The 57,671-nt window shown below is 55.1% G+C and carries 48 protein-coding genes and 2 rRNA genes (2 of these 50 cut by a window edge); 33 read left to right on the forward strand and 17 right to left on the reverse strand.

Features of this window, described 5'->3' with window-relative positions; translation table 11 throughout:
* Positions 1 to 1,678 (forward strand): 23S ribosomal RNA (locus tag OGV82_RS19780); it begins 1,218 nt to the left of the window's first position.
* A 95-nt stretch (positions 1,679 to 1,773) separates the two neighbouring features.
* Positions 1,774 to 1,889: ribosomal RNA gene (rrf, locus tag OGV82_RS19785) — 5S ribosomal RNA — on the forward strand.
* A gap of 90 nt (positions 1,890 to 1,979) precedes the next feature.
* Here the strand turns inward: rrf and OGV82_RS19790 are convergent.
* Positions 1,980 to 2,417, reverse strand: coding sequence for an acetyltransferase (locus tag OGV82_RS19790; RefSeq protein ID WP_101744395.1), 438 nt, complete (start codon positions 2,415 to 2,417; stop codon positions 1,980 to 1,982).
* Positions 2,418 to 2,573: 156 nt separating this feature from the next.
* Between OGV82_RS19790 and metA the strand changes: the two genes are divergently transcribed.
* The 4 genes from metA to aceK all read left to right on the forward strand — a co-directional run bounded on the left by metA (position 2,574) and on the right by aceK (position 8,534).
* A complete protein-coding gene (metA, locus tag OGV82_RS19795; protein ID WP_012134677.1) occupies positions 2,574 to 3,503 on the forward strand; it encodes a homoserine O-acetyltransferase MetA in 930 nt (309 codons plus the stop codon).
* A 268-nt stretch (positions 3,504 to 3,771) separates the two neighbouring features.
* Complete coding sequence (aceB, locus tag OGV82_RS19800; RefSeq protein ID WP_101744394.1) at positions 3,772 to 5,373, forward strand: malate synthase A; 1,602 nt, start codon at positions 3,772 to 3,774, stop codon at positions 5,371 to 5,373.
* A gap of 31 nt (positions 5,374 to 5,404) precedes the next feature.
* Positions 5,405 to 6,709 (forward strand): isocitrate lyase, encoded by a 1,305-nt coding sequence (gene aceA / locus OGV82_RS19805; RefSeq protein WP_024130843.1) that lies wholly within the window; start codon positions 5,405 to 5,407, stop codon positions 6,707 to 6,709.
* A 97-nt stretch (positions 6,710 to 6,806) separates the two neighbouring features.
* The gene (gene aceK / locus OGV82_RS19810) at positions 6,807 to 8,534 is read left to right on the forward strand and encodes a bifunctional isocitrate dehydrogenase kinase/phosphatase (protein ID WP_101744393.1); all 1,728 of its coding nucleotides are present in this window, start codon (positions 6,807 to 6,809) and stop codon (positions 8,532 to 8,534) included.
* Between the two features lie 83 nt (positions 8,535 to 8,617).
* On the opposite strand, the gene iclR is transcribed toward aceK, so the two are convergent.
* Positions 8,618 to 9,442 carry a glyoxylate bypass operon transcriptional repressor IclR gene (gene iclR, locus OGV82_RS19815; RefSeq protein ID WP_058668403.1) on the reverse strand — a complete coding sequence of 275 codons (825 nt, stop codon included), beginning with the start codon at positions 9,440 to 9,442 and terminating at the stop codon, positions 8,618 to 8,620.
* A gap of 197 nt (positions 9,443 to 9,639) precedes the next feature.
* Between iclR and metH the strand changes: the two genes are divergently transcribed.
* Positions 9,640 to 13,323: a methionine synthase gene (gene metH / locus OGV82_RS19820; RefSeq protein WP_024130842.1), complete on the forward strand. Its 3,684-nt coding sequence runs from the start codon at positions 9,640 to 9,642 to the stop codon at positions 13,321 to 13,323.
* A gap of 226 nt (positions 13,324 to 13,549) precedes the next feature.
* Entirely contained in the window at positions 13,550 to 15,181 is a 1,632-nt protein-coding gene (locus OGV82_RS19825) for a Na/Pi cotransporter family protein (protein WP_024130841.1), read from the forward strand.
* A gap of 116 nt (positions 15,182 to 15,297) precedes the next feature.
* Here OGV82_RS19825 and pepE read toward each other — a convergent pair whose 3' ends face one another.
* Positions 15,298 to 15,987, reverse strand: coding sequence for a dipeptidase PepE (pepE, locus tag OGV82_RS19830; RefSeq protein ID WP_047459706.1), 690 nt, complete (start codon positions 15,985 to 15,987; stop codon positions 15,298 to 15,300).
* Between the two features lie 227 nt (positions 15,988 to 16,214).
* Between pepE and rluF the strand changes: the two genes are divergently transcribed.
* Positions 16,215 to 17,090 carry a 23S rRNA pseudouridine(2604) synthase RluF gene (gene rluF / locus OGV82_RS19835; protein ID WP_101744392.1) on the forward strand — a complete coding sequence of 292 codons (876 nt, stop codon included), beginning with the start codon at positions 16,215 to 16,217 and terminating at the stop codon, positions 17,088 to 17,090.
* Here the strand turns inward: rluF and OGV82_RS19840 are convergent.
* From OGV82_RS19840 to lysC, 3 genes are all read right to left on the reverse strand, one after another.
* Positions 17,087 to 17,359, reverse strand: coding sequence for a YjbD family protein (locus tag OGV82_RS19840; protein WP_012134667.1), 273 nt, complete (start codon positions 17,357 to 17,359; stop codon positions 17,087 to 17,089). The genes rluF and OGV82_RS19840 overlap by 4 nt on opposite strands.
* Positions 17,360 to 17,489: 130 nt before the next feature.
* A complete protein-coding gene (gene panS, locus OGV82_RS19845) occupies positions 17,490 to 18,428 on the reverse strand; it encodes a ketopantoate/pantoate/pantothenate transporter PanS (RefSeq protein WP_101744391.1) in 939 nt (312 codons plus the stop codon).
* A gap of 92 nt (positions 18,429 to 18,520) precedes the next feature.
* On the reverse strand, positions 18,521 to 19,882 hold the full coding sequence (gene lysC / locus OGV82_RS19850) for a lysine-sensitive aspartokinase 3 (protein WP_047459700.1): 1,362 nt from the start codon (positions 19,880 to 19,882) through the stop codon (positions 18,521 to 18,523).
* Between the two features lie 430 nt (positions 19,883 to 20,312).
* Here lysC and pgi point away from each other — a divergent pair, with 430 nt between their 5' ends.
* The 5 genes from pgi (at position 20,313) to OGV82_RS19875 (ending at position 26,240) form a co-directional block, all read left to right on the forward strand.
* Positions 20,313 to 21,962, forward strand: a complete 1,650-nt coding sequence (gene pgi / locus OGV82_RS19855; protein ID WP_012134663.1) for a glucose-6-phosphate isomerase — start codon at positions 20,313 to 20,315, stop codon at positions 21,960 to 21,962.
* 459 nt (positions 21,963 to 22,421) lie between these two features.
* On the forward strand, positions 22,422 to 22,664 hold the full coding sequence (gene yjbE, locus OGV82_RS19860) for an exopolysaccharide production protein YjbE (RefSeq protein WP_012134661.1): 243 nt from the start codon (positions 22,422 to 22,424) through the stop codon (positions 22,662 to 22,664).
* Between the two features lie 107 nt (positions 22,665 to 22,771).
* Positions 22,772 to 23,410, forward strand: a complete 639-nt coding sequence (locus tag OGV82_RS19865; protein ID WP_101744390.1) for a YjbF family lipoprotein — start codon at positions 22,772 to 22,774, stop codon at positions 23,408 to 23,410.
* On the forward strand, positions 23,407 to 24,144 hold the full coding sequence (locus OGV82_RS19870; RefSeq protein ID WP_101744389.1) for a capsule biosynthesis GfcC family protein: 738 nt from the start codon (positions 23,407 to 23,409) through the stop codon (positions 24,142 to 24,144). Before OGV82_RS19865 ends, OGV82_RS19870 begins: the two co-directional genes overlap by 4 nt.
* On the forward strand, positions 24,144 to 26,240 hold the full coding sequence (locus tag OGV82_RS19875; protein ID WP_101744388.1) for a YjbH domain-containing protein: 2,097 nt from the start codon (positions 24,144 to 24,146) through the stop codon (positions 26,238 to 26,240). The genes OGV82_RS19870 and OGV82_RS19875 overlap by 1 nt, the downstream gene beginning before the upstream one ends.
* Before the next feature lie 29 nt (positions 26,241 to 26,269).
* On the opposite strand, the gene OGV82_RS19880 is transcribed toward OGV82_RS19875, so the two are convergent.
* Entirely contained in the window at positions 26,270 to 26,722 is a 453-nt protein-coding gene (locus OGV82_RS19880) for an acyltransferase (protein ID WP_024130839.1), read from the reverse strand.
* 141 nt (positions 26,723 to 26,863) lie between these two features.
* Here OGV82_RS19880 and psiE point away from each other — a divergent pair, with 141 nt between their 5' ends.
* The gene (psiE, locus tag OGV82_RS19885; RefSeq protein ID WP_012907714.1) at positions 26,864 to 27,274 is read left to right on the forward strand and encodes a phosphate-starvation-inducible protein PsiE; all 411 of its coding nucleotides are present in this window, start codon (positions 26,864 to 26,866) and stop codon (positions 27,272 to 27,274) included.
* 105 nt (positions 27,275 to 27,379) lie between these two features.
* Here psiE and malG read toward each other — a convergent pair whose 3' ends face one another.
* The 3 genes from malG to malE form a co-directional block, all read right to left on the reverse strand.
* Positions 27,380 to 28,270 carry a maltose ABC transporter permease MalG gene (malG, locus tag OGV82_RS19890; protein WP_047459689.1) on the reverse strand — a complete coding sequence of 297 codons (891 nt, stop codon included), beginning with the start codon at positions 28,268 to 28,270 and terminating at the stop codon, positions 27,380 to 27,382.
* 14 nt (positions 28,271 to 28,284) lie between these two features.
* Positions 28,285 to 29,829: a maltose ABC transporter permease MalF gene (malF, locus tag OGV82_RS19895; RefSeq protein ID WP_101744387.1), complete on the reverse strand. Its 1,545-nt coding sequence runs from the start codon at positions 29,827 to 29,829 to the stop codon at positions 28,285 to 28,287.
* A 128-nt stretch (positions 29,830 to 29,957) separates the two neighbouring features.
* Positions 29,958 to 31,148 carry a maltose/maltodextrin ABC transporter substrate-binding protein MalE gene (malE, locus tag OGV82_RS19900; RefSeq protein ID WP_049012001.1) on the reverse strand — a complete coding sequence of 397 codons (1,191 nt, stop codon included), beginning with the start codon at positions 31,146 to 31,148 and terminating at the stop codon, positions 29,958 to 29,960.
* Positions 31,149 to 31,519: 371 nt separating this feature from the next.
* On the opposite strand from malE, the gene malK reads away from it, so the two are divergent.
* From malK to ubiA, 5 genes are all read left to right on the forward strand, one after another.
* Positions 31,520 to 32,629 (forward strand): maltose/maltodextrin ABC transporter ATP-binding protein MalK, encoded by a 1,110-nt coding sequence (malK, locus tag OGV82_RS19905; protein WP_012134650.1) that lies wholly within the window; start codon positions 31,520 to 31,522, stop codon positions 32,627 to 32,629.
* Positions 32,630 to 32,762: 133 nt separating this feature from the next.
* Entirely contained in the window at positions 32,763 to 34,115 is a 1,353-nt protein-coding gene (locus tag OGV82_RS19910) for a maltoporin (protein ID WP_024130837.1), read from the forward strand.
* Between the two features lie 154 nt (positions 34,116 to 34,269).
* Positions 34,270 to 35,211, forward strand: coding sequence for a maltose operon protein MalM (gene malM / locus OGV82_RS19915; RefSeq protein WP_012134648.1), 942 nt, complete (start codon positions 34,270 to 34,272; stop codon positions 35,209 to 35,211).
* Between the two features lie 181 nt (positions 35,212 to 35,392).
* Complete coding sequence (gene ubiC, locus OGV82_RS19920) at positions 35,393 to 35,890, forward strand: chorismate lyase (RefSeq protein WP_012134646.1); 498 nt, start codon at positions 35,393 to 35,395, stop codon at positions 35,888 to 35,890.
* A gap of 12 nt (positions 35,891 to 35,902) precedes the next feature.
* Positions 35,903 to 36,772 (forward strand): 4-hydroxybenzoate octaprenyltransferase, encoded by an 870-nt coding sequence (gene ubiA / locus OGV82_RS19925; protein ID WP_012134645.1) that lies wholly within the window; start codon positions 35,903 to 35,905, stop codon positions 36,770 to 36,772.
* 91 nt (positions 36,773 to 36,863) lie between these two features.
* Here ubiA and plsB read toward each other — a convergent pair whose 3' ends face one another.
* The gene (plsB, locus tag OGV82_RS19930; RefSeq protein WP_047459680.1) at positions 36,864 to 39,284 is read right to left on the reverse strand and encodes a glycerol-3-phosphate 1-O-acyltransferase PlsB; all 2,421 of its coding nucleotides are present in this window, start codon (positions 39,282 to 39,284) and stop codon (positions 36,864 to 36,866) included.
* A gap of 170 nt (positions 39,285 to 39,454) precedes the next feature.
* On the opposite strand from plsB, the gene OGV82_RS19935 reads away from it, so the two are divergent.
* The 4 genes from OGV82_RS19935 to OGV82_RS19950 all read left to right on the forward strand — a co-directional run bounded on the left by OGV82_RS19935 (position 39,455) and on the right by OGV82_RS19950 (position 42,570).
* Positions 39,455 to 39,823, forward strand: coding sequence for a diacylglycerol kinase (locus OGV82_RS19935; protein WP_012134643.1), 369 nt, complete (start codon positions 39,455 to 39,457; stop codon positions 39,821 to 39,823).
* Between the two features lie 123 nt (positions 39,824 to 39,946).
* Positions 39,947 to 40,555 carry a transcriptional repressor LexA gene (gene lexA, locus OGV82_RS19940; protein ID WP_012134642.1) on the forward strand — a complete coding sequence of 203 codons (609 nt, stop codon included), beginning with the start codon at positions 39,947 to 39,949 and terminating at the stop codon, positions 40,553 to 40,555.
* Positions 40,556 to 40,903: 348 nt separating this feature from the next.
* Positions 40,904 to 42,223: an MATE family efflux transporter DinF gene (gene dinF, locus OGV82_RS19945; RefSeq protein WP_047459676.1), complete on the forward strand. Its 1,320-nt coding sequence runs from the start codon at positions 40,904 to 40,906 to the stop codon at positions 42,221 to 42,223.
* 137 nt (positions 42,224 to 42,360) lie between these two features.
* Positions 42,361 to 42,570, forward strand: coding sequence for a CsbD family protein (locus OGV82_RS19950; protein WP_024130835.1), 210 nt, complete (start codon positions 42,361 to 42,363; stop codon positions 42,568 to 42,570).
* Between the two features lie 93 nt (positions 42,571 to 42,663).
* Here OGV82_RS19950 and zur read toward each other — a convergent pair whose 3' ends face one another.
* A complete protein-coding gene (gene zur, locus OGV82_RS19955) occupies positions 42,664 to 43,179 on the reverse strand; it encodes a zinc uptake transcriptional repressor Zur (protein ID WP_012134638.1) in 516 nt (171 codons plus the stop codon).
* Positions 43,180 to 43,334: 155 nt separating this feature from the next.
* Between zur and dusA the strand changes: the two genes are divergently transcribed.
* Together dusA and pspG are read left to right on the forward strand one after the other, a co-directional pair.
* Complete coding sequence (gene dusA, locus OGV82_RS19960; RefSeq protein ID WP_047459672.1) at positions 43,335 to 44,330, forward strand: tRNA dihydrouridine(20/20a) synthase DusA; 996 nt, start codon at positions 43,335 to 43,337, stop codon at positions 44,328 to 44,330.
* 162 nt (positions 44,331 to 44,492) lie between these two features.
* A complete protein-coding gene (gene pspG / locus OGV82_RS19965) occupies positions 44,493 to 44,735 on the forward strand; it encodes an envelope stress response protein PspG (protein ID WP_047459668.1) in 243 nt (80 codons plus the stop codon).
* 176 nt (positions 44,736 to 44,911) lie between these two features.
* On the opposite strand, the gene OGV82_RS19970 is transcribed toward pspG, so the two are convergent.
* Entirely contained in the window at positions 44,912 to 45,895 is a 984-nt protein-coding gene (locus tag OGV82_RS19970; protein WP_012134630.1) for a quinone oxidoreductase, read from the reverse strand.
* Positions 45,896 to 45,976: 81 nt separating this feature from the next.
* Between OGV82_RS19970 and dnaB the strand changes: the two genes are divergently transcribed.
* The 5 genes from dnaB to OGV82_RS19995 all read left to right on the forward strand — a co-directional run bounded on the left by dnaB (position 45,977) and on the right by OGV82_RS19995 (position 51,584).
* Positions 45,977 to 47,392 (forward strand): replicative DNA helicase, encoded by a 1,416-nt coding sequence (gene dnaB / locus OGV82_RS19975; protein WP_012134629.1) that lies wholly within the window; start codon positions 45,977 to 45,979, stop codon positions 47,390 to 47,392.
* Positions 47,393 to 47,536: 144 nt separating this feature from the next.
* Positions 47,537 to 48,616 carry an alanine racemase gene (gene alr / locus OGV82_RS19980; RefSeq protein ID WP_047459665.1) on the forward strand — a complete coding sequence of 360 codons (1,080 nt, stop codon included), beginning with the start codon at positions 47,537 to 47,539 and terminating at the stop codon, positions 48,614 to 48,616.
* Positions 48,617 to 48,764: 148 nt separating this feature from the next.
* Positions 48,765 to 49,958: an aromatic amino acid transaminase gene (tyrB, locus tag OGV82_RS19985; RefSeq protein WP_047459662.1), complete on the forward strand. Its 1,194-nt coding sequence runs from the start codon at positions 48,765 to 48,767 to the stop codon at positions 49,956 to 49,958.
* A gap of 306 nt (positions 49,959 to 50,264) precedes the next feature.
* Positions 50,265 to 50,978: an acid phosphatase AphA gene (aphA, locus tag OGV82_RS19990; RefSeq protein ID WP_047459659.1), complete on the forward strand. Its 714-nt coding sequence runs from the start codon at positions 50,265 to 50,267 to the stop codon at positions 50,976 to 50,978.
* Between the two features lie 249 nt (positions 50,979 to 51,227).
* Positions 51,228 to 51,584: an MmcQ/YjbR family DNA-binding protein gene (locus OGV82_RS19995; RefSeq protein ID WP_012134615.1), complete on the forward strand. Its 357-nt coding sequence runs from the start codon at positions 51,228 to 51,230 to the stop codon at positions 51,582 to 51,584.
* A gap of 95 nt (positions 51,585 to 51,679) precedes the next feature.
* Here the strand turns inward: OGV82_RS19995 and uvrA are convergent, their stop codons facing one another.
* On the reverse strand, positions 51,680 to 54,502 hold the full coding sequence (gene uvrA, locus OGV82_RS20000) for an excinuclease ABC subunit UvrA (protein WP_012134614.1): 2,823 nt from the start codon (positions 54,500 to 54,502) through the stop codon (positions 51,680 to 51,682).
* Between the two features lie 250 nt (positions 54,503 to 54,752).
* Here uvrA and ssb1 point away from each other — a divergent pair, with 250 nt between their 5' ends.
* Positions 54,753 to 55,289 (forward strand): single-stranded DNA-binding protein SSB1, encoded by a 537-nt coding sequence (gene ssb1, locus OGV82_RS20005; protein ID WP_047459655.1) that lies wholly within the window; start codon positions 54,753 to 54,755, stop codon positions 55,287 to 55,289.
* Positions 55,290 to 55,550: 261 nt separating this feature from the next.
* Positions 55,551 to 55,982 carry a universal stress protein gene (locus OGV82_RS20010; protein WP_012134612.1) on the forward strand — a complete coding sequence of 144 codons (432 nt, stop codon included), beginning with the start codon at positions 55,551 to 55,553 and terminating at the stop codon, positions 55,980 to 55,982.
* 292 nt (positions 55,983 to 56,274) lie between these two features.
* Here the strand turns inward: OGV82_RS20010 and OGV82_RS20015 are convergent, their stop codons facing one another.
* The 3 genes from OGV82_RS20015 to OGV82_RS20025 form a co-directional block, all read right to left on the reverse strand.
* A complete protein-coding gene (locus OGV82_RS20015; RefSeq protein WP_127891249.1) occupies positions 56,275 to 56,529 on the reverse strand; it encodes a hypothetical protein in 255 nt (84 codons plus the stop codon).
* Positions 56,526 to 56,741 (reverse strand): hypothetical protein, encoded by a 216-nt coding sequence (locus tag OGV82_RS20020; protein WP_286462827.1) that lies wholly within the window; start codon positions 56,739 to 56,741, stop codon positions 56,526 to 56,528. The genes OGV82_RS20015 and OGV82_RS20020 overlap by 4 nt, the downstream gene beginning before the upstream one ends.
* A gap of 101 nt (positions 56,742 to 56,842) precedes the next feature.
* Positions 56,843 to 57,671, reverse strand: the 3' portion of a protein-coding gene (locus tag OGV82_RS20025; protein WP_373271749.1) for a cation-transporting P-type ATPase. It continues 1,889 nt past the right edge of the window; only the last 829 of its 2,718 coding nucleotides appear in the window; its start codon lies beyond the right edge, outside the window; the stop codon is at positions 56,843 to 56,845.

Raw genomic sequence — 57,671 nt, forward strand, 5'->3', positions numbered from 1 at the left:
TGCTGGAGGTATCAGAAGTGCGAATGCTGACATAAGTAACGATAAAGCGGGTGAAAAGCCCGCTCGCCGGAAGACCAAGGGTTCCTGTCCAACGTTAATCGGGGCAGGGTGAGTCGACCCCTAAGGCGAGGCCGAAAGGCGTAGTCGATGGGAAACAGGTTAATATTCCTGTACTTGGTGTTACTGCGAAGGGGGGACGGAGAAGGCTATGTCGGCCGGGCGACGGTTGTCCCGGTTTAAGCGTGTAGGTGTGTGCTCCAGGCAAATCCGGTGCACTTTAACACTGAGGCGTGATGACGAGGCACTACGGTGCTGAAGTGACAAATGCCCTGCTTCCAGGAAAAGCCTCTAAGCATCAGGTAACACGAAATCGTACCCCAAACCGACACAGGTGGTCAGGTAGAGAATACCAAGGCGCTTGAGAGAACTCGGGTGAAGGAACTAGGCAAAATGGTGCCGTAACTTCGGGAGAAGGCACGCTGATATGTAGGTGAAGTGATTTACTCATGGAGCTGAAATCAGTCGAAGATACCAGCTGGCTGCAACTGTTTATTAAAAACACAGCACTGTGCAAACACGAAAGTGGACGTATACGGTGTGACGCCTGCCCGGTGCCGGAAGGTTAATTGATGGGGTTATCCTCGCGGAGAAGCTCTTGATCGAAGCCCCGGTAAACGGCGGCCGTAACTATAACGGTCCTAAGGTAGCGAAATTCCTTGTCGGGTAAGTTCCGACCTGCACGAATGGCGTAATGATGGCCAGGCTGTCTCCACCCGAGACTCAGTGAAATTGAACTCGCTGTGAAGATGCAGTGTACCCGCGGCAAGACGGAAAGACCCCGTGAACCTTTACTATAGCTTGACACTGAACACTGGTCCTTGATGTGTAGGATAGGTGGGAGGCTTTGAAGTGTGGACGCCAGTCTGCATGGAGCCGCCCTTGAAATACCACCCTTTAATGGCTGGTGTTCTAACGTGGGCCCGTGATCCGGGTTGCGGACAGTGTCTGGTGGGTAGTTTGACTGGGGCGGTCTCCTCCTAAAGAGTAACGGAGGAGCACGAAGGTCAGCTAATCCTGGTCGGACATCAGGAGGTTAGTGCAATGGCATAAGCTGGCTTGACTGCGAGCGTGACGGCGCGAGCAGGTGCGAAAGCAGGTCATAGTGATCCGGTGGTTCTGAATGGAAGGGCCATCGCTCAACGGATAAAAGGTACTCCGGGGATAACAGGCTGATACCGCCCAAGAGTTCATATCGACGGCGGTGTTTGGCACCTCGATGTCGGCTCATCACATCCTGGGGCTGAAGTAGGTCCCAAGGGTATGGCTGTTCGCCATTTAAAGTGGTACGCGAGCTGGGTTTAGAACGTCGTGAGACAGTTCGGTCCCTATCTGCCGTGGGCGCTGGAGAACTGAGGGGGGCTGCTCCTAGTACGAGAGGACCGGAGTGGACGCATCACTGGTGTTCGGGTTGTCATGCCAATGGCACTGCCCGGTAGCTAAATGCGGAAGAGATAAGTGCTGAAAGCATCTAAGCACGAAACTTGCCCCGAGATGAGTTCTCCCTGACTCCTTGAGAGTCCTGAAGGAACGTTGAAGACGACGACGTTGATAGGCCGGGTGTGTAAGCGCAGCGATGCGTTGAGCTAACCGGTACTAATGAACCGTGAGGCTTAACCTTACAACGCCGAAGATGTTTTGGCGGACTGAGAGACGATTTTCAGCCTGATTACAGATTAGTGTTTAATGCGAGAGGCATTAGACGAACAGAATTTGCCTGGCGGCCGTAGCGCGGTGGTCCCACCTGACCCCATGCCGAACTCAGAAGTGAAACGCCGTAGCGCCGATGGTAGTGTGGGGTCTCCCCATGCGAGAGTAGGGAACTGCCAGGCATTAATTAAGTGAAGAGGCCATCCTGAGGGATGGCCTTTTTGCGTTCATGCGTCCGGGTGCAGCCGGATGACGGCTGCGCCTTATCGGGCCTACGTATGAACCAGATTCAATAACGGATACGGTCTGCCAAGATCGTCTACCTCTGAACGTCCTGTCACTTTAAATCCCATCTTTTTGTAGAACCCAACCGCTTGTTCATTCTGTTCGTTAACGTTGGTTGTTAACTCGGGAGCCAGCGTAATCGCATGATCAACCAGAAATTTCCCTACGCCGCAGCCACGAACGTCGGGATCGACAAACAGGGCATCCATGTGCTGCCCGGTCAGCAGCATAAACGCGATGGGCTCATCCTGCTCTGTCACTGCCACCCATAACGGCGCTTCTGGTAAAAAAGAACGCACCAGCTCTTCCAGCTCGCTCCGATAGGATGCAGACAGAAAATGGTGCGTAGCATCGACAGAACGACACCAGATAGCAATCAGTTTTTCCCCTTCATCTTGCCGCGATCGGCGAATGCTAATAACCATATTATCTCCTTTTCTTTGTGCTTATATTCTATCGTAAACACCGCCGTGAAACTTTCTCACCTTCAACATGCAGGCTCGACATTAGAAGAATTTCTGGGTATCTTCAGCTATCTGGATGTCTAAACGTTTAAACGTATGTAGTGAGGTTATCAGGTTATGCCAATTCGCGTGCTGGACGAGCTACCCGCCGTCAATTTCTTACGTGAGGAAAACGTCTTTGTTATGACGACATCCCGCGCTTCTGGCCAGGAAATTCGTCCGCTGAAGGTGCTTATCCTCAACCTGATGCCGAAGAAGATCGAAACGGAAAACCAGTTCCTGCGCCTGCTGTCAAACTCACCGCTTCAGGTCGATGTTCAACTCTTGCGGATTGATGCTCGTGAATCGCGTAATACACCGGCAGAGCATCTGAACAACTTCTACTGTAACTTCGAGGATATCTGCGATCAGAATTTCGATGGGCTGATTGTCACCGGCGCGCCTCTGGGTCTGGTGGAGTTTAATGATGTTGCGTATTGGCCGCAGATTAAGCAGGTGCTGGAGTGGGCAAAAGATCACGTCACCTCAACGCTGTTTGTCTGTTGGGCGGTACAGGCCGCGCTTAATATTCTCTATGGCATTCCGAAGCAAACCCGCACAGATAAACTTTCCGGCGTCTACGAACATCACATCCTTCATCCTCATGCTTTACTGACTCGTGGTTTTGATGATTCATTCCTTGCTCCGCACTCACGCTATGCCGACTTCCCGGCGGCGCTGATTCGGGACTATACCGACCTTGAGATCCTCGCAGAAACCGAAGATGGAGATGCCTACCTGTTCGCCAGCAAAGATAAACGTATCGCGTTTGTAACCGGTCACCCGGAGTACGATGCCCATACGCTGGCCAGTGAATATTTCCGGGATGTTGAAGCAGGTTTAAGTCCGAATGTACCGTACAACTATTTCCCGAAAAACGATCCGCAAAACAAACCTCGCGCGACCTGGCGCAGCCACGGTAATTTGCTGTTTACCAACTGGCTCAACTATTACGTCTACCAGATCACGCCATATGATCTGCGTCACATGAATCCAACGCTGGATTAATCTTCTGTAGCGCACGATCCTAAAGCGTTTCAGCATGTTGAAACAGGCACCTTCGGGTGCCTTTTTTATTTCTGAAATGCTGCTCATCTTGTAATTAAACTTTATTTTTATTGTTATCAATAAGTTAATTGATAATTAAATTAAAAATGGAAATTGTTTTTGATTTTGGAGTTTAATTGAGTAGTCTTAGTTGTGCTGAACGAAAACCACACAACGATCCTTCGTTCGCATTGGGGATGTATTCGGATCAATGACGAGGAGCTGCATAATGAATCAACAGGCAACGACAACCGATGAACTGACCTTTACTAGGCCTTATGGTGAGCAGGAGAAGCAAATTCTGACCGCTGAAGCGGTAGAGTTTCTGACCGAACTGGTGACGCGTTTTACGCCGAAGCGTAACAAACTCCTCGCTGCTCGTATTCAGCAACAGCAGGATATTGATGACGGTAAGTTGCCTGATTTTATTTCGGAAACCGCTTCCATTCGTGAAAGTGATTGGAAAATTCGCGGCATTCCTGACGATTTACAGGATCGTCGCGTGGAAATCACCGGCCCGGTAGAACGTAAAATGGTGATTAACGCGCTGAATGCTAACGTGAAAGTGTTCATGGCCGACTTTGAGGATTCACTGGCGCCGGAGTGGAGCAAAGTGATTGATGGCCAGATCAACCTGCGTGATGCGGTGAACGGCACCATCAGCTACACCAACGAAGCCGGGAAAATCTATCAACTCAAGCCAGACCCGGCGTTACTGATTTGTCGCGTACGCGGTTTACACCTGCCGGAAAAACATGTGACCTGGCGTGGTGAAGCCATTCCTGGCAGCCTGTTTGATTTCGCTCTCTACTTTTTCCACAACTATAAAGCGTTGCTGGCAAAAGGCAGCGGCCCGTATTTCTACCTGCCGAAAACTCAGGCCTGGCAGGAGGCAGCCTGGTGGAGCGAAGTCTTCAGCTATGCCGAAGACCGTTTTAATCTGCCGCGCGGCACCATCAAAGCCACCTTGCTGATTGAAACGCTGCCTGCCGTCTTCCAGATGGATGAGATCCTGCACGCGCTGCGTGACCATATTGTTGGTCTTAACTGCGGCCGCTGGGATTACATTTTCAGCTATATCAAAACACTGAAAAATCACCCGGATCGCGTCCTGCCGGACCGTCAGGTGGTGACGATGGATAAACCGTTCCTCAGCGCCTATTCACGGCTGTTGATCAAAACCTGCCACAAGCGCGGCGCATTTGCGATGGGCGGCATGGCGGCGTTTATCCCGAGCAAAGACGCCGAGCGCAACAATCAAGTGCTCAACAAAGTGAAAGCGGACAAAGCGCTGGAAGCCAATAACGGTCATGACGGCACCTGGATCGCGCACCCGGGGCTGGCGGACACCGCGATGACGGTCTTTAACGAGGCGCTGGGCGAAAACCAGAACCAGCTGTTTGTTACCCGCGATGAAGATGCGCCCATTACTGCCGAACAGCTGCTGGCGCCCTGTGAGGGCGATCGTACCGAAGAGGGGATGCGCGCCAATATTCGCGTAGCGGTGCAGTACATCGAAGCATGGATCTCCGGCAATGGCTGCGTACCGATTTATGGCCTGATGGAAGATGCGGCAACGGCTGAAATCTCCCGTACCTCTATCTGGCAATGGATTCATCACGAGAAAACCCTGAGCAACGGCAAACCCGTCACGAAAGCGCTATTCCGCCAGATGCTGGCCGAAGAGATGCTGGTGATCCAGGACGAGCTGGGCGAACACCGCTTCAGCAGCGGGCGCTTTGATGAAGCCGCGCGCCTGATGGAGCAGATCACTACCTCTGATGAACTGATCGATTTCTTGACCCTGCCAGGCTACCGCCTGCTGGCTTAACTCACCACATAACAATATGGAGCATCTGCACATGAAAACCCGTACCCAACAAATCGAAGAGTTACAGAAAGAATGGACGCAACCGCGCTGGGAAGGCATCCGTCGCCCGTATAGCGCGGAGGAAGTGGTGAAATTACGCGGCTCGGTCAACCCGGAATGTACGCTGGCGCAGCTTGGCGCGGCCAAAATGTGGCGTCTGCTGCATGGCGACGCGAAAAAAGGCTACATCAACAGCCTCGGCGCACTGACCGGCGGCCAGGCGCTGCAACAGGCGAAAGCGGGCATTGAGGCGGTCTATCTGTCCGGCTGGCAGGTGGCGGCGGACGCTAACCTGGCCTCCAGCATGTACCCGGATCAGTCGCTGTACCCGGCAAACTCTGTTCCGGCGGTCGTGGATCGGATCAACAACACTTTCCGTCGTGCGGATCAGATCCAGTGGGCGTCCGGCATTGAGCCTGGCGATCCGCGCTTTGTCGATTACTTCCTGCCGATCGTTGCCGATGCGGAGGCCGGTTTTGGCGGCGTACTGAACGCGTTTGAACTGATGAAATCGATGATCGAAGCCGGTGCAGCGGCTGTTCACTTCGAAGATCAGCTTGCGTCGGTGAAGAAGTGCGGTCATATGGGCGGCAAAGTTCTGGTGCCGACGCAGGAAGCCATTCAGAAACTGGTGGCTGCGCGTCTGGCGGCTGACGTGATGGGCGTACCGACGTTGCTGATTGCCCGTACCGACGCGGATGCGGCAGATCTGATAACCTCCGACTGCGACGCGTACGACAGTGAATTTATTACCGGCGAACGCACCAGCGAAGGCTTCTTCCGCACGCGTGCCGGTATTGAACAGGCGATCAGCCGTGGGCTGGCGTATGCGCCTTACGCAGACCTGGTGTGGTGCGAAACCTCTACGCCGGACCTTGAACTGGCGAAGCGCTTTGCCGATGCCATCCACGCGAAATACCCGGGTAAACTGCTGGCCTACAACTGTTCGCCGTCGTTTAACTGGCAGAAGAACCTGGACGATAAAACCATCGCCAGCTTCCAGCAGCAGCTGTCGGACATGGGCTACAAGTATCAGTTCATCACCCTGGCGGGCATCCATAGCATGTGGTTCAACATGTTCGACCTGGCACATTCCTATGCGCAGGGTGAAGGCATGCGCCACTATGTTGAGAAGGTTCAGCAGCCAGAATTTGCAGCGGCCAAAGACGGTTACACCTTCGTGTCCCATCAGCAGGAAGTGGGGACAGGCTACTTCGACAAAGTGACCACCATTATTCAGGGTGGCACCTCCTCAGTGACGGCATTAACGGGTTCTACTGAAGAATCGCAGTTCTGATTCATGCCGGATGGCGCTTACGCTGATCCGGCCTACCCCGAACCGTAGGCCGGATAAGGTGCTTGCTCCGCCATCCGGCAACCGATGAGGACAAACCATGTCGCGTGGCCTGGAATTACTGATTGCTCAAACCATCCTGCAAGGCTTTGACGCGCAGTATGGTCGATTTCTGGAAGTGACTTCCGGCGCGCAGCAGCGCTTTGAACAGGCCGACTGGCATGCTGTGCAGCAGGCGATGAAAAGCCGTATCCACCTCTACGATCATCACGTTGGTCTGGTGGTGGAACAGTTGCGCTGCATTACTGACGGCAAAAGCACCGATGCGGCCTTTTTACTGCGTGTCAAAGAGCATTACACCCGGCTGTTGCCGGATTACCCGCGCTTCGAGATTGCGGAGAGCTTTTTTAACTCCGTCTACTGTCGGTTATTTGACCACCGCTCGCTCACTCCCGAGCGGCTTTTTATCTTTAGCTCCCAGCCTGAACGCCGGTTTCGCACGATCCCGCGCCCGCTGGCGAAAGATTTCTTCCCCGATCACGGCTGGGAACCGCTGTTGACGCGTATTCTCAGCGATCTACCGCTGCGTTTGCCCTGGCAAAACAAAAGCCGTGATATTCATTACATCATTGCTCACCTGACGGAAGCGTTCGGAGCGGAGGCTTTGCACCGTAGCTATTTGCAGGTGGCGAATGAGCTGTTTTATCGCAATAAAGCCGCCTGGCTGGTGGGGAAGTTGCTGACCCCAGCCGGCACGTTGCCATTTTTGCTGCCGATTCATCACACCGATGAAGGCGAACTGTTTGTCGATACCTGCCTGACCACCACGGCTGAGGCCAGTATCGTGTTTGGTTTTGCCCGTTCCTACTTCATGGTGTACGCGCCGTTGCCCGCCGCGCTGGTTGAGTGGCTGCGTGAGATCCTGCCAGGTAAAACCACCGCCGAGCTGTACATGGCGATTGGCTGTCAGAAGCATGCGAAAACCGAGAGCTATCGCGAGTATTTACTGTATCTGGCGAACAGCGATGAGCAGTTTATTGAAGCGCCCGGTATTCGTGGCATGGTGATGCTGGTGTTTACGCTGCCGGGCTTTGACCGGGTGTTTAAGATCATCAAGGATAGGTTTGCCCCACAAAAAGAGATGTCGGCCGCCCATGTGCGCGCCTGCTATCAACTCGTTAAAGAACACGATCGCGTCGGGCGGATGGCCGATACGCAGGAGTTCGAGAACTTTGTGCTGGAGAAGCGGCGAATCGCGCCAGCGCTGATGACGCTGTTGCGCCAGGAGGCGCCGGAGAAAATCATTGACCTTGGCGATCAGATAGTGATTCGCCATCTCTACATTGAGCGTCGTATGGTGCCGCTGAATATCTGGCTGGAGCAGGTGGAGGGCCAGCAACTGCGTGACGCGATTGAAGAGTACGGCAATGCGATTCGCCAGCTTGCCGCCGCCAACATTTTCCCCGGCGACATGCTGTTTAAAAACTTTGGCGTCACCCGCCACGGGCGCGTGGTGTTCTACGATTACGATGAAATTTGCTACATGACGGAAGTGAATTTCCGCGATATTCCGCAAGCGCGCTACCCGGAAGATGAGCTGGCCAGCGAGCCCTGGTACAGCGTTTCGCCAGGGGATGTTTTCCCGGAAGAGTTTCGCCACTGGCTGTGCGCTGACCCAAGAATTGGGCCGTTATTTGAGGAGATGCACGCCGACCTGTTCCGCGCCGACTACTGGCGGGCGTTACAGACGCGTATCCGCGAAGGGCACGTGGAAGATGTTTACGCCTATCGGCGCAAACAGCGGTTTTGCTTCAGATTTGCGGCTTGACGCCCGGTGGCGCTACGCTTACCGGGCCTACACGTGACTGTAGGCTGGATAAGGCGCTTGCGCCGCCATCCGGCAAGCCTTGCTTATCTAAACCCGCCGTATGCCAGCGTGACTTCTTTCGCCGCTTTAATCACCATCGCGCCAAACTCGGTGACGCGATCGTCAGTGATGCGGGAAATCGGCCCGGAAATTGAGATCGCGGCAAACGGCTCGCGGTGCTCGTCGTAAATGCACGACGCAACGCAACGCAGGCCAAGCGCGTGCTCTTCATCATCAAAGGAATAACCGCGCTTGCGCGTCTGGGCGAGGTCGTCTTTCAGATGTACCGGCGACACCAGCGTGGCGTGGGTATAGGCATGCAGCCCTTTACGGTGCAGCAGGCCGGTCACCTGCTCTTCGCTGAGTTGCGCCAGAAACGCTTTCCCGGCGCCGGAAGCGTGCATTGGCAGTTTGCCGCCGATGGGCGCAGACATGCGCATCAGCTGTGTGCACTGTACCTGGTCGATAATAATCGCCTGGTGATCGCTCTGATCCAGCACCGCCAGATTGACCGTCTCACCGGAGTCTTCCATCAGTTTGCGCAGGATAGGGTGGACAATCGCCAGCAGGTTACGGCTCTGCAAAAAACTGCTGCCGACGATAAACGCATGAGCGCCCACGGCCCAGTGGCCCAGATCTCCCACCTGCCGCACAAAGCCCTGCTGCTGCATGGTGGTCAACAAACGGTGAGTCGTGGAGTTCGGCAGGCCCGCCTGCTGCGCCAGTTCGGTCAGCGCGACGCTGCCGTTGGATTCGGCAATCCACTCCAGCAGCTTCAGGCCACGGGTCAGCGACTGAACCTGCCCGGTTGCGGGCGCAGTGGCAGCGGCGGGTTTTCTACCGCGTTTCGCGGGGACAGGGGCAACCATGGCGGACTCCTTTTCTGTATCGTGGAAATCATTTTCGTTTTATTAAAATATAATGCAAGAATTCCTGCACTGATCGGAGGAGTGAAGCTGAACATGTCTCATGTTGCCTGTTGTTCTCTTTTCCGCCTGTCGTGTTTATGCCAGTATGGTTTGTTGGCCTTTTTTCGGTCCAGGTTGAGTGTTGTCGGGAGCAAGTCGTGAGCAGCAAAGTTGAACAACTGCGTGCGCAGTTAGATGAACGTATTCTGGTTCTGGATGGTGGCATGGGGACAATGATCCAGAGCTATCGCCTGAGTGAAGAGGATTTTCGCGGCGAGCGTTTTGCTGACTGGCCCTGCGATTTGAAAGGCAACAACGACCTGTTGGTACTCAGCAAGCCGGAGGTGATTACCGCGATTCATCACGCTTACTTTGAGGCGGGTGCGGATATCATCGAAACCAACACGTTTAACTCCACGACGATTGCGATGGCGGATTACCAGATGGAATCCCTGTCGGCGGAAATCAACTTTACCGCCGCGAAACTGGCCCGCGCCTGCGCCGATGAATGGACGGCGCGCACGCCGGAAAAACCGCGCTACGTTGCGGGCGTGCTTGGCCCAACCAACCGCACCGCATCCATCTCGCCGGACGTGAACGACCCGGCGTTTCGTAATATCTCCTTCGATCAGCTGGTCGCGGCCTATCGCGAATCCACTAAAGCGCTGGTGGAAGGCGGGTCAGACCTGATTCTGATTGAAACCGTCTTTGACACGCTGAATGCGAAAGCCGCCGTTTTTGCGGTGAAAGAAGAATTTGAAGCGCTGGGCGTCGAGCTGCCGATTATGATCTCCGGCACGATCACCGATGCGTCCGGGCGCACGCTCTCCGGCCAGACTACCGAAGCGTTTTATAACTCGCTGCGCCACGCCGAAGCGCTCACCTTTGGTCTTAACTGCGCGCTGGGGCCGGATGAACTGCGCCAGTATGTGCAGGAACTGGCGCGCATTGCCGAATGCTATGTCACCGCGCACCCGAATGCCGGTCTGCCTAACGCTTTCGGCGAATACGATCTTGATGCTGATACGATGGCGAAGCAGATCCGCGAGTGGGCGGAGTCGGGCTTTCTCAACATTGTCGGCGGCTGCTGTGGGACGACGCCGGAACACATTGCCGCGATGAGCCGCGCGGTTGATGGTTTAGCGCCGCGTAAACTGCCCGATATTCCGGTTGCCTGTCGTCTCTCTGGCCTTGAGCCGTTGAATATTGGCGATGACAGCCTGTTTGTAAACGTGGGTGAGCGTACCAACGTCACCGGTTCCGCTAAATTTAAGCGGTTGATCAAAGAAGAGAAATACAGCGAAGCGCTGGATGTCGCCCGCCAGCAGGTGGAGAGCGGCGCGCAGATTATCGATATCAACATGGATGAGGGGATGCTCGACGCCGAAGTCGCGATGGTGCGCTTCCTCAACCTGATTGCCGGTGAGCCGGATATCGCCCGCGTACCGATCATGATCGACTCCTCAAAATGGGAGGTCATCGAAAAAGGGCTGAAATGCATTCAGGGTAAAGGCATCGTTAACTCCATTTCGATGAAAGAGGGCGTGGAAACCTTTATCCACCATGCGAAGCTGCTGCGTCGCTATGGCGCGGCGGTAGTGGTGATGGCCTTTGATGAACAAGGGCAGGCCGATACCCGCGCGCGTAAGATCGAGATTTGCCGCCGGGCGTACAACATTCTCACCAAAGAGGTGGGCTTCCCGCCGGAAGACATTATCTTTGACCCGAACATTTTTGCCGTAGCGACCGGTATCGACGAACACAACAACTACGCGCAGGACTTTATCGGCGCCTGTGAAGATATCAAACGCGAACTGCCGCACGCGCTGATCTCCGGCGGCGTCTCTAACGTCTCCTTCTCGTTTCGCGGCAACGATCCGGTGCGCGAAGCGATTCATGCGGTGTTCCTCTACTACGCCATCCGTAACGGCATGGACATGGGGATCGTCAACGCCGGGCAACTGGCGATTTATGACGACCTGCCCGCCGAACTGCGCGACGCGGTGGAAGATGTGATCCTCAATCGCCGCGACGATAGCACCGAGCGTCTGCTGGCGCTGGCGGAAAAATACCGTGGTAGCAAAGCCGATGATTCAGCCAATGCGCAACAGGCGGAATGGCGCAGTTGGGAAGTGAAAAAACGCCTTGAGTATTCGCTGGTAAAAGGCATTACCGAGTTTATCGAACAGGATACCGAAGAAGCCCGTCAGCAGGCGACGCGTCCGATCGAGGTTATCGAAGGGCCGCTGATGGACGGTATGAACGTGGTGGGCGATCTGTTCGGCGAAGGCAAAATGTTCCTGCCGCAGGTGGTGAAATCGGCCCGCGTCATGAAGCAGGCGGTGGCGTATCTGGAACCGTTTATTGAAGCCAGCAAAGAGCAGGGCTCCAGCAACGGTAAAATGGTTATCGCCACCGTGAAGGGCGATGTGCATGACATTGGCAAAAACATTGTTGGCGTTGTTTTACAGTGCAACAACTATGAAATCATCGATCTTGGCGTCATGGTGCCGGCAGAAAAAATCCTCAAAACCGCGAAAGAAGTGAATGCGGATTTGATTGGTCTCTCCGGCCTGATTACCCCGTCGCTGGATGAAATGGTCAACGTGGCGAAGGAGATGGAACGTCAGGGCTTCACCATCCCGCTGCTGATTGGCGGCGCGACCACGTCCAAAGCGCACACGGCGGTGAAGATTGAGCAGAACTACAGCGGCCCGACGGTCTATGTCCAGAACGCCTCGCGTACCGTGGGCGTCGTGGCGGCGTTGCTGTCTGAAACCCAGCACGATGAGTTTGTCGCCCGTACCCGTAAAGAGTATGAAACCGTGCGCATCCAGCATGCGCGTAAGAAACCGCGCACGCCGCCGGTGACGCTGGCCGCCGCGCGTGATAATGACCTGGCATTTGACTGGGAAAGCTATACACCGCCTGTCGCTCATCGTCTGGGCGTGCAGGACGTTGAGGCCAGTATCGAAACGCTGCGCAACTACATCGACTGGACGCCGTTCTTTATGACCTGGTCGCTGGCCGGGAAATATCCGCGCATTCTCGAAGACGAGGTGGTGGGCGAAGAGGCGAAACGCCTGTTTAAAGACGCCAACGACATGCTGGATAAACTGAGTGCGGAGAAGACGCTCAACCCGCGTGGCGTGGTGGGGCTGTTCCCGGCAAACCGTGTGGGTGATGATATCGAAATTTATCGCGATGAGACGCGTACCCATGTGCTGGCGGTCAGCCATCATCTGCGTCAGCAAACGGAGAAGGTGGGTTTCGCCAATTATTGCCTGTCTGACTTTGTTGCGCCGAAACAGAGCGGCAAAGAGGATTACATCGGCGCCTTCGCCGTCACGGGCGGTCTGGAAGAGGATGCGCTGGCAGAGGCATTCGAGGCGCAGCATGATGATTACAACAAGATTATGGTCAAAGCGATCGCCGACCGTCTGGCGGAAGCCTTTGCGGAATACCTGCATGAGCGGGTGCGTAAAGTTTACTGGGGCTATGCGGCGAATGAGAACCTCAGCAACGAGGAGCTGATCCGCGAAAACTATCAGGGGATTCGTCCGGCGCCAGGCTATCCGGCCTGCCCGGAGCACACTGAGAAGGGCACCATCTGGCAACTGCTGGACGTGGAAAAACACACCGGCATGAAGCTGACCGAATCCTACGCCATGTGGCCGGGCGCTTCCGTTTCCGGTTGGTACTTCAGCCATCCTGACAGCAAGTACTACACCGTCGCGCAAATACAGCGCGATCAGGTGGAGGATTATGCGCAGCGTAAAGGGATGACGGTCGCAGAGGTAGAGCGCTGGTTGGCCTCCAACCTGGGCTATGATGCCGACTAGTTCATAAAACTGTCATTTTTCCTTACAACAAACAGGGTGCTCATCGGGCGCCCTGTCTCTTTATTGTTTTGAAACCCTTATACTGGAAGAAGGTTCACGGGGCTGCTTGCCGGATGGCGGCGTAAACGCTTATCCGGCCTACAAATATCCCCGTAAGCCGGATAAGCGCGGCGCCATCCGGTAAAAAGGCTGAACATCATAATAATGATAAGGAGTACCTGATTCTGTGTTAACTCTGCTACACCTGCTTTCTGCTGTTGCCCTGCTGGTGTGGGGCACCCATATTGTGCGTACCGGCGTGATGCGCGTTTTCGGCGCCCGTCTGCGTACCGTTCTCAGCCGCAGTGTTGAAAAGAAACCGCTCGCCTTCTGCGCGGGTATCGGCGTTACTGCGCTGGTGCAAAGCAGTAACGCCACGACTATGCTGGTGACGTCATTTGTCGCCCAGGATCTGGTCGCCCTGACGCCTGCACTGGTGATTGTGTTGGGGGCCGACGTGGGGACCGCGCTGATGGCGCGTATCCTTACCTTTGATTTGTCATGGTTATCGCCGCTGCTGATTTTCATCGGCGTTATCTTCTTTTTGGGGCGTAAGCAGTCACGCGCCGGACAACTGGGGCGAGTGGGGATCGGTCTTGGCCTGATACTGCTGGCGCTGGAGCTGATTGTGCAGGCGGTGACGCCGATTACTCAGGCGAATGGCGTACAGGTCATCTTCGCCTCGCTGACCGGCGACATCATGCTGGATGCGCTGATTGGCGCCATGTTTGCCATCATCAGCTATTCCAGCCTGGCTGCCGTCCTGCTGACGGCCACGCTGACGGCGGCGGGCATCATATCGTTCCCGGTCGCGTTGTGCCTAGTCATCGGCGCCAACCTTGGTTCCGGCCTGCTGGCGATGCTCAACAACAGCGCAGCTAATGCCGCCGCTCGCCGCGTGGCGCTGGGCAGTCTGCTGTTTAAGCTGGTGGGCAGCCTGATTATCCTGCCGTTTGTCCATGTGCTGGCCGATACGATGGATGCGTTACCGCTGCCAAAATCCGAACTGGTTATCTACTTCCACGTTTTTTACAACCTGGCGCGGTGTCTGGTGATGATTCCGTTCGCCGAACCGATGGCGCGTTTCTGTAAACGTATTATCCGCGATGAACCGGAACTGGATGCCCATCTGAAGCCTAAACATCTGGATGTCAGCGCGCTGGACACGCCAACGCTCGCGCTGGCCAATGCCGCCCGGGAAGCGCTGCGCATTGGTGATGCGATGGAGCAGATGATGGAAGGTCTGAAAAAGGTGATGCACGGCGAGCCGCGCGAAGAGAAAGAGCTGCGCAAGCTGGCGGATGATATCAACGTGCTTTACACCGCCATCAAACTCTATCTGGCGCGGATGCCGAAAGAGGAACTGGCGGAGGAAGAGTCGCGGCGCTGGGCGGAAATCATCGAGATGTCCCTGAACCTGGAGCAGGCCTCGGATATCGTCGAACGGATGGGCAGCGAGATTGCCGATAAGTCGCTGGCGGCGCGGCGGGCGTTTTCCATTGAAGGGCTGAAAGAGCTGGATGCGCTGTATGATCAGTTACTCAGCAACCTGCAACTGGCGATGTCGGTGTTTTTCTCCGGCGACGTCACCAGCGCCCGACGTTTGCGTCGCAGCAAACATCGTTTCCGTATTCTCAATCGTCGTTATTCACATGCGCATGTGGATCGCCTGCACCAGCAGAACGTACAGAGCATCGAAACCAGCTCATTGCATCTGGGACTGCTGGGCGATATGCAACGCCTGAATTCGCTGTTTTGTTCGGTGGCTTACAGCGTGCTGGAGCAGCCGGATGAAGACGACGAGCGGGATGACTATTGATTGCTGATTGCCGGATGGCGGCGTGAAATGCCTTATCCGGCCTACGTTATAAACACTATCCTGTAGGCCTGATAAACGTAGCGCCATCAGGCATTTTACATTCTACATGGCGACGATCAGAAGCGATGACCGGCTTCAAGAGGAACCGCTTCTTCACCCGCGTTGAACACATACGTCGTGTTCGGGCCGCCGAGCGTCGCCAGCCCCTTGCTCACCTGAATCCAGTTGCCTTCCGGCAGGCCAATCACCGTTAACTCTGGCGCGACCACCAGCAGCTCGCGAATACGCTGTTCGCGGGTTTCGCCTTTGTGACCTTCCGGCAACGCGTTAGTGAAGTGCGGGTTAATCTGCAACGGGAACAGACCCAGCGCATCAAACCCTTGTGGGTCAACGATCGGCATATCGTTAGTGGTGCGAATGGTCGGACAGGCAAGGTTCGCGCCCGCGCTCCAGCCGATATACAACGCGCCACGCTTAACGGCAGCCACGATGGGCGCCAGCAGCCCACGTTCACGGCTCTCTTTTAGCAACTGGAAAGTGTTCCCACCGCCGACAATCACCACTTCCGCATCGGCAATCGCTGCGACCGGATCGGCGACGCTATGAATACCGGTCACTGAAACGCCGAGCGGCGCAAGGACTGCGGTGGTTTTCGCTGTGTAATCGTCCCAGGTTTGCGTGACGCCAGCAAACGGGAGAAACACCGCTGAACGGCGGCCATGCAGTTGTTCCGCCACCAGCGGCAGCGCGTGTTCCAGCCAGGCTTTTCCCGGCAGAGTGGAGTTACTCAATAACAGCAGTTCCATGACATCTCCAGTAATCAAAAAGTAAAAACATCCGTGATGCTACCACCGCTCATCTTACCGCTTGCTGATGTGGCTCACGATGTGGTTATCGATATTCTGGAACGCGTCTCGCAGGGGGATTTCGTGATGTCATCGACTTTATGAGCAGCGGTGAGCCGCACTCCTGTCATTCGACGCTTTTTCCCTGACCGCAAGGTGCGGTATATTTCGCTTTTACAGGAGAATTTATGCAGCCCGACTCATCTGTCCGATTAAATAAATACATCAGTGAAAGCGGAATTTGCTCGCGTCGCGAGGCGGATCGCTACATTGAACAAGGGAATGTCTTCATTAATGGCAAACGCGCCACCATTGGCGATCAGGTGATGCCTGGCGACGTGGTGAAGGTTAATGGTCGGTTGATTGAGCCGCGCGAAGCGGAAGATCTGGTCTTTATCGCGCTGAACAAGCCAGTAGGGATTGTCAGTACCACGGAAGACAGCGAACGCGATAACATCGTGGATTTCGTGAACCATAGCAAACGTATTTTCCCGATTGGCCGCCTGGATAAAGACTCCCAGGGGCTTATCTTTCTTACCAATCACGGCGATCTGGTCAACAAAATCCTCCGTGCCGGTAACGATCACGAGAAAGAGTATCTGGTCACGGTTGATAAGCCGGTAACGGATGACTTTATTCGCGGTATGGGCGCGGGCGTCCCGATCCTCGGCACGGTGACCAAAAAGTGCAAGGTGAAGAAGGAAGCGCCGTTTGTTTTCCGCATTACCCTGATTCAGGGGCTGAACCGCCAGATCCGCCGCATGTGCGAGCACTTTGGTTATGAAGTGACGAAACTCGAACGCACGCGCATTATGAACGTGAGTTTATCCGGTCTGCCGCCCGGCGAGTGGCGGGATCTGACGGATGACGAACTCATCGCTCTGTTTAAGCTGATCGAAAACTCTTCATCAGAAGCCAAACCGACGTCGAAGGCGAAAGCGAAGCCGAAAACGGCGGGCATTAAGCGTCCGGTGGTGAAAATCGAAAAAACCAACGAGAAAGCGCGCCCGGCGTCAAACGGAAAACGCTTTACCTCGCCGGGGCGGAAGAAGAAAGGGCGTTAACGTCTGCCGCGCGTCGGCGTATTGGCCGACCAGGAAAACGACGCCTCAGTATCTGGTTTATAAGCCTGCTTTTTCTTCAACTGGCGGGCTTTTTTGGCCTCTGCTTCGCGTAGCGCCATTAACTTATCAATGTACTCCTTTTTCACGCTGTTGGTTTCCGCATTCGTGAGCGGGCGGCCATGTGCAATGCGCGCGCGGTCGAGCAGCGTTTTCAGTTCACGCTGCTCGCGCTCGGTCATCTCTTTTTGGGTGATGCGTGGGAGTGCCATAAATGTACCCTCGGTCAGTCAGATAACCCAGTGTACGGCAAAGTGCAGAGGCTGTGTAGGCCGGATAAGGCGTTAGCCACCATCCGGCGACGTGCACGGATTGCGCCTGATGGCGCTACGCTTATCAGGTCTACACCTTCACCCTATCACGCGGCTTCTCGGCAATCGGCTTGCCTGACCAGTAACCGGCCAGCAGTGAGCCGGAGAGGTTATGCCAGACCGAGAACAGCGCGCCGGGGAGCGCGGCCAGCGGAGAGAAGTAAATTTTACCGAGCGCCGCCGCAAGGCCGGAGTTCTGCATTCCAACTTCAATCGCCAGCGTGCGGCAGGTGGACTCATCAAAGCCAAACAGGCGACCGCCCCAGTAACCGCCGAGCAGACCAATGGTGTTGTGCAGGATCACCGCCACAATCACCACAAAACCAACGGATGCGATATGCGAGGCGGAACCGGCCACCACTGCGCTGATGATCGCCAGAATGCACACCATTGAGAACGCAGGCAGATAAGGCTCCACGGTTTTTACCACGCGAGGAAACAGGTGGTGAATGACCAGCCCAAGCGCGATTGGAATCACGACGATCTGTAAAATGCTGAGCAGCATCCCCATCACATCCACCTGAATATGCGCATCCACATACAGGCGCGTCAGCAGCGGTGTCGCGACCACGCCAACCAGCGTGGAAACCGATGAGATAGTAACCGAAAGCGCCACATCCCCTTTCGCCAGATAGATCATGACGTTAGATGCTGTTCCGCTGGCGACGCTGCCCACCAGTACCATCCCGGCAGAGAGGTCCGGCGGCATGTTAAACAGTATCGCCAGTAGCCAGGCGGCGAGCGGCATCACCAGATAATGCAGGAAAATACCGGCAGCGACAGGCGCCGGGCGGGAAAGCACGCGTTTAAAGTCGTCGAGCTTAAGGTGTACGCCCATGCCGAACATAATCAGCATCAGCAGCGTGGTCACCCACGAGCCAATGGGGGTGAAGGTCGATGGCGTGTAATACGCAATAACAGAGAGCAGCAGCGCCCATAACGGGAACAGCCGGGTGATAACGGATAACATAATAAATTCCTTGCAGTATTGTCGTGTTGTTTAGTTATAAAAAAGCCGGGTTCGAGCCCGGCTATAGGTATTATTTATCGCGTGAGGAAATTTTATTCAAACAAATTATGATGAAGCTTCTGCACGACCTGCTCCGCTTCGGCGCCAGGCACCAGGAAACAGAGGTTATGGCTGGATGCGCCATAGCAAATCATGCGGATGTTGAACGGTTCCAGTACGCCGAACACTTCTTTACCGACGCCGCAGGCTTTAGACAGATCGTTGCCAATCAGCGCGACCAGTGCGAGATTTTCTTCCACTTCTACCCGGCATAGCGCGGAAAGCTCCATCAGCAAAGACTGCGTCAGCAGCGTGTCGCCCGTTGAAGTGGAACCGGTGGTATCCAGCGTCAGCGCCACGCTCACTTCCGAGGTGGTGATTAAATCTACGGAGATATTGTGCCGCGCCAGAATGCCGAACACTTCCGCCAGGAAACCACGCGAATGCAGCATATTCAGGCTGTGCAGCGTTAACAGCGTCTGTTTGCGACGCAGCGCCAGCGCGCGGAAGAGAGGTGGGTTTTGGGTTTTATTGCATACCAGCGTCCCGCCCGCTTTTGGATCCTTACTGGAGCCGACGAAAACCGGGATATCGCTGCGTACGGCGGGCAGCAGCGTTGCAGGGTGCAGCACCTTCGCGCCAAAGGTCGCCATTTCCGCCGCTTCTTCAAAGGCGATTTCATCGATACGCTGCGCGGCAGGCACCACGCGCGGGTCGGTGGTGTAGATGCCCGGCACATCCGTCCAGATATCGACGCGCGCCGCGTGCAGCGCTTCTGCAAGCAGCGCCGCCGTGTAGTCGCTGCCGCCGCGTCCCAGCGTCGTTGTGCGGCCTTTGCTTTCGCTGCCGATAAAGCCCTGGGTGATGACCAGACCCTCTGCCAGGCGTGGGGCAAGCTGTAGCGTGGCCAGCTCCGACAGCGCTGCGATATCCGGTTCCGCGCGGCCAAAACGATCGCTGGTGCGCATCACCTTACGCACGTCAAACCACTGCGCCTGAATATTGCGCTCGCGCAGGATCTCCACAAACAGCAGGGTGGACATCAGCTCGCCGTGACTCACCAGCTCGTCGGTCAGGGCCATTGACGTCGCCAGTGAAGCCGCTTCGGCAAGCGTGGTGATGTTTTCCAGCAGACGCTCGATCTCTTCGCGGATAACGTTCGGGTAACGCAGACGCTCCAGAATATCGAACTGAATTTTACGAATGGCGTCGAGTTTTTCGAAGCGCTCTGGCGGTTCCAGCCCTTCTGCCAGCGCTACCAGCAGATTGGTGACGCCCGCAGAGGCGGAAAGCACCACTAAGCGTGCGTTAGCATCGGAAAGCACCACGTCGGCGCTACGGTTCATGGCGTCAAAATCGGCGACGCTGGTTCCGCCAAATTTGGCGACGACGAGCGGGGAAACAGCAGTTGTCATATCAACCTCGTGTCAGGGAATGAAAAAAGCGACCATGGCACAAGGGCAGAACAGAAACCGGTGCAGGCGCAAATACCGTATTTATAAATAAAATGTGTGGCTGGGACTGTCAACGCCGGGATTATGCGGATTTTTTATGCTGTCCTGGCCCTCAGTAACAGTGCTTATAACGACTATACCCGTCATACTTCAAGTTGCAGATGTGTTGGCTGCACTCAGAAACCCCAGTCACATAGTTATCTATGCTCCTGGGGATTTCTTCCCTTGCCGCCTTCCTGCAACTCGAATTATTTAGGGTATATACTTTTCGCTGCTTTTTATCCGCGTTTGATTCGCGTTCGGGCTAACGGCACTAAAACAATCACACTTTTTTGTGACTGGCGTTACAATCGATCTCAGTCACAATTCTCAAATCAGAAGAGTATTGCTAATGAAAAACATCAATCCGACGCAGACTTCTGCCTGGCAGGCACTACAAAAACACTACGACGACATGAAGGACGTTACTATCGCGGATCTTTTCGCGAAAGATAGCGACCGTTTTACCCGATTTTCCGCGACGTTTGACGATTTGATGCTGGTGGATTTCTCCAAAAACCGCATCACCGAAGAGACGCTGGCGAAATTGCAGGATCTGGCGAAAGAGACCGATCTGGCCGGTGCGATTAAGTCCATGTTCTCTGGCGAAAAAATCAACCGTACCGAAGACCGTGCCGTGCTGCACGTTGCGCTGCGTAACCGTAGCAATACCCCGATTATCGTTGACGGCAAAGATGTGATGCCGGAAGTGAATGCGGTGCTGGAGAAGATGAAAGCCTTCTCTGAAGCGATTATTTCAGGTCAATGGAAAGGTTACACCGGTAAAGCGATCACTGACGTGGTCAACATCGGTATCGGTGGTTCCGACCTGGGGCCGTTCATGGTGACTGAAGCGCTGCGCCCGTACAAAAACCATCTGAATATGCACTTTGTGTCTAACGTCGATGGCACCCACATCGCCGAAGTGCTGAAGAAAGTAAACCCGGAAACCACTCTGTTCCTGGTGGCGTCTAAAACCTTCACAACGCAGGAAACCATGACCAACGCCCACAGCGCGCGCGACTGGTTCCTGAGCACCGCGAATGATGAAAAACACGTCGCGAAACACTTTGCGGCGCTTTCCACCAATGCGAAAGCGGTGGGTGAGTTTGGTATCGACACCGCCAACATGTTCGAGTTCTGGGACTGGGTCGGCGGTCGTTACTCTCTGTGGTCGGCGATTGGCCTGTCTATCATCCTGTCTGTCGGCTTTGACAACTTCGTTGAATTGCTGTCCGGCGCGCATGCGATGGATAAACACTTCTCCACAACACCGGCTGAGAAAAACCTGCCGGTGCTGCTGGCGCTGATCGGTATCTGGTACAACAACTTCTTTGGCGCAGAAACCGAAGCGATTCTGCCGTACGACCAGTATATGCACCGTTTTGCGGCCTACTTCCAGCAGGGCAATATGGAGTCCAACGGCAAGTATGTTGACCGTAACGGCAATGCCGTAGACTACCAGACTGGCCCAATCATCTGGGGTGAACCGGGCACCAACGGCCAGCACGCGTTCTACCAGCTGATTCACCAGGGGACGAAGATGGTGCCTTGCGACTTTATCGCCCCGGCGATAACCCATAACCCGTTGTCCGATCACCATCAGAAACTGCTGTCTAACTTCTTCGCTCAGACCGAAGCGCTGGCGTTCGGCAAATCCCGCGAGGTGGTTGAGCAGGAATATCGCGATCAGGGGAAAGATCCGTCTCAGCTTGAGCATGTGGTGCCGTTCAAAGTGTTCGAAGGCAACCGCCCGACGAACTCCATCCTGCTGCGTGAAATCACGCCGTTTAGCCTGGGGGCGTTGATTGCGCTGTATGAGCACAAAATCTTCACTCAGGGCGCGATCCTGAACATCTTCACCTTCGACCAGTGGGGCGTTGAGCTGGGCAAACAGCTGGCTAACCGTATCCTGCCGGAACTGGGTGATGATAAAGCGATTTCCAGCCATGACAGTTCAACTAACGGTCTGATTAACCGTTATAAAGCATGGCGTGCCTGATGGCGTAACGCCCGGTGGCGCTACGCTTACCGGGCCTACAAACGGCGCGTCCTGTAGGCCGGATAAGGCGTTCCGCCGCCATCCGGCAGAAAAGTGATATATCTGTAATTAGAGCCGATATTATTATCGGCTTTTTTTATAAGATAATTCCGGTTGTCTGTGCTATTCCGCAAAAATTTATATTGAGCTTAATCCTAAAATAATGAATAACCCGTAAGTTACTCGGTGTTATTTTCAGAGTATACGGATAATAAATATTGCATTGTTTTATTTTAATATGATGTTTTTAAAAGATATTTAATTAGCATATAAATGCCATTCCAGCCAAAAGTTTAATTATCCTAAAACCGTCTCGCTATTTAGACCTGTCGCAATCCACATGCTTTAGTTGTGTATACTCGATCCCGCCTGAATCGTTTTTCGGGTAAATCTCCATTCATTCAATGAAGGGATATTGTGATGAAAAAAGCTCTGTATGGCATTTTTGCCATATCTGCGCTTGCGGCGACTTCTGTCTGGGCCGCCCCCGTTCAGGTGGGTGAAGCAGCAGGGTCGGCGGCGACGTCGGTATCCGCGGGAAGTTCCTCCGCGACCAGCGTCAGCACCGTAAGCTCGGCGGTGGGCGTCGCTCTGGCGGCGACCGGCGGTGGCGATGGTTCTAATACCGGAACCACTACCACCACAACCACCAGTACCCAGTAACACCGGTACGTTTAATCATAACCACACTTCGGTGTGGTTATTTTAGCTTGCCTGAGCCTGTGGGACTTCCTGGCCGGGGCCACCCGGCAATAATGCGGAGAAGAGTCGTGAAGCGACCTGGAATTATCATCATTTGCCTGCTGTTACAGGCTTGCTCAGCCACCACTAAAGGTCTGGGTAATTCGCTGTGGGACAGTCTGTTCGGTACGCCGGGCGTACAACTGACGGACGATGACATTCAAAACATGCCTTATGCCAGCCAGTACATGCAACTCAATGGCGGGCCGCAGCTGTTTGTGGTGCTCGCTTTCGCAGAGAACGGGCAGCAGAAATGGGTGACGCAGGATCAGGCCACCATCGTGACCCAGCATGGCCGCCTGATTAAAACCCTGCTCGGCGGCGACAATCTGATCGGTGTGAACAATCTGGCGGCTGACCCATTGGCCAGACCGACACAAATCGTAGATGGCGCAACGTGGACGCGCACGATGGGCTGGACGGAACATAAACAGGTGCGTTACGCCACCGCCCGCTCGGTCTTCAAATGGGATGGCGCTGACAGCATTAAGGTCGGTAGCGATGTAACCGCCGTTCGCGTACTGGATGAAGAGGTTACAACCGACCAGGCGCGCTGGCATAACCGCTACTGGATCGACAGCGAAGGGCAAATCCGCCAGTCGGAGCAGTATCTGGGGGCGGACTACTTCCCGGTGAAAACCACGCTCATTAAGGCGGCAAAACAATGATGAAACAGACCATTGCAGCGCTGGCCTTGAGTTTGTGCGCTTCCTCATCTTTTGCCGCAGGCACCGTGAAGGTGTTTGCCGCAGGCAGCACTGAACCGAAGACGCTCACCGGCGCGGAACATCTGATCGATCTGGTCGGGCAGCCGAGACTGGCGAACAGCTGGTGGCCTGGCGCGGTTATCAGCGAAGAGCGGGCTACCGCCACGGCGCAGCGCCAGCAGCAGGAATTATTGGGCCGCCTGGCTGCGTTTGGCGCAGAGAAAAGCGGCGATGACGCCGCCGCAATCAATACGCTGCGCCAGCAGGTGCAGACATTAAAAGTGACTGGCAGACAGCTCGTTAACCTTGACCCGGATACCGTGCGCGTCAGCGAACGGGGCAATCCGCCGTTGCAGGGCCATTACACGCTGTGGGTTGGCGGGCAGCCGACAGATATTACGCTGTTTGGATTGGTTAGCCAGCCGGGTAAACGGCCCTTCAGCCCGGGGCGGGACGTGGCCAGTTACCTTGATGAGCAAAGCCTGCTCAGCGGGGCGGATCGCAGCTATGCGTGGGTTGTCTATCCCGACGGACGCACGCAGAAAGCGCCGGTCGCTTACTGGAACAAGCGTCACGTTGAGCCGATGCCAGGCAGCATCATTTTTGTCGGTCTTACGGATTCTCTATGGAGCAACACGCCGGATGCGCTTAACGCCGACATTCTTCGTACTCTGACGCAGCGGATACCCGAATAATGAAAAAAACACATCTGCTCAGCTTACTGGCGCTGGGCATCAGCGCAGCCTGCCATGCCGAAACATATCCGGCCCCCATTGGGCCGTCACAATCTGACTTCGGCGGCGTGGGGCTGCTGCAAACGCCAACGGCGCGAATGGCGCGGGAAGGGGAGATGAGCCTGAACTATCGTGATAACGATCAGTATCGCTACTACTCCGCGTCGATACAGTTGTTCCCGTGGCTGGAAACCACGCTGCGCTATACCGACGTGCGTACCAGACAATACAGCAGCGTGGAGTCGTTTTCCGGCAACCAGACCTACAAAGACAAAGCCTTCGACCTGAAACTGCGGTTATGGGAAGAGAGCTACTGGATGCCGCAGGTGGCGGTCGGCGCAAGGGATATCGGCGGGACGGGGCTGTTCGATGCGGAATACATCGTGGCGAACAAAGCCTGGGGGCCGTTTGATTTCTCGCTCGGTCTTGGCTGGGGTTATCTGGGCACCAGCGGCAACGTGAGCAATCCGTTTTGCTCATACAGCGATAAATTCTGTCACCGCGATAACAGTTATAAACAGGCCGGTTCCGTCAACGGCAGCGATATGTTCCACGGGCCAGCGTCGCTGTTTGGCGGGGTGGAGTATCAAACGCCCTGGCAGCCGCTGCGCCTGAAACTGGAGTATGAAGGCAACAATTATCAGCAGGATTTCGCGGGTAAGCTGGAGCAGAAGAGCAAGTTTAACGTCGGCGCCATTTACCGCGTCACCGATTGGGCCGACGTTAACCTCAGCTATGAACGCGGCAACACCTTCATGTTTGGCGTGACGCTGCGGACAAACTTCAACGATTTGCGCCCATCGTATAACGATAACGCGCGACCGAAATATCAGCCTGAACCGCAGGACGCCATCCTGCAACACTCGGTCGTCGCTAACCAGTTGACGCTGCTGAAATACAACGCCGGACTGGCGGACCCTAAAATTCAGGTGAAAGGCGATACGCTGTACGTCACCGGCGAGCAGGTGAAATACCGTGACTCGCGGGAAGGGATCGAACGCGCGAATCGGATCGTCATGAACGATCTGCCAGAAGGGGTTCGCACGATCCGCGTGACGGAAAACCGTCTCAATATGCCGCAGGTCACTACGGAAACCGATGTCGCCAGCCTGAAACGCCATTTGGAAGGTGAGCCATTAGGACACGAGACCCCACTGGCGCAAAAACGTGTGGAGCCGATCGTGCCGGAAGCAACCGAGCAGGGTTGGTATATCGATAAATCGCGCTTTGATTTCCATATCGATCCGGTGTTGAACCAGTCTGTCGGCGGCCCGGAAAATTTCTATATGTACCAGCTTGGCGTGATGGGGACGGCGGATTTGTGGGTAACGGATCATCTGCTTACCACCGGCAGTTTGTTTGCCAATATCGCCAACAATTACGACAAATTTAACTACACCAATCCACCGAACGATTCGCATCTTCCGCGTGTGCGTACCCATGTGCGCGAATATGTGCAGAACGATATCTATGTGAATAACCTGCAAGCCAACTACTTCCAGTACCTCGGCAACGGTTTCTACGGCCAGGTTTACGGCGGTTATCTGGAGACCATGTACGGCGGCGCAGGGGCGGAAGTGCTGTATCGCCCGGTCGACAGCAACTGGGCGTTTGGTCTTGACGCTAACTACGTGAAACAGCGTGACTGGCGTAGCGCGCAGGATATGATGAAATTCACCGATTACAGCGTGAAAACCGGCCACTTGACCGCCTACTGGACGCCGTCGTTTGCTCAGGATGTGCTGGTGAAAGCGAGCGTCGGTCAATATCTGGCTGGCGACAAGGGCGGTACGCTGGAAATCGCGAAACGTTTTGACAGCGGCGTGGTGGTTGGCGGCTATGCCACGATCACCGATGTGTCGCCGGACGAGTACGGGGAAGGGGATTTCACCAAAGGCGTGTACGTGTCGGTGCCGTTGGATCTCTTCTCGTCCAGCCCAACCCGCAGCCGCGCAGCGATTGGCTGGACGCCGCTGACGCGTGACGGCGGTCAGCAGCTTGGCCGGAAGTTTGGTCTGTACGATATGACCAGCGACCGCAACGTGAATTTCCGCTGATCGAGCCGTTTACGCCGCCATCCGGCAATTTACAGGCGACGCAATAATTTTGCCGGGTTTCCGGCATATACGCCTTTCTCGGTGATCGATTTAGTGACCACGCTTCCCGCGCCGATCACTGTGCCGTCGCAAATGCTGACGGCCAGGATGGTCGCGCCGCTGCCGATGGAAACATTGCTGCCGATCTCAATTCGCCCCCAGTTCTGCCTGTTCGGGTCAGGCTTTCCTTCACGAAACATGTCGTTAGCGAACATTACGCCGTGGCCGATAAAGCAATCGCGTCCAATCGTGACATATTCGCAAACAAACGTATGGGACTGAATTTTTGTGTTTGCGCCAATCTGTGTATTGCCCTGTATTTCGACAAAAGGTCCGATGAAAACATTGTCGCCAAGCTGGCAGTCGTACAGGTTTGCGGGCTCATAAATCACCACATTTTCACCGCAGGTGACGTTGCGGACGGTAGCGTGTTTTAACTGCATTTTCCCTTCTCTTTGAAACATGCCGTGACAGAGATCATTCTCCGCTGACCTTTGCTGCACAAAACATAAACAAAAAATATAGATCTCCGTCACATTTTTGCGTTATACAGGAACCTTGCTACTGAGAAAGAGGGTGCTGCTATGACGTCACTATCTCGTCCACGCGTGGAGTTTATCTCCACGATCCTACAGACCGTGCTGAATCTTGGGCTGTTAAGTCTGGGCCTGATCCTGGTCGTTTTCCTCGGTAAAGAGACCTTACATCTGGCGGATGTGCTGTTCGCGCCGGAGCAAACCAGCAAATACGAGCTGGTGGAAGGGCTGGTGGTCTACTTTCTCTACTTTGAGTTTATTGCGTTGATTGTGAAGTATTTCCAGTCAGGTTTTCATTTCCCGCTGCGCTACTTTGTCTATATCGGGATCACCGCGATTGTGCGCCTGATCATCGTCGATCATAAATCGCCGATGGATGTGCTGATCTACTCTGCGGCGATCCTGTTATTGGTGATCACCCTGTGGTTATGTAATTCGAAACGGTTAAAACGGGAATAAAAAAAGGCGCTCCGAGGAGCGCCGAAGAACAGTCACAAGTTGGGATAATATAAGTTGAGGGTTGCAGTGGCATTGCCCGTTTCCGGGCAGGTACATCAATGAAACTTAGCCTTTCACACCGCCTGCCGTCAGGCCGTTGACCAGCCAACGCTGGGCCAGCAGGAACACCAGCGTGATCGGGATGGCGGACAACACGGCTGCGGCGGCAAAATCGCCCCACAGATAGTTTTGCGGGTTGAGGTACTGCTGCATACCTACCGCCAGGGTATAGCTGTTTACATCACGCAGTAACAGCGAGGCGACAGGAACTTCAGTGATGGCGGCAATGAACGACAGAATAAAGACCACCGCCAGAATCGGCACCGAGAGCGGCAGCAGCACCAGGCGGAAAGCCTGCCACGGCGTCGCGCCATCCAGCGCCGCCGCTTCTTCCAGCGAACCGTCGATGGTTTCGAAATAGCCTTTAATCGTCCAGACGTGCAGCGCAATCCCGCCCAGGTAAGCGAAAATCACCCCCCCGTGGGTATTCAGACCGATAAACGGAATGTACTGGCCGAGACGGTCGAACAACGCGTACAACGCCACCAGTGACAGTACCGCCGGGAACATCTGGAAAATCAGCATCCCTTTGAGCAACGTCGCTTTGCCGGGAAAGCGCATACGGGCAAACGCGTAAGCGCAGGTCGTAGAGAGCGCCACGATGCCAATGGCGGTGATCGCCGCGACTTTGATCGAGTTCCACAGCCATAACAGAACCGGGAAGGGGGGCGGCGTGACACGGCCATCAGCGTGTTCCACGCTGAAGCCCAATGCCAGCCGCCAGTGCTCCCAGGAGATGCGTTCCGGGATCAGGCTCCCGGTTGCGAAGTTGCCTTCACGCAGCGAAATGGCGATGACCATCAGCAGCGGGAACATGATTGCCGCGATAAAAATCAGCAGCCCTAAGTGCGTGATGAAGAGACGCAGCTTTTGAGATTTGGGTTGAACCATTGCCATTGTTGTTATCTCCCTTAATCAAACTTCATACGCGTGGCTTTCAGGTTCACGATGGCCAGCGCGCCAACCAGCAGGAAGATCAGCGTGGCGATCGCGGCCGCCAGACCGAAGTCCTGGCCCCCGCCGCCTTCAAAGGCGATGCGGTAGGTGTAGCTCACGAGCAGGTCGGTATAACCGGCTGGCGTAGTGGTGCCGAGGCGGTCCGGGCCGCCGTTAGTCAGAAGCTGAATCAGTACGAAGTTGTTAAAGTTAAAGGCAAAGCTGGCGATCATCAGCGGCGTCAGCGGCTTAATCAGCAGCGGGAATGTAATCTTAAAGAAGTTCTGGAACGGCCCCGCGCCGTCCATTGCCGACGCTTCGTACAGATCGTCTGGAATCGCTTTCAGCAGGCCCATGCAGAGGATCATCATGTACGGATAGCCCAGCCAGGTGTTGACGATAATGACCATCGTGCGGGCGGTGTTCGGGTCGCTGAACCAGGCCGGTTTGAGGCCAAACAGCGCGCTCAGCATCATGTTGATCTCACCAAAGCTCTGGTTGAACAAACCTTTGAAGATCAGAATCGAGATGAACGACGGCACCGCATACGGCAGAATCAGCAGCACGCGGTAAATCGCTTTACCTTTCAGCGCTTCCCACTGTACGAGGCAGGCCAGCACCATCCCAACCGCCACGGTCAGCAGCACGGTGAGAACTGAGAACACCACGGTCCAGACGAAGATCGCGAAGAACGGTTTCTGGATGCCCTCGTCAGTAAAGACGCGGGAGAAATTGTCCCAGCCGATGGTCACGGTGTAGCCTGGGCTCAGTTTTTCGTCGCCCCAGTTGCCGTCCGCGTTGATGGCCTGATAGTAGCCAATATCGTTGTTTGGCCGATACGCCACGCCGCTCTGGTTATTTGTCAGCGTGCCGTCGCTGGCGAGGGTATAGAGCGGCTGGGTGCCGGAAAACTGGCGCAGCGAGCTCATGATGACCTTGCTTTCATCGGGTAAAACAGCGGTAAGCTGGTTCAGCGCCTGACGATTTTGGGTGATGATGCGCAGGTTGGCGCGTTCACCGGCCGGCAGCGCGTCAGCCTCTTTCAGTTGCAGTTTTTGTTCGCCGCCGAATTTAAAGGCGTCGGAGAGATAATTCTTGCCGGTTTCGCCGTCGGTGAGGGCCAGTTGCCACTCGTCACCCGCCGGATACAGGCCAAAGTTATAGGTTTTGCCCGCCTGATAAGAACGATCCATCAGCACCTGCTGGGCGCGTTCAAAGGTGAGCTGGTTGGTGCTGCTGTAGTTGGTAAAGGCGATGGCGATAGTGCAGACCAGCGGGAACAGGACAAACAGCCCCATACCGGCCATGCCCGGATAAACATAACGCCAGGCATAAGTTTTACGATTCGCGAAAATATACAGGCCAGCAGAGCTTAAAATCAGCGTCATGATGGCAAACAGGTACTCCCCTTGTGCGTACATTAAAACTACAAGGTAACCCACCAGCAGGCCCAGCAGACCAATCGCTGACCACTTCAGCGCGTCGCTTCGCCACCAATGTTTCTTTTTAATGACATCCATGGGGATCTTCCTCTACAACTTTGAAATCCTGTAGGTCAGCGTGCCTGATGGCGCTGCGCTTCTCCGGCCTACCTGTTCTGTAGGCCGGATAAGGCATTGATGCCGCCAGCCGGCACACGACCTGAACATTACTTGGTGATACGGCCCTGCGCGTCTTTCAGCGCGGCGTCGACAGTCTGACGACCGCTGGCAGCGTTGATAACTGCCGTACGAACCGCATACCAGAAGGCTGACATCTGCGGAATGTTTGGCATGATTTCGCCTTTCTGGGCGTTATCCATCGTGGCGGCGATACGCGGATCTTTCGCTAACTGATCCTGGAAGGATTTCAGCGCAACCGCGCCCAGCGGTTTGTCCTTGTTCACGACGTCCAGACCCTGATCGGTCAGCAGGTAGTTTTCGAGGAACTCTTTCGCCAGCTCTTTGTTCGGGCTGGCGGCGTTAATGCCCGCGCTCAGCACGCCAACGAACGGTTTAGACGGTTTGCCTTTGAATGTCGGCAGCAGTGTCACGCCGTAATTGATTTTGCTCTTGTCGATGTTTGACCACGCCCACGGACCGTTGATGGTCATCGCCGTTTCGCCTTTGTTAAAGGCGGCTTCCGCGATGGAGTAATCGGTATCGGCGTTCATGTGTTTGTTTTTGATCATATCGACCAGGAAGCCCAGACCGGCTTTCGCCCCTGCGCTGTCTACGCCGACATCTTTCACGTCATACTTACCGTTCTCAAACTTGAACGCGTAACCGCCATCGGCGGCAATCAGCGGCCAGGTGAAGTACGGTTCTTGCAGGTTGAACATCAGCGCGCTCTTACCTTTCGCTTTCAGCTCTTTATCCAACGCCGGGATCTCTTCCCAGGTTTTCGGCGGGTTCGGAACGAGGTCTTTGTTGTAAATCAGGGACAGCGCTTCAACGGCGATTGGGTAGGCGATCAGCTTGCCATTGTAACGCACCGCATCCCAGGTGAACGGATAGAGCTTGTCCTGGAACGCCTGGTCCGGGGTGATCTCAGCCAGCAGGCCAGACTGTGCGTAGCCGCCAAAACGGTCATGCGCCCAGAAGATGATGTCCGGGCCGTCACCGGTGGCCGCAACCTGAGGGAATTTCTCTTCCAGCTTGTCCGGGTGCTCAACGGTGACTTTAATGCCGGTGTCTTGTTCGAATTTTTTGCCCACTTCAGCGAGGCCGTTGTAGCCTTTGTCGCCGTTAATCCAGATAACCAGCTTACCTTCTTCAATCTTGGCGAGAGCCGAGGCGGAAAACATCATCGTCGTCAGTGCGGACAATGCGAGGATGCGTGCGCCAGTTTTGATTTTCATATCTCCCATCCTTTTTGGTGATGTGCTCGTGGATACACAGAGGTGGCTTAACGGTATCTAGTTTCTTTATACGACAACCTCTTTCCATCCTCCTTACCCCTACGCCCCACCCCTTCTTTATGTGATCTGTGTTGCATAAATGTGAGTAATGCGTGTTGGCGCACATAAAAACACCGCGATTTTTGCAGGTGACATCACGAAATTCCTCGGCGGGGCGCGGCACGGGTCTCAGACGCTGCTCCCTCATCCTCCCGCCTCCTCCCCCATAAAAAAGCCGGGGGGTGGAGGATTTACGCAATCAAGGGATCACGCATAGTCAGGCCATCATGAATGTTGCTGTCGATGACAGGTTGTAACGAAGGGAGAAGGGCATGGCGAGCGTACAGCTACGAAATGTAACGAAAGCCTGGGGTGACGTGGTGGTATCGAAAGATATCAATCTCGACATTCACGAAGGGGAATTCGTGGTGTTTGTCGGACCGTCAGGCTGCGGGAAATCGACCTTGCTGCGTATGATCGCCGGACTTGAAACCATCACCAGCGGAGATCTGTTCATTGGGGAAGCCCGTATGAACGACATCCCGCCCGCCGAACGCGGCGTGGGGATGGTTTTCCAGTCCTATGCGCTCTACCCCCACCTGTCCGTGGCAGAAAACATGTCTTTTGGTTTGAAGCTGGCGGGGGCCAAAAAAGAGGTGATGAATCAGCGTGTGAATCAGGTGGCGGAAGTGCTGCAACTGGCGCACCTGCTGGAGCGCAAGCCGAAAGCGCTCTCCGGCGGCCAGCGCCAGCGCGTGGCGATAGGCCGCACGCTGGTGGCGGAACCGCGCGTGTTCCTGCTTGATGAGCCGCTGTCTAACCTTGATGCCGCTCTGCGCGTGCAGATGCGTATCGAAATCTCCCGCCTGCATAAGCGTCTGGGCCGCACGATGATTTACGTCACCCACGATCAGGTCGAAGCGATGACGCTGGCCGACAAAATCGTGGTGCTGGATGCCGGCCGCGTGGCGCAGGTCGGTAAGCCGCTGGAGCTGTACCACTATCCGGCGGATCGCTTCGTCGCGGGCTTTATCGGTTCCCCGAAAATGAACTTCCTGCCGGTGAAAGTCACCGCGACCGCTATCGAGCAGGTGCAGGTTGAGCTGCCGAACCGCCAGAACGTCTGGCTGCCGGTAGAAAGCAACGGCGTTCAGGTCGGGGCAAATATGTCGTTAGGTATTCGTCCAGAGCATCTGCTGCCCAGCGACATCGCCGATGTCACCCTGGAAGGCGAGGTTCAGGTCGTCGAACAACTTGGTCACGAAACACAAATTCATATCCAGATCCCCGCCATTCGTCAAAACCTGGTTTACCGCCAGAACGACGTGGTGTTGGTAGAAGAGGGTGCCACATTCGCTATCGGTCTGCCGCCAGAGCGTTGCCATCTGTTCCGTGAAGATGGTTCCGCATGCCGTCGGCTGCATAAGGAGCCAGGCGTTTAAGGTCCCCATTAAAAAAACAAAACGCAAAACCATTCGAGGATGCATCAAGGCGGCAAGTGAAAAAACACCGCCAACAAAGAGGCAGTCCGAAGGGGGACGCGTTTAAAGAAAAGCAATGATCTCAGGAGATAGAATAATGATTACTCTGCGCAAACTTCCTCTGGCGGTTGCCGTCGCAGCAGGCGTTATGTCTGCTCAGGCAATGGCAGTGGATTTCCATGGTTATGCTCGTTCCGGTATCGGCTGGACGGGTAGTGGCGGCGAACAACAATGTTTCCAGGCAACTGGCGCTCAAAGTAAATACCGTCTTGGTAACGAATGTGAAACCTATGCGGAATTGAAACTGGGTCAGGAAGTGTGGAAAGAAGGCGACAAGAGCTTCTATTTCGACACTAACGTGGCCTACTCCGTAGCGCAACAGAATGACTGGGAAGCAACCGATCCGGCGTTCCGTGAAGCCAACGTGCAGGGTAAAAACCTGATTGACTGGCTGCCAGGCTCCACCATCTGGGCGGGTAAGCGCTTCTATCAGCGTCATGACGTTCACATGATCGACTTCTACTACTGGGATATTTCTGGTCCTGGTGCGGGTATCGAAAACATCGACCTGGGCTTCGGTAAACTGTCTCTGGCAGCGACCCGCTCTCAGGAAGCCGGTGGTTCCTACACCTTCAGCAGCCAGGATATTTACAACTCTTCTAAAGACACCGCCAACGACGTCTTCGACGTGCGTTTAGCCGGTCTGGAAACGAACCCGGACGGCGTGCTGGAACTGGGTGTCGACTATGGTCGCGCAAACACCACTGACGATTATCGCCTGGCTGACGGCGCATCTAAAGACGGCTGGATGTTCACTGCTGAACATACCCAGAGCATGCTGAAGGGCTACAACAAGTTTGTGGTTCAGTACGCCACTGACGCGATGACCACGCAGGGTAAAGGTATTCCTCAGGGTTCTTACGGCTCGACTTTTGATATCGGCGAAGGCGACGATCAGCTCCATTATGTCGATCGTTACGTCAATAACAACGGTAAGCTGTGGCGTATTCTGGACCACGGGGCGATCTCTCTGGGCGACCGTTGGGACCTGATGTACGTCGGTATGTTCCAGAAACAGGATCTGGATAACGATCTGGGTACTGACTGGTGGACCGTGGGCGTTCGTCCGATGTTCAAATGGACGCCGATCATGAGCACCCTGCTGGAAGTCGGTTACGACAACGTCAAATCTCAGCAGACTGGCGATCGCAACAACCAGTACAAAATCACCCTGGCGCAACAATGGCAGGCTGGCGACAGCATCTGGTCCCGCCCGGCCATCCGTCTCTTCGCAACCTACGCGAAGTGGGATGAGAAATGGGGCTATATCAAAGACGGCGATAACACATTGCGTTATGCCGCATCGAATAACTCCGGCTTCAACACAACCAGCCGTGGCGACAACGATGAGTGGTCCTTCGGCGCCCAGATGGAAATCTGGTGGTAATACGTGACATAACGAGGGGGGCGCAAGTCCCCCGGTAACGAGATGCAGGCCGGATAAGGCGTAGCCGCTATCCGGCATTATCTGCACCGTTTCTCGCGGTTTAGCGCGCTATTGCCTGGCCACCGCTGAACCCGTGCTATCTGAGGTGATAACAATGAAAATGAAGAAAAGTCTCGTCGCCCTTTGTTTATCTGCGGGGTTGCTGGCAAGCGCACCAGGCATCAGCCTGGCGGATGTAAACTATGTTCCGCAAAACACCAGCGCAGCGCCTGCGATTCCGACCGCCGCACTACAACAACTCACCTGGACGCCTGTCGACCAGTCCAGTACGCAGTCCACACAGCTTTCTACCGGTGGTCAGCGGCTTGACGTCGCCGGTATTACAGGCCCGGTTGCCGCGTATAGCGTACCGGCGAACATCGGTGAGCTCACGCTGACATTGAGCAGCGAAGTTAACAAACAAACCAGCGTATTTGCACCGAACGTGCTGATTCTCGACCAGAACCTGACGCCTTCAGCGTTTTTCCCCAGCAGCTACTTTACCTACCAGGCCCCCGGCGTGATGAGCGCGGATCGTCTGGAGGGGGTGATGCGTCTGACGCCCGCGCTGGGCCAGCAGAAGCTGTACGTTCTGGTGTTTACCACCAATAACGATCTCCAGCAGACCACCACGCTGCTTGACCCGGCAAAAGCGTATGCGAAAGGCGTGGGTAATGCCGTCCCGGATATTCCCGATCCGATCGCGCGCCACACGACTGATGGCCTGCTGAAACTGAAAGTGAAAACCAACAGCAGCTCCAGCGTACTGGTTGGCCCGCTGTTTGGTTCTTCCGGTCCGGGACCGGTCACCGTCGGCAATACTGCGGCACCGGCGACCGCCTATACCGCACCAGCCGTTGCCGCGCCAGCGCCTGCCCCGGCGAAGAAAAGCGAGCCCATGCTGAACGACACGGAAAGCTACTTCAACAATGCGATTAAGGACGCGGTAGCGAAAGGTGACGTTGATAAAGCTCTGAAACTGCTTGATGAAGCCGAACGCCTGGGATCGACATCTGCCCGTTCCACGTTTATCAGCAGTGTAAAAGGCAAGGGGTAAGCGTCTCCCCACATTGCTGATTTTGCAACAACTGGTGCGTCTCCTGGCGCACCTTTTTTTTAGCATTCCATGCGAGTTGTTACACTTCTGTTGCGCAACCGATCACTTAATTATGTTTACGCCTCCCGTAATCTCTTTTCTGCGATACAATGCCTTTACGTTATGAAACGGAGAGTACGGCATGTCACACCCTGCGTTAACGCAACTGCGTGCGCTGCGCTATTTTAAAGAGATTCCTGCGCTGGATTCCCGGTTGCTCGACTGGTTACTTCTGGAAGATTCCATGACCAAACGTTTTGAGCAAGAAGGGAAACGGGTAAGCGTGACATTGCTTCGGGAAGCGTTTGTTGGTCCACATGAAGTGGCTGAAGAGGTGGCGCTGCTACCGGTCGAATCCCGCTACTGGTTACGTGAAATTTTGTTATGTGCAGACGGCGAACCCTGGCTTGCCGGGCGTACCGTCGTGCCTGAATCAACGTTGTGCGGCCCTGAGCTGGCCTTACAAAATCTGGGAAAAACGCCGTTAGGGCGCTACCTGTTTACATCATCAACGTTGACCCGAGATTTTATTGAGATTGGTCGTGATGCCGCACTGTGGGGGCGTCGTTCCCGCCTGCGTCTGAGCGGTAAGCCGCTGATGCTTACCGAGCTGTTTTTGCCCGCATCACCGTTGTATTAAGAGGAAAACAAAATGGAGTGGAGTCTGACGCAGAATAAGCTGTTGGCGTTTCACCGCCTGATGCGTACGGATAAGCCAATCGGCGCCTTACTGCTGCTCTGGCCGACATTATGGGCGCTGTGGGTAGCGACGCCGGGAGTGCCGCAACTGTGGATTCTGGCGGTGTTTGTCGCCGGGGTCTGGTTAATGCGCGCCGCCGGTTGCGTGGTCAACGATTATGCCGATCGTAAGTTTGATGGACATGTGAAACGCACGGCCAACCGACCGTTGCCCAGCGGGGCGGTCACGGAGAAAGAGGCGCGCACGCTGTTTGTCGTACTGGTAGCGCTCTCCTTCCTGCTGGTGTTAACGCTGAATACGATGACCATTCTGCTGTCGATTGCGGCGCTGGCGCTGGCGTGGGTCTATCCCTTCATGAAGCGTTACACCCACTTGCCGCAGGTTGTGCTGGGCGCGGCGTTTGGCTGGTCTATTCCTATGGCGTTTGCGGCGGTGAGTGAGTCCGTGCCGCTGAGCTGCTGGCTGATGTTCCTGGCCAATATCCTCTGGGCGGTAGCCTACGACACGCAGTACGCGATGGTTGACCGGGACGACGATCTGAAAATCGGCATTAAATCGACGGCCATTCTGTTCGGGCGACATGACAAACTTATTATCGGGATTTTGCAGATTGCGGTGCTGGCGCTAATGGCGCTGATTGGCTGGCTGAACGGGCTGGGCTGGGGGTATTACTGGTCGGTGCTGGTGGCCGGCGCGCTGTTTGTGTATCAGCAGAAACTGATTGTCGGGCGCGAACGTGAAGCCTGTTTTAAAGCGTTTATGAACAATAACTACGTCGGCCTGGTGCTGTTTTTAGGGCTGGCGATGAGTTACGTTGGCTGAAAAAAAGCCCGGTAGCGCTTACCGGGCCTACATAACATATTGCGCAGAACGTAGGCCGGGTAGGGCGAAGCCGCCACCCGGCTTTTTATTGTCACTCGCCCTGCGTTGCGCTCTCAATGGTCAGACGCACATCCGACGTGATCAAATCGGCCAGCATCTGATACACCTTCATCGTCTGCTCAGGCTCGGCGTCTCCGGTATCGCTGATGTATTTCTCATCACGCAGAGTCAGCACCAGGGAACTGAACACCGCTTTATCGAAGAACTCCGGCGCGTTAATGCCGTGCAGAACGGAAAGACGTTGCGCGACCGTGCGGCTCTCTTTTTCCAGCGTACCGCGGTTGATCGACGGATTCGCGCTCAGCAGCCAGAAGGTGATGGCATAGCGTTGCAGTGTTTCGCGCGCGCCAGCCGCCAGCAGTTGCAGCGTGCGAGAATGTGCCGGATTGATATGCAGCTCATCGTTCTGCACGGCGATCAGCCCCTGACGTTGCATCTCACTGCTCAGCGCGTCAATCACGCTGGCAAGCTCATCGTGTTCCCAGCGCAGGAACAGTTCCGCTTTCAGCATCGGATAGAGCACGTCAACATGCTGCATCAGCGCGTCACGCGAGATGTGGCGGTGCTGAGTAATGATGGCCGCCATCAGGGAAGGCAGAACCAGCATATGCGCGATGTTGTTGCGATAGTAGGTCATCAACACGGCCTGCTCGCGCGGCAGAATGATGATATCGCCGATGGTGTCTTTCTCGACCTCAAACTTGTTCATCTGCAAGGCGTGGTCGATCAGTTCACTGGCGCTCTGCGCAGGAACCGTAGAATCCGCCGCGTACGGCACGTTGCGCAGCAGACTCAGATAGCAGTCGAGCTGTTCAGTCAGTTGCTCACGGGTCAGAGAGCGCTGGCGGGAAGCTAGTAGCGCGGTGCAGCACAGGTTCATGGCGTTGGCCGCGCCGGCGTTGTTAATGCGCACCATCAGATCGGTGGCAATGTTATTCACCGTCGGCGTCAGCCAGGCCGGGCGGATAGACTCGATAGGATCGATGGATTCACGCCACTCCGGCACATGCTGGTTGAGGTAAGTCATCAATGGCATCGGTTCGCCAAAGTTGACGTAGCCCTGGCCCAGATTACGCAGCTTGCTTAAACCGCGCAACATCTGCGGCAGGCTCTCTTTCTCTTTCGTCGCGCCACGCAGCTCTTTGGCGTAAGTGCCCACTTCCATCACATGCTCATAGCCGATGTAGATCGGCACCAGCGTGATAGGACGCGTGCCGCCGCGCAACATTGCCTGAATGGTCATCGACAGCGTGCCGGTTTTCGGGTCGAGCAGACGACCGGTACGCGAGCGACCGCCTTCGACGAAATATTCGACTGAGTAACCACGGCTGAACAGCTCGCCCAGGTATTCACGGAAAACGGTGGAGTAGAGCTTGTTGCCCTTGAAGGTACGACGAATAAAGAACGCGCCCAGACGGCGGAAAATCGGACCCGCCGGCCAGAAGTTCAGGTTGATGCCCGCAGCGATATGCGGCGGCACCAGCCCCTGGTGATACAGCACGTAGGAAAGCAGCATATAGTCCATATGGCTGCGGTGGCAGGGCACATAGACAATTTCATGCCCGTCGTGCGCCAACTGACGAACGCGCTCGGCGTTATGGACGTTAATCCCCTGATAAAGACGGTTCCAGGTAAAGCCCAGAATACGGTCGGTCAGACGGATCATCTCGTAGGAGAAGTTGGCGGCAATCTCTTCCATCAGCGCAATGGCGTTTTGCTGCGCCTTTTCATGGGAGATTTTTTTGCTGCGCGCTTCATCTTCCACGGCGCGAGCGATGGCTTTTGAAGCCAGCAGCTTGTTAAACAGATCCTGACGGGCTGGCAGACGCGGCCCGACCGCCGCCAGACGTTGACGGGCGAAGTGCATACGCGCCACGCGCGCCAGTTTCTGCGCTATTGTCTTGTCAGTGCCGTGTTCGTCAGCCATCCGACGCAAAGACACGGACGGCGAGAAACGAACAAAGCTGTCGCGTCCCAGCCAGGAGACGGCAAAGAATTTCTGCACGCCGTTCAGCATACGTAAAGGCGGGTTCTCTTCTCCTTTTTCGCGCCCCGGAGAGCGGCCAAACATCACCGATACCGGCACCATTTGCACATCCAGATCGGGATTGCTGCGGTGGAGATCGAGATAGTTGTGGAAAAGCTTAATGGACTCTTCTTTTGGCGTGTAATAGGTGAAGACACGCGGCCCGCCGTGAATAAAGACATAACGCGGCAGCAGCGTTCCGTCGATCTCCAGCGGCTCCAGCGGGTCGGGAAGATCGTGCGCCAGACACTGGGCGCGCAGCGTCAGCAGGTCTGCTTTGGAGTTGTACGGCAATACGTACATAATAGGGCGCGATGTATCAAGCCCCAACTCCGGGGCAGGATCTGCCGGAATAGACTTGCTTTTTACCAGCACGCTTAATGGTAAATTCAGTAATTTGTAGTAAATTCGTGGCCAGCCGGACATAAACGATGTAAAGCCTCTGGTTAATAATGCAAATGCGCTGCAAGGATATCAGAAAGTCTGGTGAATTTCTGGTGTATCCCGTCATACTTCGCGCTGCGTTGCCGTCGCCCGAATCATACGGGCCAACGATATAATTTCATTGACGCTAATAATGCAAAAAGGTTCTTTTAATGGCCAATAATACCACTGGATTCACCCGAATCATTAAAGCCGCAGGCTATTCCTGGAAAGGTTTTCGCGCCGCATGGGTCAACGAAGCGGCGTTTCGCCAGGAAAGCATCGCCGTGCTGGCAGGCGTGCTGATTGCCTGCTGGCTGGATGTGGATGCCATTACTCGCGTATTGCTGATTGGTTCCGTGATGCTGGTGATGATTGTTGAAATCCTTAACAGCGCCATTGAAGCTGTTGTTGACCGTATTGGCTCTGAATACCATGAACTCTCCGGCCGCGCGAAGGACATGGGGTCTGCGGCGGTGCTGCTGTCTATTTTCGTCGCGCTGATGACCTGGGGTCTCCTGCTATGGTCACATTTCCGCTAAGGTTTTTTCGATAAAGATTCCATAACAGTATAAAACTCCTGTTTTCTGCGCAGTTTATGGTTCCAAAATCACCTTTAGCTGTATATACTCACAGCATAACTGTATATACACCCAGGGGGCGGAATGAAAGCGTTAACGGCCAGGCAGCAAGAGGTGTTTGATCTCATTCGGGATCACATCAGCCAGACAGGTATGCCACCAACGCGTGCGGAGATCGCGCAGCGTTTGGGGTTCCGTTCCCCAAACGCCGCTGAAGAACACCTGAAAGCGCTGGCGCGTAAAGGGGTGATTGAAATTGTTTCCGGCGCATCGCGCGGTATTCGCCTGCTTCTGGACGAAGAAGAAGGGTTGCCGCTGGTCGGTCGTGTCGCCGCCGGTGAACCGCTGCTGGCGCAGCAGCATATCGAAGGCCATTATCAGGTCGATCCCTCGCTGTTTAAACCCAATGCTGATTTTCTGCTGCGTGTTAGCGGCATGTCGATGAAAGATATTGGAATTATGGACGGCGATCTGCTGGCAGTGCATAAAACTCAGGATGTCCGTAACGGCCAGGTGGTTGTGGCGCGTATTGACGATGAAGTCACGGTAAAACGCCTGAAAAAACAGGGCAATAAAGTTGAACTTTTGCCAGAAAATAGCGAATTTAAACCGATCGTGGTTGACCTGCGTGAGCAGAGCTTCACCATCGAAGGGCTGGCGGTAGGCGTTATCCGTAACGGTGAATGGCTGTAATCAGGCGCTGGCACAACGCCTGATGGCGCTGCGCTTATCAGGCCTACAAATATCCCCGTAGGCCAGATAAGGCATTTACGCCGCCATCCGGTAAATGTGCCCATAGTACCGTAGGCCGGATAAGGCATTTATGCCGCCATCTGGCAAATGTGCCCATAGTACCGTAGGCCGGATACGGCGTTTATGCCGCCATCCGGCAAATGTACCCGTAGTACCGTAGGCCGGATAAGGCATTTATGCCGCCATCCGGCAAATGTGTCCGTAGTACCGTAGGCCGGATAAGGCATTTATGCCGCCATCCGGCGATTAATCGATTGGTTTATTTGACTTTTTCTCAGGCTCATCTGCATGCCTTTCTTCACATCCTCTGATAAAGCACTCTGGCGCCTCGCCTTACCCATGATTTTTTCCAACATCACCGTCCCCTTACTGGGTTTGGTGGATACGGCTGTTATTGGTCATCTCGATAGCCCCGTCTACTTGGGTGGTGTTGCCATTGGCGCAACCGCAACCAGCTTCCTTTTCATGCTGTTGCTCTTCTTACGCATGAGCACTACCGGGTTAACGGCGCAGGCCTTTGGCGCGAAAAATCCGCAAGCGCTGGCGAGAGCGTTGGTGCAACCACTCATCCTGGCGCTGAGCGCGGGGGCGCTGATTGCGCTGCTGCGCACGCCGATTATCGATCTGGCATTGCATATCGTTGGCGGTAGCGAAGCGGTGCTGGAGCAGGCAAGACGCTTTCTGGCGATCCGCTGGCTGAGTGCCCCGGCATCTCTGGCGAATCTGGTTTTGCTTGGTTGGCTGCTTGGCGTTCAGTACGCTCGTGCACCGGTTATCCTGCTGATTGTCGGGAATATCCTGAACATCGTCCTCGACCTGTGGCTGGTTATGGGGCTGCACATGAACGTGCAAGGAGCTGCGCTGGCGACGGTCATCGCTGAATATGCCACGCTGTTAATTGGTCTGCTGATGGTACGCAAAGTCCTTCATCTGCGCGGTGTCTCTCCCGGTATGTTGAAACAAGCCTGGCGCGGGAACTTCCGTCGTTTGCTGGCGCTTAATCGCGACATCATGTTGCGTTCGCTGCTGCTGCAACTCTGTTTTGGCGCAATCACGGTACTGGGCGCCCGTATGGGAAGCGATATCATTGCGGTGAATGCCGTTCTTATGACGTTGTTGACCTTTACTGCCTATGCGCTGGACGGCTTCGCCTATGCGGTAGAAGCCCATTCGGGTCAGGCTTATGGCGCGCGGGACGGCAGCCAGCTACTGGACGTATGGCGGGCGGCGTGTCGCCAGTCGGGAATTGTGGCGCTGCTGTTTGCGCTGGTTTATGTGCTGGCGGGTGAGTACATCATCGCCCTGCTGACTTCGCTGCCGCAGATTCAGCTTCTGGCCGATCGCTATCTTATCTGGCAGGTGATTCTGCCGTTGGTGGGCGTCTGGTGCTATTTGCTGGACGGTATGTTTATCGGGGCGACGCGGGCGGCTGAAATGCGTAACAGCATGGCTGTCGCCGCAGCCGGGTTTGCGCTCACCCTACTGACGATACCGCTGCTGGGGAACCACGGACTGTGGCTTGCGCTAACCGTTTTTCTGGCGCTTCGTGGGCTTTCTCTGGCATTTATCTGGCGGCGACACTGGCGAAAAGGGACCTGGTTTGCCTGAGTCCGGTGGTTAAAAACTCTGAATTAAAAAACGAAGGCCGAATCACTGACTACAATTAATCTCACGTTCAGCAGAAAACGTAATGCGTTTGAGCGACGTTCTCCCGCTATTCACAACCGAACGATGAGGACTTGATGATGAATAAAGACGAAATCGGCGGCAACTGGAAACAGTTTAAAGGTAAAGTGAAAGAGCAATGGGGCAAACTGACCGATGATGATATGACAGTCATCGAAGGTAAGCGTGATCAACTGGTGGGTAAAGTCCAGGAACGCTATGGTTACGCAAAAGATGAGGCGGAAAAAGAAGTGAAAGAATGGGAAAACCGTAACGACTACCGCTGGTAATCAACTTCTCCTGCCCGTGAGTACAAGGACGTACTCCCCTCTGTTCAACATACTTGCTTTGGGCGGCGTCTGCGGATTAGCCGCCCGATTTATTTAACGTGGTTTCTTCTTCACCAGAATAGAATGGTCGTGCTGGCACTCGCCGGGGTGGCGACAGGCTTCGACTTCCACACACGCCGGGCATAACCCGTGTGCTTCAATTACGTTATGGCGCAGAGCGAACCCCATTTTTGCCGCCAGCGTATGCATAATGTCTTCCACGCCTTCAGCACACTCCTCTTTTACCACACCACAACGGTCGCAGATAAACATGGCCGAGCTATGGGTCGGCTGATCGAACAGGTGACAGAGCACGTAGCTGTTGGTGGATTCGACCTTGTGAACAAAACCCTGCTCAAGCAGAAAATCGAGCGCACGATACACCGTCGGCGGTTTGGCCTGCGGCTCCGTTTCACGCAGCAGATCCAGCAGGTCATAGGCGCTGATCGCGCCTTCCTGCAGACTCATCAGACGCAACACTTCGAGGCGCTGGGGTGTCAGCCGCACATTGCGTTGCGCACAGAGTTTTTCAGCTTGCGCTAAAAGCTCTTGCGTGGTGGTCTTTTCCATGTGGCACCTCGGATTGCGTGAAAGGTTAATCTTCTACTTTACCATGTTCTGCGTAAAACGCCGAGAAGCAGCCCTAACGATATATCGTCAGCTAATCTTTCAGTGGGCTGTGCTATAGTAGCGCCCCAAATTCACCAGGTGCTTAAAATTTCGCCATGTCTACAGAATCACAGTTTGCTTTTCCTGCTCATCGTTTTTCTATCGCGCCGATGCTCGACTGGACGGACAGACATTGTCGCTACTTCCTGCGTCTGCTGTCTCGCCAGACGTTGCTCTATACCGAGATGGTAACAACCGGGGCGATCATTCATGGCAAAGGCGACTATCTGGCATACAGCGAGGAAGAGCATCCGGTGGCGTTGCAGCTTGGCGGCAGCGATCCGGCTGCGCTGGCGCAATGCGCGAAACTGGCGCAGGCGCGAGGATATGACGAAATTAACCTTAACGTAGGCTGCCCGTCTGACCGTGTACAAAACGGCATGTTTGGCGCCTGTCTGATGGGAAATGCGCAACTGGTGGCGGATTGCGTGAAGGCGATGCGGGACGTAGTGTCGATCCCGGTAACGGTCAAAACCCGTATCGGTATTGACGATCAGGATAGCTACGAATTTCTCTGTGACTTCATCAATACGGTCGCCGGTAAAGGCGAATGCGAGATGTTTATTATCCACGCGCGCAAGGCCTGGCTCTCCGGGCTCAGCCCGAAGGAAAACCGCGAGATCCCGCCGCTGGATTACCCGCGCGTTTACCAGTTAAAGCGTGATTTCCCGCATCTGACCATGTCCATCAACGGTGGTATTACGTCGCTGGAAGAGGCGAAAGCGCATCTGGAGCATATGGATGGCGTGATGATCGGGCGCGAAGCCTATCAAAACCCGGGCATTCTGGCCTCCGTTGACCGTGAGATCTTTGGCGCGACCACGGCGGATGCCGATCCTGTGGCTGTCGTTCGCGCCATGTATCCGTACATTGAGCGTGAACTGAGCCAGGGGACATACCTCGGGCATATTACCCGTCATATGCTGGGGCTGTTTCAGGGGATTCCTGGCGCGCGCCAGTGGCGCCGTTATCTGAGCGAAAATGCCCATAAAGCAGGCGCCGACATTGACGTGCTGGAACATGCGCTGAAACGGGTGGCGGATAAGCGTTAAGTTCTCACTAAAAGTTAGTCAATTTCACCACGCCCTGCGCACTGCCGCGGGGCGTTTTGTTTGCAAATCAATAGATTAATTTTGGCATGTTTCTTGTAATGGTCTGAATATGTCGGCCCGCAAAGCGCTACGCCACCGGGCATTCCATATTCAGGGGGAATCATGCTGGAACTACTTTTTGTGATGGGCTTTTTTATCATGCTGATGGCCACCGGCGTGTCATTGTTGGGGATTCTGGCCGCGCTGATGGTGGCGACCGCCGTGATGTTCCTGGGCGGGATGTTTGCGTTGGTGATCAAACTGCTGCCGTGGTTGCTGTTGGCTGTTGCCGTGGTGTGGGTCATCAAAGCGATAAAAACGCCGAAAATCCCACAGTATCAGCGCAATAACCGTCGGTTTTACTAAGGTATTGTGCAGAGGATCACAACCTGTAACTTTCTTCTTAGAAGCAAATAGGAATTGATTATCAAATCTGTCACTATTGCGCGGCTAATGAATTCATCGAGCTGTACCCTACATACAGCCGAACTAAAAAAGAAAGGGCTTCCCGTGTGGAAGCCCTAATTCTTTTCCCCGTCATACTACGGAATGAGCAGGCTCGATCCCTGCGTTGCCCGGCTTTCCAGCACCTCATGCGCGCGCTGCGCATCTTTCAATGCGTATTTCTGATTCTCCGCGACCTCGACTTTTATCACGCCGCTGGCAATCAGTGAAAACAGCTCGTTGCTGGCTTCGGTCAATTCATCGCGACTGGTGATGTAACCCTGGAGAGAAGGGCGAGTGACGTACAGCGAGCCTTTTTGGTTCAGGATGCCTAAGTTAACGCCGGTCACAGGGCCGGAAGCGTTACCAAAACTCACCATCAGCCCCCGGCGTTGCAGGCAATCCAGCGACGCTTCCCAGGTATCTTTCCCGACTGAATCGTAAACCACCCGTACTTTTTTGCCGCCAGTAATCTCTTTCACCCGTTCAGCGATATTTTCTTCACGATAGTTAATCACTTTCCATGCGCCAGCCTGTAAGGCAATTTGCGCTTTCTGCGCGCTGCCTACCGTGCCAATAAGTTTCGCGCCCAACGCTTTAGCCCACTGGCAGGCGATAAGGCCCACGCCCCCGGCGGCGGCATGGAACAAAAACGGTTCGTCGGGTTTAACCTCATAGGTTTTGCGCAGCAGATAAAAGACCGTTAATCCTTTCAGAAAAGAGGCGGCAGCCTGCTCGAAAGAGATCGCTTTAGGGAGAATGGCGGCCTTATCGGCGGGAACATTGTGTACCGAACTGTAAGCCCCGAGCGCAGACTGGGCATAAACGACGCGGTCGCCCGCTTTAATATGTTTAACGTTGCTGCCGACTTTACTCACCACGCCCGCCGCTTCAGTGCCCAACCCGCTGGGCAGGGATGGCGGTGGATAGAGCCCACTGCGAATATAGGTATCAATGTAGTTGATGCCAATCGCTTTATTTTCGACCTGGATTTCGTTTTCCGCCGGGTCTACAGGGGTAAAGTCCACTGCTTTCAGGACGTCAGGGCCACCGTGCTTGTGAAATTCAATTCGTGTTGCCATGCTTCCTCCAGAACGTATCGTAAGGGTCCACTTATATGGTAAAGTTTCGACCCATTCTTTATCTCGGTAACTCCATTCACTATGGCAGGAAATAAACCCTTCAACAAACAACAGACTGATGCGCGTGACCGTGATTTGCAGGTTGACGGGCTGAAAGTGCCGCCGCACTCGATTGAAGCGGAACAGTCGGTGTTGGGCGGTTTAATGCTGGATAATGAACGCTGGGACGATGTCGCCGAACGCGTAGTGGCGGATGACTTTTATACCCGGCCGCACCGGCATATTTTTACCGAAATGCACCGTTTGCAGGAAATGGGGAAACCCATTGACCTGATCACGCTGGCGGAGTCGCTGGAAATTCAGGGGCAACTGGATAGCGTTGGCGGTTTTGCTTACCTGGCGGAGTTATCCAAAAATACGCCAAGTGCGGCGAACATCAGCGCTTATGCGGATATTGTCCGCGAACGTGCCGTTGTTCGCGATATGATTTCCGTCGCCCATGAAATTGCCGATGCGGGTTACGATCCGCAGGGGCGCAACAGCGACGAGCTGCTGGATCTCGCGGAATCTCGCGTTTTCCAGATTGCGGAAAACCGCGCCAATAAAGACGAAGGCCCGAAAAGCATCGATCAAATCCTCGATGCGACCGTGGCGCGCATTGAAACCCTTTTCCAGCAGCCGCATGACGGTGTGACAGGGGTCGATACCGGTTATCAGGACTTAAACAAAAAAACCGCCGGTTTGCAGCGCTCGGATCTGATCATCGTTGCGGCGCGTCCGTCGATGGGTAAAACGACATTTGCGATGAACCTCTGCGAAAACGCCGCGATGTTGCAGGAGAAACCGGTACTGATCTTCAGTCTGGAGATGCCCGGCGAACAGATTATGATGCGTATGCTGGCGTCGCTGTCGCGCGTGGACCAGACGCGCATTCGTACGGGTCAGCTGGATGACGAAGACTGGGCGCGTATTTCCGGTACGATGGGCATCCTGCTGGAGAAGCGTAATATGTATATTGACGATTCATCCGGCCTGACGCCGACGGAAGTTCGTTCGCGTGCCCGTCGTATCTACCGTGAACATGGCGGCTTAAGCCTGATCATGATCGACTACCTGCAACTGATGCGCGTGCCGTCGCTCTCCGATAACCGTACGCTGGAAATCGCGGAAATCTCCCGCTCGCTAAAAGCGCTGGCAAAAGAGCTACAGGTGCCGGTGGTGGCGCTGTCGCAGCTTAACCGCTCTCTGGAACAACGCGCCGATAAACGCCCGGTCAACTCGGATCTGCGTGAATCCGGCTCCATCGAGCAGGATGCCGACTTGATTATGTTTATCTATCGTGACGAGGTTTATCACGAAAACAGCGACTTAAAAGGCATCGCAGAAATTATTATTGGTAAACAACGTAACGGCCCAATCGGTACGGTACGTCTGACGTTTAACGGGCAATGGTCGCGTTTCGATAACTATGCGGGACCGCAATACGACGACGAGTAAATCTCCTTCATCATTCACGCCGCAGATGCGTTGACTGCGCCCGCTTATCCCTTCGGGAACAGCGCCGGCGCTGTTCAAAAACGCCAGAGCGTTTTTGTCCTGCAACGCGAATGATTTTGGCGATTCTTTTTATAAGGAATTCAAATGCAAGCGGCAACTGTAGTCATTAACCGCCGCGCTCTGCGACACAATCTGCAACGTCTGCGTGAACTGGCGCCTGCCAGCAAGCTGGTTGCGGTCGTGAAAGCGAACGCTTACGGACACGGTCTTCTGGAGACCGCGCGAACGCTCCCTGATGCCGACGCTTTTGGCGTCGCCCGCCTTGAAGAAGCCCTGCGCCTGCGGGCGGGCGGGATCACGCAGCCCATTCTGTTGCTGGAAGGTTTTTTTGAAGCCACCGATCTGCCAGTCATCTCTGCACAGCATCTGCATACCGCCGTGCATAACGAAGAACAGCTTGCCGCGCTGGAAGCCGCCGAGCTGGATGAGCCGGTAACGGTGTGGATGAAACTGGATACGGGAATGCATCGTCTGGGCGTGCGTCCTGAAAAAGCCGAAGCGTTTTATCAACGGCTTACGCAGTGTAAAAATGTGCGCCAGCCGGTAAATATCGTCAGCCATTTCGCCCGCGCCGATGAGCCGGAATGCGGTGCGACCGAGCAGCAACTCGATATTTTTAATACCTTCTGCGAAGGTAAACCGGGACAACGTTCCATCGCCGCTTCCGGCGGCATCCTGTTGTGGCCACAGTCTCATTTTGACTGGGCGCGACCGGGCATCATCCTCTACGGCGTCTCGCCGCTGGAAAATCAGTCCACTGGCGAAGATTTTGGCTGCCAGCCGGTCATGTCGCTAATCTCCAGCCTCATTGCCGTTCGCGAGCATAAAGCGGGCGAACCGGTGGGCTACGGCGGCACATGGATCAGCGAGCGTGATACGTGTCTGGGCGTGGTTGCTATGGGCTATGGCGATGGTTATCCGCGTGCGGCGCCGTCCGGTACGCCGGTGCTGGTTAACGGTCGGGAAGTGACGATTGTCGGTCGCGTGGCGATGGACATGATCTGCGTCGATTTAGGCCCTCAGGCGCAGGACAAAGCAGGCGATCCGGTCATTTTGTGGGGTGAAGGTCTGCCCGTTGAGCGCATTGCGGAAATAACAAAAGTGAGTGCTTACGAACTTATCACGCGCCTGACATCAAGGGTTGCGATGAAGTACATTGATTAAATGCGTGCCGGGTGGCGCATTGATCCCTGGCCGGATAAGGCGGATACCCCGCCATCCGGCGATATTCACATCAACATCCTCTCGATCTTCTCACGCTTCCGGTTTATTGTGTTTTAACCCCCTGCCTGTAAACCTGGAGAACCACAGCGTGTTTCAAAAAGTTGACGCCTACGCTGGCGACCCGATTCTTTCGCTTATGGAGCGTTTCAAAGAGGATTCGCGTAGCGACAAAGTGAATCTCAGCATCGGTCTGTATTACAACGAAGAGGGCATTATTCCTCAGCTTAAAGCCGTTGCCGAAGCGGAAGCCCGGATTAATGCGCAGCCGCACGGCGCGTCGCTGTACCTGCCAATGGAAGGTCTCAATACCTATCGCCATACCATTGCGCCGTTGCTGTTTGGCGCCGATCATCCGGTTCTTCAGCAGCAACGCGTGGCGACAATTCAGACGCTGGGCGGTTCCGGTGCGCTGAAGGTAGGGGCGGATTTCCTGAAGCGTTATTTTCCTGAATCCGCCGTGTGGGTCAGTGACCCGACCTGGGAAAACCACATCGCAATTTTTGAAGGCGTTGGTTTCGAAGTAAGTACTTACCCCTGGTATGACAACGCCACTAACGGCGTACGTTTCAACGACTTGCTGGCGACCCTCAACACCTTGCCTGCCCGCAGCATTGTGCTGCTGCATCCGTGCTGCCATAACCCGACCGGTGCTGATTTAACCCATTCGCAGTGGGATGCGGTTATTGAGATCCTGAAAGCGCGCGAGTTGATTCCGTTCCTCGACATTGCCTATCAGGGATTTGGCGCCGGTATGGAAGATGATGCCTACGCGATTCGCGCCATTGCCAGCGCCGGATTACCCGCGCTGGTCAGTAACTCTTTCTCGAAGATCTTCTCGCTGTATGGCGAACGTGTGGGCGGGCTTTCGGTGGTCTGTGAAGACGCTGAGGCCGCAGGCCGCGTGTTGGGTCAGCTCAAAGCCACCGTGCGCCGTAACTACTCCAGCCCGCCGAATTTTGGCGCGCAGGTGGTTGCCGCCGTACTGAACGATGAGGCGCTCAAAGCCAGCTGGCTGGCGGAAGTGGAAGCAATGCGTACGCGTATCCTGGCGATGCGTCAGGAACTGGTGAATGTCCTGAATGCCGAGATACCGGGCCGTAACTTTGATTATCTGCTGCAACAGCGCGGCATGTTCAGCTATACCGGCCTGAGCGCTGCACAGGTGGACCGTCTGCGTGATGAGTTCGGCGTCTACCTGATCGCCAGCGGACGCATGTGCGTGGCGGGTCTGAATTCCGGCAATGTCCAGCGCGTGGCGAAGGCGTTTGCTGCGGTGATGTAAGTGATTGTGTTGCCGGATGGCGGCGTTGCCTTATCCGGCCTACAAAGCAGCCCGTAGGCCCGGGGGCGACCTGCCGGATGGCGGCGTTGCCTTATCCGGCCTACAAAGCAACTCGTAGGCCCGGTAAGCGGTAGCGCCACCGGGCGAGCAGCGCTGCCCCTCCATTCATATGTGATCATCCTCTTTTTCTGTAACAAAACCGCAGAAAATTCTTCCTTTCACCTGCCGCTGGGGTTATGGTCAGAGAGTTTTTTGACCAGTCAATATAATTAAAAATCATAACTAACTGACTATTTAGGGAAAAATATGCGCAAGATAACCCTGGCCTTGAGCGCCTTTTGTTTACTTTTCACGTTAAATAATTCAGCAATCGCCCTGGCGTCCTCGCCGTCGCCGCTAAATCCTGGCACCAACGTTGCGAAACTCGCCGAGCAATCTCCCATCCACTGGGTCTCTGTCGCGCAGATCGAAAATAGCCTGGCGGGTCGTCCTCCCATTGCTGTCGGGTTTGATATTGATGACACCGTGCTGTTTTCCAGCCCTGGCTTCTGGCGCGGCAAAAAAGTCTATTCGCCAGAAAGCGAGGATTATCTGAAAAATCCGGCATTCTGGGAGAAGATGAACAACGGCTGGGATGAGTTCAGCATTCCGAAAGAGGTGGCGCGTCTGCTTATTGATATGCACGTCCGGCGTGGCGACAGCATCTTTTTTGTCACGGGGCGGAGCCAGACGAAAACCGAAACCGTCTCGAAAACGCTGGCTGATGATTTCCACATTCCCGCAGCCAATATGAATCCTGTGATTTTTGCAGGCGACAAGCAGGGCCAGAACACCAAAACGCAGTGGCTACAGGAGAAAAATATCCGCATCTTCTACGGCGACTCCGACAATGACATTACGGCAGCCCGTGACGCGGGCATTCGTGGCATCCGCATCCTGCGCGCCTCCAACTCTACCTATAAACCGTTGCCGCAGGCCGGCGCGTTTGGGGAAGAGGTGATTGTGAACTCGGAATATTAAAACCGGCGGAACCTTTTGCCCCAGGACTGATAAAACGCATTAGCGTCGCCATCAGGCAATAAGCGGCACGGGTGCCGGATGGCGGTGCAGGCACCTTATCCGGCCTACAGTGACATCATCCGGCAAGATTCTCAATCGCTGTTTTTTTGAACAAAATTGAGCTGCTGGCTTTTACCTTTGGCGGACTTGCTGCAAACTGAGTAAGAGACGTTCTCAGTGGGGCAATATGCTTAAAAGGGGAATAAGAAGATGACCAATTCGGAGTTACTGCAATATTGCATGGCAAAAACAGGCGCGGAACAGAGCGTTCACAGTGACTGGAAAGCCACACAAATCAAGGTTGAAGATGTGCTTTTTGCCATGGTGAAAGAGGTGGAAAATCGCCCGGCGGTATCTTTGAAAACCAGCCCTGAACTGGCGGAGTTGCTGCGCCAGCAACACAGCGATGTGCGACCAAGCCGACATCTTAATAAAGCGCACTGGAGCACCGTCTACCTGGATGGTTCGCTACCGGATTCGCAAATCTATTATCTGGTGGATGCCTCTTATCAACTGGCGGTAAGTACCCTGCCGGAGGACAAGCGTAAGCTGTTGGTGCAGCCGTGAGCCGTTTTGCCGGATGCGGCGCAAGCGCCTTATCGAGCCTACAAACTATTACGCATATTCTGTAGGCCCGATAAGCGCAGCGCCATCGGGCATTATTACAGCATTGGCTTGAGGAAACGGGCAGTATGTGACGCTTCACACTCTGCGACCGTTTCCGGCGTCCCGGAAACAAGAATTTCGCCGCCGCCGCTGCCGCCTTCCGGGCCGAGATCGACAATCCAGTCCGCCGTCTTAATGACGTCCAGGTTGTGCTCAATCACCACAATGGTGTTGCCCTGATCGCGCAACTGGTGCAGCACGTCCAGCAGTTGCTGAATATCGGCAAAATGCAGACCGGTGGTCGGTTCATCCAGAATGTACAGCGTCTGCCCGGTGCCGCGTTTCGACAATTCACGCGCCAGCTTCACGCGCTGTGCTTCACCGCCGGAGAGCGTGGTGGCGGACTGACCGAGACGGATGTAGGTCAGACCCACGTCCATCAACGTTTGCAGCTTACGCGCCAGCGCCGGAACGGCGTCAAAAAATTCGCGCGCTTCTTCGATGGTCATATCCAGCACTTCGTGGATAGTCTTGCCCTTGTACTTAATCTCCAGCGTTTCGCGGTTATAGCGCTTGCCTTTGCACTGGTCGCACGGTACGTAAATATCCGGCAGGAAGTGCATTTCAACCTTGATGACGCCGTCGCCCTGACAGGCTTCGCAACGCCCGCCGCGCACGTTAAAGCTGAAACGTCCCGGCGTATAGCCGCGTGAGCGTGATTCCGGCACGCCAGCGAACAGCTCACGTACGGGCGTAAACACGCCGGTATACGTTGCCGGGTTAGAGCGCGGCGTACGGCCAATCGGACTCTGGTCGATGTCGATGACTTTGTCGAAATGCTCCAGCCCCTGAATATCACGATACGGCGCAGGTTCCGCAATGGTCGCCCCGTTTAACTGGCGCTGGGCAATCGGGAACAGTGTGTCGTTGATAAGCGTAGACTTACCCGACCCGGATACGCCGGTGATACAGGTAAACAGGCCAACCGGCAGCGTCAGGGTGACGTCTTTCAGGTTGTTGCCGCGCGCGCCGGTCAGCTTCAGCACTTTCTCCGGGTTCGCGGGAACGCGCTGTTTCGGCACTTCAATCTTGCGTTTGCCGCTCATGTACTGGCCGGTGAGGGATTCCGGCACCGCCATAATCGCCTCCAGCGGCCCTTCGGCCACGACCTGACCGCCGTGTACGCCAGCGCCGGGGCCGATATCGATCACATGGTCGGCGGCGCGGATGGCGTCTTCGTCATGCTCCACCACAATCACGGTATTGCCGAGATTACGCAGGTGAATCAGCGTTCCCAGCAAACGTTCGTTATCGCGCTGATGGAGACCGATAGACGGCTCATCCAGCACATACATCACGCCTACCAGCCCCGCGCCAATCTGGCTGGCCAGACGGATACGCTGGGCTTCGCCGCCGGACAAGGTCTCTGCCGAACGGGACAGCGTCAGGTAGTTGAGGCCGACGTTTACCAGGAACTTGAGGCGGTCGCCAATCTCTTTGAGGATCTTCTCAGCAATCTTTGCACGCTGGCCTGCGAGCTTGAGATTATTGAAGAAGTCCATCGCATGGCCGATGCTCATGTCGGAGATCGCAGGCAGCGGAGTATTCTCGACGAAGACATGACGAGCTTCACGGCGCAGACGCGTGCCTTCACAACTGGCGCACGGACGGTTGCTGATGAATTTAGCTAACTCTTCACGTACCGCGCTGGACTCCGTCTCTTTGTAACGGCGCTCCATGTTGTGCAGCACGCCTTCGAACGGATGGCGACGCACGGAGGTGTCGCCACGATCGTTGATGTATTTGAACTCGATGCTCTCTTTGCCGGAACCGTACAGAACGACTTTATGCACGTTCTGACTCAGACTTCCCCACGGCGCTTCCACGTCGAACTTATAGTGTTCCGCCAGCGATTTCAGCATCTGGAAGTAATAGAAGTTACGGCGATCCCAGCCGCGAATCGCGCCGCCAGCCAGAGAAAGCTCCGGGTTCTGGATCACGCGATCGGGATCGAAATATTGCTGTACGCCGAGGCCGTCACAGGTCGGGCAGGCTCCCGCCGGGTTGTTGAACGAGAACAGACGCGGTTCCAGCTCGCGCATACTGTAGCCGCAAATTGGGCAGGCGAAGTTGGCGGAAAAGAGCAGTTCTTCCGCTTTCGTATCGTCCATATCCGCGACGATCGCGGTGCCGCCGGAGAGTTCCAGTGCGGTTTCAAAAGATTCCGCCAGGCGCTGGGACAGATCGCTACGGACTTTGAAACGATCGATCACGACCTCAATGGTGTGTTTCTTTTGCAGCTCCAGCTTCGGCGGATCGGAGAGATCGCAGACCTCGCCATCAATACGGGCGCGGATGTAGCCCTGGCTGGCCAGGTTTTCCAGCGTTTTGGCGTGCTCGCCTTTGCGCTCTTTAATAATGGGCGCCAGCAGCATCAGGCGTTTGCCTTCCGGCTGAGACAGCACGTTATCCACCATCTGGCTGACGGTTTGCGCCGCCAGCGGGACGTCATGATCCGGGCAGCGCGGTTCACCCACGCGGGCGAACAGCAGACGCAGATAGTCATGTATTTCGGTAATTGTACCTACCGTAGAGCGCGGGTTATGGGATGTCGATTTCTGCTCAATTGAGATAGCGGGCGACAGCCCCTCAATATGGTCGACATCTGGTTTTTCCATCAAAGACAGAAACTGACGCGCATACGCGGAAAGGGATTCAACGTAACGACGCTGCCCTTCGGCATACAAGGTGTCAAAAGCGAGCGAGGATTTGCCAGAACCCGAAAGCCCGGTGACGACAATCAGTTTGTCGCGCGGGATGACGAGGTTGATGTTTTTGAGATTATGGGTGCGGGCGCCCCGAACTTCGATCTTATCCATTCACCTTTCCCGGATTAAAACGCTTTTTCCCGGCCGCATGGCGCTACCGGCGATCACAAACGGTTAATTATGACACAACTCAACCTGAATGGATATACAGTATTGGAATGCAAAACACAGGCTACTGTGTAACAATGTCCGCCCAAGGTTGTTTACTGGAATCAGCCTCGCATCGTAGTAAAAACGCTATTGGTAATGCTACAATCGCGCGTTTACACTTATTCAGAAACGTTTTTCAGGAGACTCGATCATGGCCAGCAGAGGCGTAAACAAGGTGATTCTCGTCGGTAATCTGGGCCAGGACCCGGAAGTACGCTACATGCCAAATGGTGGCGCAGTTGCCAACATTACGCTGGCTACTTCCGAATCCTGGCGTGATAAGCAGACCGGTGAGATGAAAGAGCAGACGGAATGGCACCGCGTTGTGCTGTTCGGCAAACTGGCGGAAGTGGCCAGCGAATATCTGCGTAAAGGTTCTCAGGTTTACATTGAAGGTCAGTTGCGTACCCGTAAATGGACCGATCAGTCCGGTCAGGACAAATACACCACTGAAGTGGTGGTCAACGTGGGCGGCACCATGCAGATGCTGGGTGGCCGTCAGGGCGGTGGCGCTCCGGCTGGCGGCAATATGGGCGGCGGTCAGCAGCAGGGCGGTTGGGGTCAGCCTCAGCAACCGCAGGGCGGCAACCAGTTCAGCGGCGGCGCGCAGTCCCGTCCGCAGCAACAATCCGCTCCGGCACCGTCTAACGAACCGCCAATGGATTTCGACGACGACATCCCGTTCTGATGAATTTAAAAAGCTCCCTTCACGGGAGCTTTTTTTTTGGCTGAAATAGCGTGCAATTAAATAGCAGGCTTGTCAGTTTTGTCACCGGACGTAAATATATCTACAGACTTTATGGGTTATTTCCTTTCTTGCTTATGATCAAAAAAGACAGGGTATTATTGATTATTATTCCCCCGTTATTTTGGTCAAATGAATGCTGAATCTTGCCAGGTCTTTTCAGGGATATGTGATTAGCCTGTCAGCTAACTTAAGGAAATCATCATGAATAAAGTTATTTTAATGCCCGTTGATATTCTGGCGATGGATCTCTCTGACAAAGCCATTGCCTATGCTGATCATATGGTGGACAAAGAAAACGGCGTGATCCATCTGCTGCATGTGTTCCCTAAACTGGGTACCTCCCCAATGCGTGGTTTTGCCTCGGATATCAGAAAATACGAGGAATACATGACGAATGATGCGCAAGAGAAAATGCTTAACCTTGCGAGAAAATTCAAAACGCCGTTGGAGAATATTCGTTTTGAAGTCCGTCATGGCAATATTCGTGATGAAGTAAATAACGCGGTAGAAGCGCATAACGCCGAGATGATTATCATCGGTTCGCGCAAGCCGGGTATTGCAACGCATTTGCTCGGTTCGGCTGCGGCGAATATTTTGCGGTACGCGAAAATTCCGGTGATGGTCATTCGTTAATCTGCCATGCCCGACGGCGCTTTGCTTACTGGGCCTACAAGATTCACTCCCGTAGGCTGGATAAGGCACTTACGCCGCCATCCGTCGCCATGCCCGGTGGCGCTTCGCTTACCGGGCCTACAAAATTCACTCCCGTAGGCCGGATAAGGCGCTTGCGCCGCCATCCGGCGCCATACCCGGTGGTGCTTCGCTTACCGGGCCTACAAAATTCACTCCCGTAGGCTGGATAAGGCGCTTGCGCCGCCATCCGGCGTCATGCCCGGTGGCGCTTCGCTTACCGGGCCTACAAAATTCACTCCCGTAGGCTGGATAAGGCGCTTGCGCCGCCATCCGGCGTCATGCCCGGTGGTGCTTCGCTTACCGGGCCGACAAAACCTCTCTCCCGTAGGCCGGATAAGGCGCTTGCGCCGCCATCCGGCGCTATGCCCGGTGGCGCTTTGCTTACCGGGCCGACAAAATCCCTCTCCCGTAGGCCGGGTAAGGCGCTTGTGCCGCCATCCGTCGCCATGCCCGGTGGCGCTTCGCTTACCGGGCCTACAAAATTCACTCCCGTAGGCCGGATAAGGCGCTTGCGCCGCCATCCGGCGTCATGCCCGGTGGCGCTTCGCTTACCGGGCCGACAAAACCTCTCTCCCGTAGGCCGGATAAGGCGCTTGCGCCGCCATCCGGCGCTATGCCCGGTGGCGCTTCACTTACCGGGCCGACAAAACCTCTCTCCCGTAGGCCGGATAAGGCGCTTGCGCCGCCATCCGGCGTCATGCCCGGTGGCGCTTTGCTTACCGGGCCTACAAAATGCCTCCCCCATCGGCAAAAAAAAGCCTCCGCTACGGGAGGCTTTTTGCTTCGCGGTGAACCGCTGGCTATTTCCGGCGGAATTTACGGGTGAGCGGTTTCTCTATCTCCACAATGCAGAACAGCACTGCGCCGATAGCGAAGGTTATGCCCCAGTAACGCAGCGGCAGCGCTTCTGTGCCAAACAGCATCTGCATGAAAGGCATATAGATAATCGCCAGCTGTAACAGCAACAGAATGCCGCTGACCATCCAGATGCCTTTATTCATCAGCAGCCCGCGTCCCAGCGAGAAACCATCCGAAACCCGACAGTTGAGCATATATACCCACTGTGCGGTGACCAGCGTCTGCAACAGCACGGTACGGATAAACTCCGGGCTGTGGCCGCGAGGCTGCAACCAGGCTTCCAGCGCAAAGGCGCAGGCCGCAATTAACGTTCCGACAAAACCGACGCGCCAGATAGCAAAGGCATCCATGACGTTCTCATTGCTCTGGCGTGGCGGGCGTCGCATGATGTTGCGCTCACCGGCTTCAAATGCCAGCCCGAACGACAGCGTGGCGGAGGTCGCCATGTTCATCCACAGAATCAGTACCGGCGTGAGCGGGATCAGGTTCCCAGCCAACAGGGCAATGATGATCAGCAGACCCTGTGCCAGGTTGGTGGGCATGATGAACAGAATCGTTTTCTTCAGGTTGTCGTAAACGCGACGCCCCTCCTGCACGGCGCTGGCGATGGTGGCGAAGTTGTCGTCCGTCAGTACCATGTCAGCGGCTTCTTTTGTCACTTCCGTGCCTTTGATGCCCATCGCGATGCCGACGTCCGCCTGCTTCAGCGCGGGGGCGTCGTTGACTCCGTCGCCGGTCATACCGACAATCTCGCCTTTGTTTTGCAGCGCC

Source organism: Citrobacter sp. CK191, assembly GCF_030333435.1.
GTDB lineage: Bacteria > Pseudomonadota > Gammaproteobacteria > Enterobacterales > Enterobacteriaceae > Citrobacter_B > Citrobacter_B koseri.

Excerpts from the sequence above, each read along its gene's own strand:
- OGV82_RS19790 (WP_101744395.1), bottom strand. The coding sequence starts at position 2,417 with ATGGTTATTAGCATTCGCCGATCGCGGCAAGATGAAGGGGAAAAACTG.
- metA (WP_012134677.1), top strand. The coding sequence starts at position 2,574 with ATGCCAATTCGCGTGCTGGACGAGCTACCCGCCGTCAATTTCTTACGT.
- aceB (WP_101744394.1), top strand. The coding sequence starts at position 3,772 with ATGAATCAACAGGCAACGACAACCGATGAACTGACCTTTACTAGGCCT.
- aceA (WP_024130843.1), top strand. The coding sequence starts at position 5,405 with ATGAAAACCCGTACCCAACAAATCGAAGAGTTACAGAAAGAATGGACG.
- aceK (WP_101744393.1), top strand. The coding sequence starts at position 6,807 with ATGTCGCGTGGCCTGGAATTACTGATTGCTCAAACCATCCTGCAAGGC.
- iclR (WP_058668403.1), bottom strand. The coding sequence starts at position 9,442 with ATGGTTGCCCCTGTCCCCGCGAAACGCGGTAGAAAACCCGCCGCTGCC.
- pepE (WP_047459706.1), bottom strand. The coding sequence starts at position 15,987 with ATGGAACTGCTGTTATTGAGTAACTCCACTCTGCCGGGAAAAGCCTGG.
- rluF (WP_101744392.1), top strand. The coding sequence starts at position 16,215 with ATGCAGCCCGACTCATCTGTCCGATTAAATAAATACATCAGTGAAAGC.
- OGV82_RS19840 (WP_012134667.1), bottom strand. The coding sequence starts at position 17,359 with ATGGCACTCCCACGCATCACCCAAAAAGAGATGACCGAGCGCGAGCAG.
- panS (WP_101744391.1), bottom strand. The coding sequence starts at position 18,428 with ATGTTATCCGTTATCACCCGGCTGTTCCCGTTATGGGCGCTGCTGCTC.
- lysC (WP_047459700.1), bottom strand. The coding sequence starts at position 19,882 with ATGACAACTGCTGTTTCCCCGCTCGTCGTCGCCAAATTTGGCGGAACC.
- pgi (WP_012134663.1), top strand. The coding sequence starts at position 20,313 with ATGAAAAACATCAATCCGACGCAGACTTCTGCCTGGCAGGCACTACAA.
- yjbE (WP_012134661.1), top strand. The coding sequence starts at position 22,422 with ATGAAAAAAGCTCTGTATGGCATTTTTGCCATATCTGCGCTTGCGGCG.
- OGV82_RS19870 (WP_101744389.1), top strand. The coding sequence starts at position 23,407 with ATGATGAAACAGACCATTGCAGCGCTGGCCTTGAGTTTGTGCGCTTCC.
- OGV82_RS19875 (WP_101744388.1), top strand. The coding sequence starts at position 24,144 with ATGAAAAAAACACATCTGCTCAGCTTACTGGCGCTGGGCATCAGCGCA.
- OGV82_RS19880 (WP_024130839.1), bottom strand. The coding sequence starts at position 26,722 with ATGCAGTTAAAACACGCTACCGTCCGCAACGTCACCTGCGGTGAAAAT.
- psiE (WP_012907714.1), top strand. The coding sequence starts at position 26,864 with ATGACGTCACTATCTCGTCCACGCGTGGAGTTTATCTCCACGATCCTA.
- malG (WP_047459689.1), bottom strand. The coding sequence starts at position 28,270 with ATGGCAATGGTTCAACCCAAATCTCAAAAGCTGCGTCTCTTCATCACG.
- malF (WP_101744387.1), bottom strand. The coding sequence starts at position 29,829 with ATGGATGTCATTAAAAAGAAACATTGGTGGCGAAGCGACGCGCTGAAG.
- malE (WP_049012001.1), bottom strand. The coding sequence starts at position 31,148 with ATGAAAATCAAAACTGGCGCACGCATCCTCGCATTGTCCGCACTGACG.
- malK (WP_012134650.1), top strand. The coding sequence starts at position 31,520 with ATGGCGAGCGTACAGCTACGAAATGTAACGAAAGCCTGGGGTGACGTG.
- malM (WP_012134648.1), top strand. The coding sequence starts at position 34,270 with ATGAAAATGAAGAAAAGTCTCGTCGCCCTTTGTTTATCTGCGGGGTTG.
- ubiC (WP_012134646.1), top strand. The coding sequence starts at position 35,393 with ATGTCACACCCTGCGTTAACGCAACTGCGTGCGCTGCGCTATTTTAAA.
- ubiA (WP_012134645.1), top strand. The coding sequence starts at position 35,903 with ATGGAGTGGAGTCTGACGCAGAATAAGCTGTTGGCGTTTCACCGCCTG.
- plsB (WP_047459680.1), bottom strand. The coding sequence starts at position 39,284 with ATGTCCGGCTGGCCACGAATTTACTACAAATTACTGAATTTACCATTA.
- OGV82_RS19935 (WP_012134643.1), top strand. The coding sequence starts at position 39,455 with ATGGCCAATAATACCACTGGATTCACCCGAATCATTAAAGCCGCAGGC.
- lexA (WP_012134642.1), top strand. The coding sequence starts at position 39,947 with ATGAAAGCGTTAACGGCCAGGCAGCAAGAGGTGTTTGATCTCATTCGG.
- dinF (WP_047459676.1), top strand. The coding sequence starts at position 40,904 with ATGCCTTTCTTCACATCCTCTGATAAAGCACTCTGGCGCCTCGCCTTA.
- OGV82_RS19950 (WP_024130835.1), top strand. The coding sequence starts at position 42,361 with ATGAATAAAGACGAAATCGGCGGCAACTGGAAACAGTTTAAAGGTAAA.
- zur (WP_012134638.1), bottom strand. The coding sequence starts at position 43,179 with ATGGAAAAGACCACCACGCAAGAGCTTTTAGCGCAAGCTGAAAAACTC.
- dusA (WP_047459672.1), top strand. The coding sequence starts at position 43,335 with ATGTCTACAGAATCACAGTTTGCTTTTCCTGCTCATCGTTTTTCTATC.
- pspG (WP_047459668.1), top strand. The coding sequence starts at position 44,493 with ATGCTGGAACTACTTTTTGTGATGGGCTTTTTTATCATGCTGATGGCC.
- OGV82_RS19970 (WP_012134630.1), bottom strand. The coding sequence starts at position 45,895 with ATGGCAACACGAATTGAATTTCACAAGCACGGTGGCCCTGACGTCCTG.
- dnaB (WP_012134629.1), top strand. The coding sequence starts at position 45,977 with ATGGCAGGAAATAAACCCTTCAACAAACAACAGACTGATGCGCGTGAC.
- alr (WP_047459665.1), top strand. The coding sequence starts at position 47,537 with ATGCAAGCGGCAACTGTAGTCATTAACCGCCGCGCTCTGCGACACAAT.
- aphA (WP_047459659.1), top strand. The coding sequence starts at position 50,265 with ATGCGCAAGATAACCCTGGCCTTGAGCGCCTTTTGTTTACTTTTCACG.
- OGV82_RS19995 (WP_012134615.1), top strand. The coding sequence starts at position 51,228 with ATGACCAATTCGGAGTTACTGCAATATTGCATGGCAAAAACAGGCGCG.
- uvrA (WP_012134614.1), bottom strand. The coding sequence starts at position 54,502 with ATGGATAAGATCGAAGTTCGGGGCGCCCGCACCCATAATCTCAAAAAC.
- ssb1 (WP_047459655.1), top strand. The coding sequence starts at position 54,753 with ATGGCCAGCAGAGGCGTAAACAAGGTGATTCTCGTCGGTAATCTGGGC.
- OGV82_RS20010 (WP_012134612.1), top strand. The coding sequence starts at position 55,551 with ATGAATAAAGTTATTTTAATGCCCGTTGATATTCTGGCGATGGATCTC.
- OGV82_RS20020 (WP_286462827.1), bottom strand. The coding sequence starts at position 56,741 with ATGACGCCGGATGGCGGCGCAAGCGCCTTATCCGGCCTACGGGAGAGA.